This is a genomic window from Streptomyces sp. NPDC097595 (genome assembly GCF_044761525.1).
Taxonomy (GTDB): Bacteria; Actinomycetota; Actinomycetes; order Streptomycetales; family Streptomycetaceae; genus Streptomyces; species Streptomyces drozdowiczii_A.
Window position 1 is genome coordinate 1 of sequence record NZ_JBIWCN010000026.1, and the last position, 57,671, is coordinate 57,671.

At 70.7% G+C, this 57,671-nt stretch carries 46 protein-coding genes and 3 pseudogenes (1 of these 49 running past the window's edge); 20 read left to right on the forward strand and 29 right to left on the reverse strand.

The window, feature by feature from the left end:
• Positions 1 to 172 precede the first annotated feature (172 nt).
• The 12 genes and pseudogenes from ACIQZN_RS31125 to ACIQZN_RS31180 all read right to left on the reverse strand — a co-directional run bounded on the left by ACIQZN_RS31125 (position 173) and on the right by ACIQZN_RS31180 (position 12,414).
• Positions 173 to 406, reverse strand: a complete 234-nt coding sequence (locus ACIQZN_RS31125; protein ID WP_404001034.1) for a DUF5133 domain-containing protein — start codon at positions 404 to 406, stop codon at positions 173 to 175.
• 85 nt (positions 407 to 491) lie between these two features.
• Positions 492 to 1,121: a HutD family protein gene (locus tag ACIQZN_RS31130; protein ID WP_404001037.1), complete on the reverse strand. Its 630-nt coding sequence runs from the start codon at positions 1,119 to 1,121 to the stop codon at positions 492 to 494.
• A gap of 29 nt (positions 1,122 to 1,150) precedes the next feature.
• Positions 1,151 to 2,381 (reverse strand): annotated as a pseudogene (locus tag ACIQZN_RS31135) (aromatic amino acid lyase); the annotation flags it as partial.
• A 40-nt stretch (positions 2,382 to 2,421) separates the two neighbouring features.
• Positions 2,422 to 2,610 carry a DUF4236 domain-containing protein gene (locus ACIQZN_RS31140; RefSeq protein ID WP_404001039.1) on the reverse strand — a complete coding sequence of 63 codons (189 nt, stop codon included), beginning with the start codon at positions 2,608 to 2,610 and terminating at the stop codon, positions 2,422 to 2,424.
• A gap of 1,031 nt (positions 2,611 to 3,641) precedes the next feature.
• Positions 3,642 to 5,270, reverse strand: coding sequence for a choice-of-anchor P family protein (locus ACIQZN_RS31145; RefSeq protein WP_404001042.1), 1,629 nt, complete (start codon positions 5,268 to 5,270; stop codon positions 3,642 to 3,644).
• A gap of 411 nt (positions 5,271 to 5,681) precedes the next feature.
• Positions 5,682 to 6,647 carry a DUF1152 domain-containing protein gene (locus tag ACIQZN_RS31150; protein ID WP_404001044.1) on the reverse strand — a complete coding sequence of 322 codons (966 nt, stop codon included), beginning with the start codon at positions 6,645 to 6,647 and terminating at the stop codon, positions 5,682 to 5,684.
• An 81-nt stretch (positions 6,648 to 6,728) separates the two neighbouring features.
• Positions 6,729 to 9,107: a glycoside hydrolase family 65 protein gene (locus ACIQZN_RS31155; RefSeq protein WP_404001047.1), complete on the reverse strand. Its 2,379-nt coding sequence runs from the start codon at positions 9,105 to 9,107 to the stop codon at positions 6,729 to 6,731.
• A complete protein-coding gene (locus tag ACIQZN_RS31160; protein WP_404001050.1) occupies positions 9,104 to 9,844 on the reverse strand; it encodes a beta-phosphoglucomutase family hydrolase in 741 nt (246 codons plus the stop codon). The genes ACIQZN_RS31155 and ACIQZN_RS31160 overlap by 4 nt, the downstream gene beginning before the upstream one ends.
• Before the next feature lie 126 nt (positions 9,845 to 9,970).
• On the reverse strand, positions 9,971 to 10,987 hold the full coding sequence (locus ACIQZN_RS31165; RefSeq protein ID WP_404001053.1) for a hypothetical protein: 1,017 nt from the start codon (positions 10,985 to 10,987) through the stop codon (positions 9,971 to 9,973).
• A 365-nt stretch (positions 10,988 to 11,352) separates the two neighbouring features.
• Positions 11,353 to 11,814, reverse strand: coding sequence for an SRPBCC family protein (locus ACIQZN_RS31170; protein ID WP_404001055.1), 462 nt, complete (start codon positions 11,812 to 11,814; stop codon positions 11,353 to 11,355).
• Positions 11,811 to 12,164, reverse strand: a complete 354-nt coding sequence (locus ACIQZN_RS31175; protein ID WP_404001058.1) for an ArsR/SmtB family transcription factor — start codon at positions 12,162 to 12,164, stop codon at positions 11,811 to 11,813. Before ACIQZN_RS31175 ends, ACIQZN_RS31170 begins: the two co-directional genes overlap by 4 nt.
• 124 nt (positions 12,165 to 12,288) lie before the next feature.
• Entirely contained in the window at positions 12,289 to 12,414 is a 126-nt protein-coding gene (locus ACIQZN_RS31180; RefSeq protein ID WP_404001304.1) for a hypothetical protein, read from the reverse strand.
• Between the two features lie 238 nt (positions 12,415 to 12,652).
• On the opposite strand from ACIQZN_RS31180, the gene ACIQZN_RS31185 reads away from it, so the two are divergent.
• Both ACIQZN_RS31185 and ACIQZN_RS31190 read left to right on the forward strand, forming a co-directional pair.
• On the forward strand, positions 12,653 to 13,087 hold the full coding sequence (locus ACIQZN_RS31185) for a DUF6228 family protein (RefSeq protein WP_404001061.1): 435 nt from the start codon (positions 12,653 to 12,655) through the stop codon (positions 13,085 to 13,087).
• A 196-nt stretch (positions 13,088 to 13,283) separates the two neighbouring features.
• Entirely contained in the window at positions 13,284 to 13,664 is a 381-nt protein-coding gene (locus tag ACIQZN_RS31190) for a hypothetical protein (RefSeq protein ID WP_404001063.1), read from the forward strand.
• Here the strand turns inward: ACIQZN_RS31190 and ACIQZN_RS31195 are convergent.
• A complete protein-coding gene (locus ACIQZN_RS31195; protein ID WP_404001066.1) occupies positions 13,652 to 13,834 on the reverse strand; it encodes a hypothetical protein in 183 nt (60 codons plus the stop codon). The two genes, ACIQZN_RS31190 and ACIQZN_RS31195, sit on opposite strands and share 13 nt — an antisense overlap.
• A gap of 366 nt (positions 13,835 to 14,200) precedes the next feature.
• Between ACIQZN_RS31195 and ACIQZN_RS31200 the strand changes: the two genes are divergently transcribed.
• The 4 genes from ACIQZN_RS31200 (at position 14,201) to ACIQZN_RS31215 (ending at position 17,489) form a co-directional block, all read left to right on the forward strand.
• Positions 14,201 to 14,560 (forward strand): hypothetical protein, encoded by a 360-nt coding sequence (locus tag ACIQZN_RS31200; RefSeq protein ID WP_404001069.1) that lies wholly within the window; start codon positions 14,201 to 14,203, stop codon positions 14,558 to 14,560.
• Between the two features lie 154 nt (positions 14,561 to 14,714).
• Complete coding sequence (locus tag ACIQZN_RS31205) at positions 14,715 to 15,551, forward strand: aminoglycoside N(3)-acetyltransferase (protein WP_404001072.1); 837 nt, start codon at positions 14,715 to 14,717, stop codon at positions 15,549 to 15,551.
• A gap of 340 nt (positions 15,552 to 15,891) precedes the next feature.
• Complete coding sequence (locus tag ACIQZN_RS31210) at positions 15,892 to 16,959, forward strand: glycoside hydrolase family 19 protein (protein WP_404001075.1); 1,068 nt, start codon at positions 15,892 to 15,894, stop codon at positions 16,957 to 16,959.
• Between the two features lie 59 nt (positions 16,960 to 17,018).
• On the forward strand, positions 17,019 to 17,489 hold the full coding sequence (locus ACIQZN_RS31215) for a GNAT family N-acetyltransferase (RefSeq protein ID WP_404001289.1): 471 nt from the start codon (positions 17,019 to 17,021) through the stop codon (positions 17,487 to 17,489).
• A 165-nt stretch (positions 17,490 to 17,654) separates the two neighbouring features.
• On the opposite strand, the gene ACIQZN_RS31220 is transcribed toward ACIQZN_RS31215, so the two are convergent.
• Positions 17,655 to 19,637 (reverse strand): discoidin domain-containing protein, encoded by a 1,983-nt coding sequence (locus ACIQZN_RS31220; RefSeq protein ID WP_404001078.1) that lies wholly within the window; start codon positions 19,635 to 19,637, stop codon positions 17,655 to 17,657.
• 350 nt (positions 19,638 to 19,987) lie between these two features.
• On the opposite strand from ACIQZN_RS31220, the gene ACIQZN_RS31225 reads away from it, so the two are divergent.
• Both ACIQZN_RS31225 and ACIQZN_RS31230 read left to right on the forward strand, forming a co-directional pair.
• A complete protein-coding gene (locus ACIQZN_RS31225; RefSeq protein WP_404001080.1) occupies positions 19,988 to 21,532 on the forward strand; it encodes an NAD(P)-binding domain-containing protein in 1,545 nt (514 codons plus the stop codon).
• Positions 21,525 to 22,973 carry a class I adenylate-forming enzyme family protein gene (locus ACIQZN_RS31230; protein ID WP_404001082.1) on the forward strand — a complete coding sequence of 483 codons (1,449 nt, stop codon included), beginning with the start codon at positions 21,525 to 21,527 and terminating at the stop codon, positions 22,971 to 22,973. Before ACIQZN_RS31225 ends, ACIQZN_RS31230 begins: the two co-directional genes overlap by 8 nt.
• 51 nt (positions 22,974 to 23,024) lie before the next feature.
• Here the strand turns inward: ACIQZN_RS31230 and ACIQZN_RS31235 are convergent, their stop codons facing one another.
• Genes ACIQZN_RS31235 through ACIQZN_RS31250 form a run of 4 tightly spaced genes read right to left on the reverse strand, consistent with a single transcriptional unit; the run spans position 23,025 to position 28,628 of the window.
• Complete coding sequence (locus ACIQZN_RS31235; RefSeq protein WP_404001085.1) at positions 23,025 to 24,626, reverse strand: MFS transporter; 1,602 nt, start codon at positions 24,624 to 24,626, stop codon at positions 23,025 to 23,027.
• Positions 24,623 to 25,993, reverse strand: a complete 1,371-nt coding sequence (locus ACIQZN_RS31240) for a cytochrome P450 (RefSeq protein WP_404001087.1) — start codon at positions 25,991 to 25,993, stop codon at positions 24,623 to 24,625. Before ACIQZN_RS31240 ends, ACIQZN_RS31235 begins: the two co-directional genes overlap by 4 nt.
• Positions 25,987 to 27,057 carry an alpha-hydroxy acid oxidase gene (locus ACIQZN_RS31245; protein WP_404001090.1) on the reverse strand — a complete coding sequence of 357 codons (1,071 nt, stop codon included), beginning with the start codon at positions 27,055 to 27,057 and terminating at the stop codon, positions 25,987 to 25,989. The genes ACIQZN_RS31240 and ACIQZN_RS31245 overlap by 7 nt, the downstream gene beginning before the upstream one ends.
• Positions 27,054 to 28,628, reverse strand: coding sequence for an FAD-dependent oxidoreductase (locus ACIQZN_RS31250; RefSeq protein ID WP_404001093.1), 1,575 nt, complete (start codon positions 28,626 to 28,628; stop codon positions 27,054 to 27,056). Before ACIQZN_RS31250 ends, ACIQZN_RS31245 begins: the two co-directional genes overlap by 4 nt.
• 62 nt (positions 28,629 to 28,690) lie before the next feature.
• Here ACIQZN_RS31250 and ACIQZN_RS31255 point away from each other — a divergent pair, with 62 nt between their 5' ends.
• The gene (locus ACIQZN_RS31255) at positions 28,691 to 30,205 is read left to right on the forward strand and encodes an aromatic amino acid ammonia-lyase (RefSeq protein ID WP_404001096.1); all 1,515 of its coding nucleotides are present in this window, start codon (positions 28,691 to 28,693) and stop codon (positions 30,203 to 30,205) included.
• On the opposite strand, the gene ACIQZN_RS31260 is transcribed toward ACIQZN_RS31255, so the two are convergent.
• From ACIQZN_RS31260 to ACIQZN_RS31285, 6 genes and pseudogenes are all read right to left on the reverse strand, one after another.
• A complete protein-coding gene (locus ACIQZN_RS31260; RefSeq protein WP_404001099.1) occupies positions 30,111 to 31,463 on the reverse strand; it encodes a sensor histidine kinase in 1,353 nt (450 codons plus the stop codon). The two genes, ACIQZN_RS31255 and ACIQZN_RS31260, sit on opposite strands and share 95 nt — an antisense overlap.
• The gene (locus ACIQZN_RS31265; RefSeq protein WP_404001101.1) at positions 31,460 to 32,140 is read right to left on the reverse strand and encodes a response regulator transcription factor; all 681 of its coding nucleotides are present in this window, start codon (positions 32,138 to 32,140) and stop codon (positions 31,460 to 31,462) included. Before ACIQZN_RS31265 ends, ACIQZN_RS31260 begins: the two co-directional genes overlap by 4 nt.
• Before the next feature lie 361 nt (positions 32,141 to 32,501).
• Positions 32,502 to 32,711: a hypothetical protein gene (locus tag ACIQZN_RS31270; protein WP_404001104.1), complete on the reverse strand. Its 210-nt coding sequence runs from the start codon at positions 32,709 to 32,711 to the stop codon at positions 32,502 to 32,504.
• Between the two features lie 144 nt (positions 32,712 to 32,855).
• Positions 32,856 to 33,365: pseudogene (locus tag ACIQZN_RS31275) on the reverse strand (FAD-dependent oxidoreductase); the annotation flags it as partial.
• Positions 33,366 to 33,381: 16 nt separating this feature from the next.
• Positions 33,382 to 33,582, reverse strand: coding sequence for a hypothetical protein (locus tag ACIQZN_RS31280; RefSeq protein ID WP_404001107.1), 201 nt, complete (start codon positions 33,580 to 33,582; stop codon positions 33,382 to 33,384).
• A 52-nt stretch (positions 33,583 to 33,634) separates the two neighbouring features.
• On the reverse strand, positions 33,635 to 34,972 hold the full coding sequence (locus tag ACIQZN_RS31285) for a low temperature requirement protein A (RefSeq protein ID WP_404001110.1): 1,338 nt from the start codon (positions 34,970 to 34,972) through the stop codon (positions 33,635 to 33,637).
• Between the two features lie 354 nt (positions 34,973 to 35,326).
• Between ACIQZN_RS31285 and ACIQZN_RS31290 the strand changes: the two genes are divergently transcribed.
• From ACIQZN_RS31290 to ACIQZN_RS31300, 3 genes and pseudogenes are all read left to right on the forward strand, one after another.
• The gene (locus tag ACIQZN_RS31290) at positions 35,327 to 37,597 is read left to right on the forward strand and encodes a PP2C family protein-serine/threonine phosphatase (protein ID WP_404001113.1); all 2,271 of its coding nucleotides are present in this window, start codon (positions 35,327 to 35,329) and stop codon (positions 37,595 to 37,597) included.
• Positions 37,598 to 38,001: 404 nt separating this feature from the next.
• Positions 38,002 to 38,943: a hypothetical protein gene (locus ACIQZN_RS31295; protein ID WP_404001116.1), complete on the forward strand. Its 942-nt coding sequence runs from the start codon at positions 38,002 to 38,004 to the stop codon at positions 38,941 to 38,943.
• A gap of 392 nt (positions 38,944 to 39,335) precedes the next feature.
• Positions 39,336 to 39,482: pseudogene (locus ACIQZN_RS31300) on the forward strand (DUF664 domain-containing protein); the annotation flags it as partial.
• A gap of 162 nt (positions 39,483 to 39,644) precedes the next feature.
• Here the strand turns inward: ACIQZN_RS31300 and ACIQZN_RS31305 are convergent.
• The 5 genes from ACIQZN_RS31305 to ACIQZN_RS31325 all read right to left on the reverse strand — a co-directional run bounded on the left by ACIQZN_RS31305 (position 39,645) and on the right by ACIQZN_RS31325 (position 45,283).
• A complete protein-coding gene (locus ACIQZN_RS31305; RefSeq protein WP_404001119.1) occupies positions 39,645 to 40,628 on the reverse strand; it encodes a Gfo/Idh/MocA family protein in 984 nt (327 codons plus the stop codon).
• Between the two features lie 64 nt (positions 40,629 to 40,692).
• On the reverse strand, positions 40,693 to 41,907 hold the full coding sequence (locus tag ACIQZN_RS31310) for an ROK family transcriptional regulator (RefSeq protein ID WP_404001122.1): 1,215 nt from the start codon (positions 41,905 to 41,907) through the stop codon (positions 40,693 to 40,695).
• A gap of 17 nt (positions 41,908 to 41,924) precedes the next feature.
• On the reverse strand, positions 41,925 to 42,752 hold the full coding sequence (locus tag ACIQZN_RS31315) for a carbohydrate ABC transporter permease (RefSeq protein WP_404001292.1): 828 nt from the start codon (positions 42,750 to 42,752) through the stop codon (positions 41,925 to 41,927).
• 113 nt (positions 42,753 to 42,865) lie between these two features.
• Positions 42,866 to 43,846, reverse strand: coding sequence for a carbohydrate ABC transporter permease (locus tag ACIQZN_RS31320; protein ID WP_404001125.1), 981 nt, complete (start codon positions 43,844 to 43,846; stop codon positions 42,866 to 42,868).
• Between the two features lie 33 nt (positions 43,847 to 43,879).
• On the reverse strand, positions 43,880 to 45,283 hold the full coding sequence (locus ACIQZN_RS31325; RefSeq protein WP_404001128.1) for an ABC transporter substrate-binding protein: 1,404 nt from the start codon (positions 45,281 to 45,283) through the stop codon (positions 43,880 to 43,882).
• Positions 45,284 to 45,419: 136 nt separating this feature from the next.
• Here ACIQZN_RS31325 and ACIQZN_RS31330 point away from each other — a divergent pair, with 136 nt between their 5' ends.
• From ACIQZN_RS31330 to ACIQZN_RS31365, 8 genes are all read left to right on the forward strand, one after another.
• Positions 45,420 to 46,466, forward strand: coding sequence for a zinc-binding alcohol dehydrogenase (locus ACIQZN_RS31330; protein WP_404001131.1), 1,047 nt, complete (start codon positions 45,420 to 45,422; stop codon positions 46,464 to 46,466).
• 115 nt (positions 46,467 to 46,581) lie between these two features.
• Entirely contained in the window at positions 46,582 to 47,382 is an 801-nt protein-coding gene (locus ACIQZN_RS31335) for a TIM barrel protein (protein ID WP_404001134.1), read from the forward strand.
• Positions 47,379 to 48,758, forward strand: a complete 1,380-nt coding sequence (locus ACIQZN_RS31340; protein ID WP_404001136.1) for an MGH1-like glycoside hydrolase domain-containing protein — start codon at positions 47,379 to 47,381, stop codon at positions 48,756 to 48,758. The genes ACIQZN_RS31335 and ACIQZN_RS31340 overlap by 4 nt, the downstream gene beginning before the upstream one ends.
• The gene (locus tag ACIQZN_RS31345) at positions 48,755 to 50,722 is read left to right on the forward strand and encodes a glycogen debranching N-terminal domain-containing protein (protein WP_404001139.1); all 1,968 of its coding nucleotides are present in this window, start codon (positions 48,755 to 48,757) and stop codon (positions 50,720 to 50,722) included. The genes ACIQZN_RS31340 and ACIQZN_RS31345 overlap by 4 nt, the downstream gene beginning before the upstream one ends.
• Before the next feature lie 588 nt (positions 50,723 to 51,310).
• Positions 51,311 to 52,618, forward strand: coding sequence for an extracellular solute-binding protein (locus ACIQZN_RS31350; protein WP_404001142.1), 1,308 nt, complete (start codon positions 51,311 to 51,313; stop codon positions 52,616 to 52,618).
• Entirely contained in the window at positions 52,611 to 53,567 is a 957-nt protein-coding gene (locus ACIQZN_RS31355) for a carbohydrate ABC transporter permease (protein ID WP_404001144.1), read from the forward strand. The genes ACIQZN_RS31350 and ACIQZN_RS31355 overlap by 8 nt, the downstream gene beginning before the upstream one ends.
• Positions 53,564 to 54,442 carry a carbohydrate ABC transporter permease gene (locus ACIQZN_RS31360; protein ID WP_404001147.1) on the forward strand — a complete coding sequence of 293 codons (879 nt, stop codon included), beginning with the start codon at positions 53,564 to 53,566 and terminating at the stop codon, positions 54,440 to 54,442. The genes ACIQZN_RS31355 and ACIQZN_RS31360 overlap by 4 nt, the downstream gene beginning before the upstream one ends.
• 73 nt (positions 54,443 to 54,515) lie before the next feature.
• Positions 54,516 to 57,671, forward strand: partial view of a GH92 family glycosyl hydrolase gene (locus tag ACIQZN_RS31365; RefSeq protein ID WP_404001150.1) — the 5' portion only. It continues 108 nt past the right edge of the window; the window shows 3,156 of its 3,264 coding nt (coding positions 1–3,156); its start codon is at positions 54,516 to 54,518; its stop codon lies beyond the right edge, outside the window.

Consider the following 57,671-nt stretch of genomic DNA (forward strand, 5'->3'; position numbering starts at 1 on the left):
CGGACCCTAGACAAGTCCTATCGTCCCAGGTCAGAGGCACTCCTCACCTTTTTGATCACGCTTCGGACAGGCTCGTTCGTGAAAGCGCGAGGTTAGATCGATCGTCGTCCTGTTCGGCGGAGCGCCGTCATCGTAGGGAGATGCCCGACTCGAAGCCGAGGGGAGTCGGGGCTCAGCCCGCGTTCAGGGCCGAGTCGTCGAGCGTGCGGGCCCCGGGCAGTTGGTGCCGGGCCGCGATCAGTGCCGCGTCGATGTCGCGGGTGCCGGTGGACACGCACAATGTGTAGGCGACATCATTCATGCACTGGCGCACCTGCGCGCTGTCCGCGCGCGACGCGTCCAAGGCGGCGAGGGTCTCGTACTGGTCGATCAGATTCCGCAGCACCGCGGGGTGGGCCATCAGCATCAAAGAACCGTCTTTCTCCACCTGAACCAACCGGTCAGGGCCGTGCACCCCTGTACCCGGTTCTCCGCCCCGCACTCCCCGCCCGTCACATGCGCCCCAAGCGCCGTTGGGCGCCGATTCCGTGGCCTGGACGGTCCACCAGGTCAACGATCGCCAGGACCCCGTCGACGTCGAGGCGGTCGGCGTCCCCCGCCGTGAACAGCGCCGCGTCGAGAGGTTTGAGGCGGACCGACGCGTGCCGGAGCCGGGCCGACCCGCCGAGGACGACCGCCAGAACGCGGGTGCCGGCTGCGGCCCGTACCGAGGTGCCGTCGCGGGCGACGCGCACCCGCGCCGTCAGCTCGGAACGCCGGACCATCACGTTGAAGTCGACGACCGGGCCGCCGAGCAGCCGGCACTCCGTGGCCGCGTCCCCTGGGAAGGCGAACGGCGTGTACGGCGTGTCCATCCGCCGAGGCACGCCGTCGACGGTGAGGACCATGCCCGGACCGTCGACCAGGGTGATGATCCGGTCGACCCCCGGAAACGCGGAGAACGGCCCGCCGCTCGTGACATCGGCGACGCTCACCCGCCACCCGAAGCCGTCCGTGCCCGCTCCGGGCGGATGGATCGCGACCTCCCTCGTCATACCCCCACCGTTTTTCCACGGTGCGGGCGTTCGGGAGTCGGCTCGCAGTGTCTCGGGTGCCACTCGGGTTCCCTTCTGTATCGGCACGGTCCGTACCGGACGGTCTGCCGCCTCGGTCAGGCCAGTGGGCCGGTGACCGACTCTGCGGCGGTCAGGGCGCGGCTGGAGACGACGTACTGGACCGCGGCCTCGATCTCGGGGGCGAGCCAGCGGTCGGGTCCGGGGCCGTCGACCGTCTCGCGCAGGCCGTCGCGGACCGCCGCCGTGGCCGGCGACGGGGTCAGCGGGGCGCGCAGGTCGAGGGCGCGGGCGGCGGTGTACAGCTCCACGGCGAGGACGCGGCCGAGACGCGAGCCGCTTGAGTTCGGAGACGATCGCGGCCTGCGTGTACTGGGCGATCATGTGGCCGGAGTCGACGCCTGGATCGTCGGCGAGAAACGCGTTGAGTCCGTGGTTGCGGGCCGGGTCGAGGAAGCGGTCGGTGCGGCGCTCGGAGATCGACGCGACGTCGGCGACCGGGATGGCGAGGAAGTCGAGGACGGCGGCGACCGGGGCGCCGTGGAAGTTGCCGTTGCTCTCCACCCGGCCGTCGACGGTGACCACCGGGTTGTCGATGGCGCTCGACAGTTCCCGGGAGGCGACCAGTTCGGCGTGGCCGAGGGTGTCCCGGGCGGTGCCGTGGACCTGTGGCGTGCAGCGAAGCGAGTACGCGTCCTGGAGGCGGGTGCACTCCGGCCCCCGGTGGCCGGCCATGATGCCTGAACCGGCCAGCATGGCACGCAGGTTGCCCGCGCTGTCGGCCTGGCCGGGGTGCGGGCGCAGCGCCTGGAGGTCGGCGGCGAACACGGCGTCGGTGCCGAGCTGGCCCTCGACGCTCATCGAGGCGGCGATGTCGGCGATGCGCAACAGGCGGCGCAGGTCGCGGGCGGCGAGGAGCAGCATGCCGTCGGTGCCGTTGATGAGCGCCAAGCCCTCCTTCTCCTCCAGGACGACCGGCGTGATGCCGGACGCGGCGAGCGCCTCCGAGGCGGGCTTGCGGACACCGTCGGCGGTGCGGACCTCGCCCTCGCCCATGACGGCGAGGGCGCAGTGCGCGAGGGGGGGCGAGGTCGCGCGAGCAGCCGAGCGAGCCGTACTCGTGGACGACCGGGGTGATGCCGGCGTTGAGCAGCGCGGCGTACGCCTGCGCGGTCCGCACCCGTACGCCCGTACGCCCGTACGGCCGGTGGCGAGGGTGGACAGCCGCAGGAGCATCAGTGCCCGTACGACCTCCCGCTCCACCTCCGGCCCCGAGCCCGCCGCGTGCGAGCGGGCCAGGCTGCGCTGGAGGATGGAGCGGGCCCCAGGCCTTTCCGGCCGGGGGCCCGCGTATGCCGGGCTGTACGGGTCAGCTGCGGCGTGTTTTGCGCCAGCCGAAGGGGCCGGGGAGGTTCATCGAGGTTGTCCGGCGCCCGGTGCTGCTTCGTGTGTGGCGGGTTCCGTGCTTACCACCGGTGGTGATCGACCAGGACTTCCGGTTGATGTTGAGGCGGACACCGGGCAGGATCCTGAAGCTCTTGCGGAATGTCAGCGGCATGACGTCTCGCTTTCTCGGTGCGCGCGAGGTTGCGCGGTCCCACTGATCCTGTCTTCGAAGCCAGTTGACTTTCCTGTGCCCAGCACCGTGCGTTCCAAGCCGCCATGATGCGGTGCGCCTCGCGAAACCGCGCGGCGAGCTGCTGCTTCAGATCTGGTTCGGACATCGGATCGCCTCCGCTGCATGTCCTGCGCCGGCGCCTCCCGCGCAGGACTCGGCACGCTACCGGCCGGTCGGTTCGGCGCTCACCGAACTGTCAAGGACATCAGGTTGGATTCGGCTGACTGGCACTGCCCTGCTCAGGGCACTTCCTCCTGACTCAGGAGTCGCGCCGGCGGAACGGTGGCAGAGTCGGGGTCCTGCGCATCACAGCAGGTAGGGCCACAGGCTGAGGCTGCTCCGCTCCAGACTGATCTCGACCCACGCCCCATCGACTGCAATTGGTGGCGGCGGGTCGGCCAGGTCAAACAGGATGTGGGTTCCAGCTACGTCCAGCACCGCTCCGCCATCGCCCGTCAGGCTCAGCCGCCCCCGAAAGACGATCCGACCGCCTTCCTCCTCATCCGCCCCGGGTGAAAATGATGTAGCCGGCCGAGTGTTGCCGCCCCAGGCCACGTCCTCTTCAACAGTCCACTCCACATGATGTTGGCGGCCGACTCCCGTCGGACCGCCGCACCAGAATGCCGTTGCGGCACCCACCTCCGAGCGAACCCGAACCCTCGCGCGCCCGTCGGCGGCCTGCCCCACTGCTTCCACTTGGACCAACACCCCGCAATCATCCACGGCAGCACTGCGTTGCCGACGCAGCCATACGGTGTCCAACCGATCGGGCCCCACCGCTCGCCGCGCCGGAGGTCGGCGAAGTCTTCGATACCTGGCGCACCCGCTACCCGTTCGAGGCGGCATGGGCGAAACACGAAGCGCTGGTGTGAGCCCCTTAGGCTGCTCGGTCCCGCTCCCGTGGTCGTGTACGGGAGGGGACGAGCGGGTTGGCACTCGGAACCAACGGGGCTGGTCGGTCGATTCGGGTGTCAGGGTGAGGGGCAGGGGCCCGGGGTCCGGGTGAGGGAGGCGCGGGTGCCGCCGACGACGATGTCGGTGCCGTCGGACAGCCGGACGTGCAGGGCGTTGACGACCAGACCGTGCCCGTCGCCGTAGACACGCTGCTCGTTGAGGGTGACCGTGCCGAGCTGCGGGAGGGTGATGACGGTGTTCGGTGCCGGGTGGGCGGCGACCGTGGTGTTGCCCACGCGGGCCCCGGTGAGGGTGGTCGTGCCGGTGGCGGTGATCGTGTCCAGTGCCGTGGGTGCGGTCGCGGTGGCTGTGGCTGTTGCCGTGCCTGCGCTGATCAGACCGCTGAGGAGATGCAGTCCGTTGACGGTGGCGGTCGAGGTGGCCGTACGGGCGCTGCCCATGCCGGCGGTGCCCGCCGCGTGGGTCGCGGCGGAGGTGAACGCGCCGGTGGAGGAGCCGAAATGGGTGTTGCCCAGCTGGGCGCCATCGGTGGCCGGGTCCTCGGTGCAGGTGACGTCCGAAGGTGCCAATGGTGCGGCCGCGACGGCCTGGGCGTGTGCGTCCATGAGCAGCGCCACGAACGTCACCGAGGTGCAGCCGGGCGGATCGATGCCGTGCCGGGCGGTGGTCGCCGTGGCGCACAGGGTGTAAGTGCCGCTGCGGGCAGAGGTCACCCGGATCGTGATGGCGCAGGACTCCTGACCGGCGGTGAGGTCCCCGCCGGCGGTGAGACCGTGTCCGTCGGGGGCGACGGCGACCGTGCCGGAGGAGCAGTTGGTGGTGGCGGAGTCGGGGTCGGCGACGAGCCCGGGCGGTAGCTGCTCGGTGATGGACCAGCCGCGCTTGGCCGCCTTCTCGGTGGTGTTGGTGACGGTGAAGGTCAGCGCGGTCGGGTCGCCGGCGCCCACCGGGTCGGGATCGAAGGCGGTACTGAGCTGCGGGGTGGCGTCCATGATCCGGAGGTTGTCGATCGCGCCGTCGTTGCCGGTCCCGCTGGCCTGCGCGTTGACCATGCGGACACCGACCGAGGACCCCGAGAAGAGCACGGCGTCGTCGCCCGCGTAGGTGCCGACGTGCGTGCCGTTCGCGGTGACCGTGCGGGCGTCGTCGCACGTGTCGATGGGATCGGTGAACGCCGGGACGACCCGCTGCTCGTCGAGCAGGGAGAACTCCAGCAGCGGATGCGCGGCGAAGCAGTTGACGGCCGCCGCGTCCACCGAGAAGGTCAGGAAGCGGCCGGTCGACGCCACCGGAATCGGCTGCACCGTCTCCAGTTGCGTCTTCCCGGCTCCCGGATTCCCCGCGGTGTACGCGGTGACGGCGTGGTTGCCGACCGGGTCGCCGCCGGTCCATTCGGCCAGCGCCGACGCCATGGCCTGCAGAGAGGGCCAGGAGGTCCCGCAGCCGCTGCCGGCCGGGGCGGTGGCGGGGTCCGCGGCCGAGACCAGCCAGCCGTTGCAGACGGTCAGCCAGGCCGGGTCGGCGGTGTACGTCTCGGCGAGCGGCGGAGCCCCGGTGTACGCGGTCAGCGGGCGGGGAACGCCCGGGGCGTTTTCGAACCCCTCCTCGAAGAGCACGGTCGCCGCCCGGGGCGCAGGTGCCGCGGCGACCAGATGCGCGCCGACGCCCGAGGCGGGCTCGGACATGGCTGAGGTGATCGCAGGTGTGCCCGTTGCGGCGGCCGCGGGCAGTGCGGTGGCCAATGCCGCCGCGCACGCCAGGCCGGACGTCACGGCGGCGCGCAGAAACGGCATGGTCCGGCGCGGCCGATCCGATAAGTGTCTGTGCACGACTTCCCCTCCTCGACTCGTCCCGCGGACCGCAAACGCGGTCTGCGGCACGCCCGTCGTCGGGCGGCGCGGGCCGCCCGACGGCCGCGACCGGACCCGAAGGCGATGCCCGGCCGCGAAACGGTAGTCAGTCTGGGCCGCCGCGCCCGGTCCCGGCAGCGGCGCACACAGGAGGGCAGGGCGTCGCACGCCGGGCGCATGCATCCTCACACCCTCCGCATCTACGCCGAGGTGCATCGCCTGCGCGGCGACTCCCGGCAGGAACGGTCAGTGCGGAAACGCCCTCGGCGGACGCTGACGGGGCAGCGTGGTGCGGAACTCCTCGATCACGGAACTCACCTGCCGCATCAGGTAAGTCCTTTCCAGCAGGCCCAGGTAGAGATTCCGGCGGGCCAGGCCAGGCAGGTCCACACAGAAATACAGCGCCATCAGCGGGTTGATGAACAACTCGCTGTCCCTGGTCCTCTCCGTGAACCGGACGTTGCCGAAGTCACCCCGCACGGCGGCGGCCACGGATCCGTTCACGATGCTCGGGTGACTCGCGGTGTGGCGCTGGGCGTGCGTCACCGCGTCGAGATACAGCGCACCCTCCCGCCCCGCCCCGAGCAGCGAGAACGCGCCGAGATAGGAGCCGTCCCGGTCCAGAGCGGCCAGGTTCTCCAGCACGAGCGAGTGGTTCACGCCGTGAAACGCGTCCACCCCGAAGCCGAGACAGGCCACCAACCGGTGCGCGACCTCGTCGAGCCCGCTCACGGCGGCGAGGCTCGCCATGTCCTCCTCCGGTGTGCCGAGACCGTGTTCGTCGCCGCGCATCAGGATGTCGGTGCCGCCGTCCACCAGCACGATCGCGTCAACGCCACCGAGGTGCTTGATCAGCGTCCGGTAGGCCGTCCGCAGCGGCACGACCCCGATGCTCGGGAAGGCGTACACGGTCGACGGCAGATCCTGCGTCACGAGCCACTGCGCGAGCGTCCGTTCAGGGAAGTAATCGCCACGCAAGGGTGTGTCGGGCCCGACGGCGGCGACGTCCTGGTCCACCCACACATCGAGGTCCAGGCCGTACAAGTCGGCGAAGGACAGGTTGGCGAGGTGCACCTCCTTGCCCGCCGACCGCAGCGCGAGTGCGAGCGGCAGTCCGGCGTACACGTCGAAGCCGCCGCCCGCACCGGCGATGAGTACCCGTCGCGCGTCGTGCAGGCGAGTGAAGAACGCGGGTTCCCCCAGAGAAATCACCGCATGACGCTAGCAGGAGCGCCAGTCGGCAGCTGTGGTCCCCTGGGCCGCCTTCCGCTCAGCCCGACCGGTACTCCCGTCTCACCCCTGCTCGGGGCCCGGCCGGTCGGTGGTGCCCGGACGGCGGTGCAGTGGCTGTTCGGGCGTGGGCCGCTGCTTCGGCGGCGAGATCGCGAGGGTGACGGGCCCCTCACCGTTCACGTGTACCTCCGTGCCGTGGTGGTGGATCGTCAGGGGATCGCCGAGCAGCAGCGAGTACGTCGCCTTGTCGGGCCCGATTTCCACCTGCAGACACCGGCCGCGGAACTGGAGCCGGAAGGCCAGGCGGCTGAACTTCTCGGGCAGGCGGGGCGCGAATCGCAGGCTGTCGCCGTCCCGGCGGGTGCCGCCGAATCCGGCGACCAGCGCCATCCACGTACCGGCCAGCGAGGCGATGTGCAGTCCGTCGCGGGTGTTGTGCTCCAGGTCGGCCAGGTCCATCAGCGCGGCCTCGGCGGTGTAGTCGTAGGCCAGCCGCAGATGCCCGGTCCGGGCGGCGACGACGGCCTGGCAGCACGCCGACAGGGAGGAGTCCCGTACGGTCAGCGGCTCGTAGTAGGCGAAGTTCGCGGCCAGTTGGTCCTCGTCGCAGTGGGCGTCGAACCAGGTGCCGCAGGTGTACATCGCCAGCACGAGGTCCGACTGCTTGATCACCTGCTTGCGGTAGAGATCGAAGTAGGGGAAGTGCAGCATCAGCGGGTACTGGTCGGCGCGCGTGTTCGCGAAATCCCAGCGCTGGTGGTGGGTGAAGCCGGCGTGCTGCTCGTGCACGCCGATCTCCTCGTTGTAGGGGATGTGCACGGCCTCGGCGGCATCCCTCCAAGCGGCGCTCTCCTCCTCGTTCACACCCAGCCCGGCCGCCTCCTCCGGATGGCGTTCGCACACGTCGGCCGCGGCGAGGAGATTGGAGCGGGCCATGAGGTTGGTGTACGTGTTGTCGTCCACGACGGCGCTGTACTCGTCCGGCCCCGTGATGCCGTCGATGTGGAACACACCGTGAGGGTCGTGATGACCCAGTGAGCGCCACAACCGCGCCGTTTCCACCAGGAGTTCCAGGACGGTCTCGCGTTCGAACGCGGTGTCGCCGGTCACCGCCGCGTGGCGCACCGCGGCGTGCGCGATGTCGGCGGCCACGTGGAAGGCGGCGGTCCCGGCCGGCCAGTACGCGGAGCCCTCCGAGCCGTCGATGGTCCGCCAGGGGAACGCGGCACCGCGCAGTCCGAGCTGGGTGGCCCGGTCCCGGGCGGCGGGCAGGGTGGCCTGCCGCCAGCGCAGCGCCTCGGCGACCGCCTTGGGCTCGGTGTACGAGAGGAGGGGGAGTACGAACATCTCGGTGTCCCAGAAGGCGTGGCCGTCGTACCCGGAACCGGTCAGCCCCTTGGCCGGGATCGCCCGCTGCTCGGCGCGGGCACCGGCCTGGAGCACATGGAAGAGCGCGAAGCGGACGGCCTGCTGGATCTCCTCGTCGCCGTGCACCTCGACGTCGGCACGGGCCCAGAAGTCATCGAGGTAGGCCCGCTGCTGGGCCACCAGTTCGTCCCAGCCGCCATGCGCGGCGGCAGCCAGCGCCGCCTCGACCTGATCGCCCATCGCGGGCCGGGAACGGGCCCCCGACCAGCCGTGGGCGACGGTCTTCTGCACCCGCAGCCGCTGTCCCGGGTCCAGGACGGAGGTGATGGTCAGGCGTGCGACATCCGTGTTGCTCTCGCTGCTGGTGGTGATCTCCCCGGGGGCGTCCACGACATGGTCGGCGGCCACGGCGACCCTGAGGCCGCTGCGCCGGGTGCGGTGGACCAGACGCAGCCGGGACCCGACGGCCTGGTCCTCCTCCGGCTCCAGCGGGGACTGCAACGCCTTGGCCGTCCGGGGGTCGCCGTCGGACGAGGGCAGACTCTCGTTGGTGACCAGCTCCGACTGGATGACCACCCTGGTCCGGCTGTCGACGGGCTCCACCTCGTACTGCACGGCGGCGATGGCGCGCTGGGTGAGGGAGACGAGGCGGGTGGAACGCACCCGGACGGTCCTACCCGCCGGCGAGGTCCACTCGCAGCTCCGCTCCAGCACACCACGCTGGAAGTCCAGGGTGCGCTCGTGCTTGCCGAGCTGCCCGTAGCGCAGGTCGAAGGGCTCGTCGTCCACCAGCAGCCGCAGCAGTTTCCCGTTGGTGACGTTGATGACGGTCTGGCCCGACTCGGGGTAGCCGTACCCCGCTTCGGCGTAGGGCAGCGGGTGCAGTTCGTACACCCCGTTGAGGTAGCTGCCGGGCAGGCCGTGCGGTTCGCCCTCGTCGAGGTTGCCGCGCCAGCCGACATGGCCGTTGGACAGGGCGAAGACGGATTCGCTCTGCGCCAGGAGATCGAGGTCGAGAGCCGTCTCGCGTACGCGCCAGGGCTCCACGGTGTACGTCCGGTTGGTGATCACGCGCTGCCTCCGAGTTCGGCGAGGTCCTTCACGACACGGTCGGCGCCGTGGGCGTACAGCGCGTCGGTCTGCCCGACGCGGTCGACGCCCACGACGAAGCCGAAGTGCCCGGACCTGCCCGCGTCCATACCGGCCAGCGCGTCCTCGAAGACGGCGGCCCGGGACGGCTCGATCCCGAGGTCCCGGGCGGCGGCCAGGAAGGTGTCGGGGTGCGGTTTCCCCGGCAGATTCCGTTCCCGGGCCACCACACCGTCGATGCGTACGTCGAACAGTCGCTCGGCGTCGATGGAGTGCAGCACGTCGCGGGTGTTGGCGCTGGAGGACACGATCGCGGTGGCGAGCCCGGCGGCGCGGACCGCGTCGATGTAGCGCAGCGTGCCCTCGTACGGCTCCACACCGTCGGTACGGATCTTCTCCAGCAGGAGCTCGTTCTTGCGGTTGCCGACGCCGTTGACGGTCCGGGCGTCCGGTGGATCGTCGGGGGTGCCCTCGGGCAGTTCGATGTCCCGGGAGGCCAGGAAGGAGCGGACGCCGTCGGCCCGGGGGCGGCCGTCGACGTACTGGTCGTAGTCGGAGTCGGTGAAGGGGCGGAAGTCCGCTCCGTCACGCTCGCGCAGGAAGGCGTCGAAGGTCGCCTTCCAGGCGGCGGCGTGCACCACCGCCGTCCTGGTGACCACTCCGTCGAGATCGAAGAGACAGGCCTGGATGCTTTCGGGAAGTCCGAGCTGTGGCGTCATGACCCCACAGTTCCCCGCCGAGGCGGGTCCGATCGGCTGACACGCTGTGAGGTACGCCGCCTACCTGCCCGGACTCGGCGCCTGCTCCACTTCCGGCGAGCAGATGGCGTCGCGAGCGAGAGCTGTTCAGCCGTTCCCCGCGGTGTTCTGCCGGCGCAGGTCCGCGTCGAAGGACTGCGAGGTGCCGTGCTTCCCGTACAGCGCGAAGTATCCGAGGGACTTCCCTTCGCTGATACGGCTGGTGCTGTCGGCCGCCGCCTCGAAGGTGAGGGTGTCGTCGCCGTCCCGCATGATCACCGCGCCGAAATGGTTGTTCCACCGGCCGGGTGTGTCGCTCAGGTTCACGTAGTGGTTCTGGCCTACCCCGGGTTCGGCCGGTGCTTGCTGAAGGTCGCCCGTCCTGGTGCCGAGCAGTCTCTGCGCGGCGGCCTGGCAGTCGTTGGGCAGCGTGATGAGGAGGTCCTGCATCACACGCTCCGGCTCCCGGGAGTCGGCGTACTCCATGACGATCACGCCGATGAGCCGCCCCGCCGTCTTCAGGTAGTCGACCGGGTCGAGCAGCGGGTTCAGCGGAACGTTCTCGGCGGCCCACGTCGCGCCCTGGTTCTCCATCGCGAGTGCGAGCAGCCGTTGGTGTACGCCGTTGATGCTCCTGTCGCTGGGGCGGCCCCCGCCCGACAGCCTGGCGATGTCCTGGAGGAGCAGTCCGAGCGCGGCGGGCGGCTGAACCACGCTCCGCCGGTAGGAGTCGAGCTTCGCCTCCCTGTCCTGCGCGCTCTCACCCGCGATGGGCTCGTGTTCGCTGTTCGCCTGTGCGGCCTCGGCCGCCTCACTCGACGCGAAGACAGGCAGCACCCGGTGCAGCACCCGGCCGCCGACCACCACCTCGCGGCCCGCTTCAAGGCGGATCCGGACCTGCTCCGACGCGGCCAGCGCCGCGTTCGCCGATGCGATCAATTCCGCCTCCGCGAAGGCATCCTGGCGGCCGGAGACCGCGATCCTCCCGTTCTCCGAGATCCGGTCGTACGGCGCGGTGTCCGCGACGTCCCGCTCAGCGTCCGGTTCGGCGTAGCGCTGCAGGGGCGCGCCGGTCAGTACACGAGTGACCGCCGCGTTGCCGATGCTGCGCTGCAGGGCGGCCAACGGAGGAACGGAGTCGGAGGGCCGCCTGCTCACCCCCACTGTCCGTCCGGGGAGCGAACCCTGCTGCGGCAGCCTCGCGTGCATCACGTCACCCACATTCCCGGCCGCCGCCGGACGGCCCTCGACGTCAAGGCTCGGGCCCGGCAAGGCGAGAAGAAAGGCCCCTTCGGGAAGACCAGGGGCAGCGCCCCGTGCCCGCGCGGGCCGGGACGAACCAAACGGTGCAGCGTGCTGTGCCGAGCGGGCTGCGCTGAAGACTCCTGGGTGTTGCTGGACCAGGGCCTCGGCGAAGTCCTGTGGTGTGCGCCTTGTGTGTTAGGGGCGCAGGCGCCGCCGGGGTTCGGCGGTGCCTGCGCGTGCGTTGTTCAGGTGTTGATGGGGCTGCCGAGTTCGGTGGCCAGGGCGTCGAGCTGGGTACGGGTGCCGCTCTCGCGCCATTCGGGGTTGTCGTGTCCGTCGAGGTAGGTGCCCTGGTCGGTCAGGATGAGACGGGTTCCCTCGCCCTCCGGCAGGAACTGCACGGTCACGAGGTTGACGGAGATGCGGGTGCCGTCGGCGTGCATCTGGTTGGTTGACACGATCCGCTCGCCGCTGACGATGTCCTGGAAGCGGGCCTCGTAGCTGAACACCGGGCCGCCCTCCTTGCCTCCACTGGTGCGCTCGACGCCGCCCTCGGTGAAGTCGAGGTCCATCGGGGTGCCGGCGGTGCCGTTGAACCACCGGGTCTTGGCGGCCGGGTCGGCCCAGGCCGCGAAGACCCGGGCGGGTGCCGCGTCGTAGAGGCGCTCGATGACGAAGGTGCCGTGGGTCACGCTGCGCTGGGTCATGTGCTGCTCCGCTCGGTGGGGGTGGTCGATGTGTCGGCGAGGTGGTCGCCCAGTCTGTCCAGGCGGCTCTCCCAGGAGGTGCGGCGCGCGGCGATCCACTGTTCGGCCTCTCGAAGGACGGCCGACTCGATGTGGCAGGTCCGCACGCGGCCGACCTTCTCGGAACGCACGAGTCCGCTCGCTTCCAGCACCTGGACGTGCTGGAGGACCGCTGCCAGGGACATGGGCAGGGGCTGGGCCAGTTCGCTCACCGTGGCAGGTCCGCGGATGAGCCGGTCGACCAGCAACCGGCGGGTGGGGTCCGCCAGGGCTTGGAAGACCCGGTCCAGCGAGACTTGATGGTTAAGCATGTGCTTGAGTTTATTGGACTGCGCCCTTTAGTCAAGGACTTGCTTGAGTATCGAGAGGAGTCGCCCTGGCCTGGTCGATCCGCCTGGTATGGCGTCGCCGGCCCTGCCCACGGCGACTTCGAGATCAGGCGAGGCCGAGCAGAGCGAGCACCCGTTGCGGGTCGCGGGCATTGCGGCGCAGGCTGGCTGCGATGTTCGTGGCACCGCTCAGTCGTAGGGCTCCGATGGCGAGGTTGTGCCAGGTCGCCATCGCCCGTGGAGCGTTGCCGGTACGCAGTCGGGAGGCATCCTCCGCGACGTCCTCCCGCTCTTGCGGTCGAGCGGTTCGGGGTCTTCGTGGCCCTGGACGACGGCCCTGCCCACCCCCTTCCGGGCGGTCGTCACTCGATACGACAAGCGCGGGTACGTCTTCCTCGGCACCGTCACCGCGGCTGCCGTCGCGATGTGGCTCTGCACATGATCGACCGGACAAGTCCTAACCTGCTCACATGACCGAAGATGGCCCCGCGCTACGCGTAGGACACCCCGGACCGATCCCGGTCCACCTGCTCTTCTCCGAGCCGACGAGACCCTACGGGGAAGACCCCACACTCGACTTCCTCGTAAAAGCTCGTGGGCAGTGGGTCAGCATCGAGACCCTGGTGCGGACGTGGGACGGCGACGGCCTGGACACCTTCCTCTCCTCACTGGCCGAGGACTTCCGCGGCTGGGAAGGCGCGCGCGGCTGGCGCTCCCTGGAACGCGACCTGACGATCTCGGCGGAACATCGCCCGGGCGGCTACGTCCACCTGACGTGGGGCATCCACGACCGGCCTCCGTCCGAGGAGTGGCACTTCGAGACCACCACCGTGCATGCGGCCGGCGAGGAGATGCGGAACCTCGCCGCTGAGTTCCAGACGTTTCTCACGCGCACGGCCGACTAGCTGAGCACCCCATGAGAAACCTTCTAAGGCTCGCCTATGCTGTCGCGCCATACTGGATTTGGGAGGGGCGTGTTACGTGAATCGAAACGAGGCGCGAAAGAGCTGGGACGTTATGCCTGGGCTCGGGGTAGGTCCACTGCGATTCGGCATGAACCCATCTGAGGTTGCGACAGTGCTTGGTACCAAGGGGCAGCGAGTGACTGATGGCCCCTACGGACAGGAAGATTTCCCTGACGGGGTGAAGGTTTTCTATGACGAAAATCGCCTGGCATGCGTAGCTTTCGATGCCATCCAGGGACCGCAGATCCTGCTATTCGGTTTCGATCTTTCTGGCCGCAAATCCACAGAGGCTCAGCCGCTCCTGTTCGACTTTGCCGAGGAACACGAGCTTTCCGTGTTGTATACCTCCGATGGTTCACTTGCATTGACCGAGATGGAGGTTCTTCTACGCTCTCAGTCGGTTGATGGAGTGCAGGTTTCCAGACCGGTCATCGTGAAGGAGGAATGGCTCGATTCTGAGTACTACCGTGATCGCTTGCCGCTGGAAGGCGAACCGTTCCCACGTCACCCAGCCTGATGTGCACGCGTGCTCATACTCCAGTTGTAGATCGTGATCGCGGTGCGACAGCGGCGCTTTGAGTGGTCGCATGCCGCGGTGAGGCGGGTCAGTTGCTTGACATCGCCGACTGCGATGCGCCCGTCGGGCAGCAGGAGGGGGCCGTCGAAGACGGTGGCGAACTGCATCATGCTCCTCCTGCCTGCAATGGCCACGGCCACCGTTGCTCACCAGCGTATGAAGACGAACGATCATGCGGTGGCCGCAGGTCACGGCGTAAACCCGGCCCGCCGGTCTGGCGCCCCCGGAGAAGGCGTGGCCGCGGCACGGATCAGGACGGCGCCCGGACAGCGCTGAGGGGGCGGTCCCCGGAGGCCGCGCGGCCGTAGGAGACATACGACCGCGATGCTTGAGCATCGTTCGCTGCCTGCTGGAGCAGACTGGAGCGGTACCGGCGGCCGGATACGGGCCCGCTACTTGAAGGAAGGCAGGCGGCGATGGTCGACAACGTGCAGGGACAGGCTCAGAGGTCGCAACGGCATGAGCGGCTGCCAGGGATGGACGACGCTACGGTGGAGGCGCTGGGGCTGCTGTCCCGGGCCCTGGAGACCACGCAACGGGCCCGCGGGCGCCTGTACGACTTCCACCAGCTGACCGGCGGCGCGGACAAGACGGTTGGCGAGGCGGTGCGCCGGCTACGCGAGGCCGGACATGACGAACAGGCCGACCTGGTCGAGCGCGAGGTACAGGGCACGGACGTCCTGCCGGGCATGTGGACGTTCCAGATCGTCGAAGCGTACGACGAGGGTTACCACCGGCGCTTCACCGAAGTGGAACGCCGGGTGCGCGACGCCCTGAGCGGCGGCCGCGACCACATCGCCGAAGCCGAGATGAAGCAGCGCCGCGAGACCACCTGACGTCGCGGACGGCGCGAGGCGATCCAGACATCCTCAACGCCGACGTGATCCCGCACGTCCTTGACCAGTCCCTGTTCACCATGATGGTGATCACGGCCTTGGCGGCCGCTGCCATGGCCGGCCGGCCCGGGGCTCTTTCATTAAGGAGCAGCGCATGATGCAGCACCACCGCGACGCAACCATGCCGGTTACGGGAATCGACCTGCGCGCCGGGTTCGAGGCGCTCGGGCTGCCTGCCGGTGCGACGGTGATCGTGCACGCCTCATTGTCCGCCTTCGGCCGCGTCGAGGGCGGCGCCGCGACGCTCCTGACCGCACTGCGCGAACATCTCGGTCCACGGGGCACCGTGGTGGTGCCCGCGTTCACCGGGGACGCGGTACGGGATCCGCATCCGCAGACGGGGCCCGACGCAGGAGCGGACATCGACGCGGACCGGGCGGCCGTGCCCCTGTTCCATGACCGGCTGCCTACCCTCATGGGCGCGATACCCACTGCCGTGCTCGCCGCCCCCGTCCGGCTGCGCAGTTCCCACCCGCAGGCATCCGTCGCGGCGCTGGGCCCCCTGGCCCGCGACATCACTGCCCGGCAGCCGTTGGCCTACGCGGTGGGGCGCGGCTCGCCGTTCGACCGGCTGCACGAACTCGGCGCCCACATCCTGCTGCTGGGCGTGGGCCACAACCGCAACTCCTTCCTGCACTACGCCGAGTCCTTGATCCCCAACCACCGCCGCAAGCTGCGCCGCTTCCCGTACGTCGTCGACGGTGAACGGGTCTGGGTCGAAGTGCCGGACGTGGGCGACGACAACGGACGGCACTTCCCGGGCGTCGGCGCGGAGGCCGAAAGGGCGGGGCTGGTGCGCGTCGGCGTCATCGGTGCCGCTGAGTGCCGCTTGATGGAGAGCCGCCCTTTCGTCGAGTTCGCCGCCCGCCACCTCCGGGAACGGCTGGCGGGGGAGGGGCGCCGCGGCACAGCGAGCGGGGTGCACGCTTAGTCAGGGGCAGGCCGTCCCGTCGATCACGCCCAGCCGGACGTGGAAGCGGTCGAGTCCGCGACGGGCCTGCTCGGCGAGGCCGTGGTGGCCGATCGCGGGCGCCGCATCAGCATCCATGTGTCCGACCAGGACCGGCAGTCATGCATCGCTCCAGGTTGGACGGTGGGGAGAACAAGGCTCGGCAGAGACGAAGTTGACCACGGTGAGGTGACCCGGGCGATCTCTTGCCGAGCCTCGCCAGCCTCCGCGGGCCGTGAGTTTCTGGTCTAGACCTTGACAGGTCCATACCATATTGCTTGTGTCTGTCTCGTCCCACTCAACCCCCTGAAGGAGTGGCTGTATGTCCAGACCCCGTCTCTTCGCGCTCTTTGCGGCGCTCGCTCTCGCGCTGGGCCTTTCCCTGCTCAGCCCGATGGCTTCCCCGGCCTCGGCGGCGACGTGCGCGGCAGGGTGGAATTCCTCCTCGGTCTACACCGGTGGTATGAGCGCTTCGTACCAGGGGCACAACTGGCAGGCAAAGTGGTGGACCCAGGGCGAGACGCCGGGCTCGGCGCAGGTCTGGGCCGACCTGGGGTCCTGCGGCAGCGGCTCCGGCGGCGGGAGCAGTAGCTGCGACTATCCCGCCTGGACGGCCGGGCGGGCGTACGTGGCCGGTGACATCGTCAAGTACACGAATGGCAGCTACTACAAGGCATCGCACGACAACCCGGGCTACGACCCGACGATCAGCACCTGGTACTGGGACCCGTACAGCTGCACCGGCGGTGGTACGAACCCGCCCACCAACGGCTCGTTCGTGGTCAGCGAGGCGCAGTTCAACCAGATGTTCCCGAACCGGAACTCGTTCTACACGTACAGCGGGCTGACCGCTGCCCTCAGCGCGTACCCGGGCTTCGCGAACACCGGCAGTGACACCGTCAAGAAGCAGGAGGCCGCGGCCTTCCTCGCCAACGTCAGCCACGAGACCGGCGGGCTGGTGTACATCGTCGAGCAGAACACCGCCAACTACCCGCACTACTGCGACAGCAGCCAGCCCTACGGCTGCCCGGCGGGCCAGGCCGCGTACTACGGACGCGGTCCGATCCAGCTCAGCTGGAACTTCAACTACAAGGCCGCGGGCGACGCGCTCGGCATCGACCTGCTGCACAATCCGAACCTGGTGCAGACAGACTCGGCCGTGGCCTGGAAGACCGGCCTCTGGTACTGGAACACCCAGAGCGGCCCCGGCACCATGACCCCCCACAACGCCATGGTGAACGGCGCCGGCTTCGGTGAGACGATCCGCTCCATCAACGGCTCGATCGAGTGCAACGGCGGCAACCCCGCCCAGGTCCAGAGCCGCATCAACACCTATCAGAGCTTCACTTCGCTCCTCGGCGTCCCCACCGGCGGCAACCTCAGCTGTTGACCGCCACTCCAGCGTCGGCGCCGCATGCAACGGCATGCGACGCCGATGCAATTCAGTGGATCTTCCGTTCGTCCTCGGGCGGTCCGCCGATCGCGTTCACCGCACTGAGTCGGCTACCGGGGTTCCATGAGGCCCTGCGTACACACCTGCGGCGCGGCACCGCATTGGTAGCCCGTCCCACTGAGCCCGATCCGTCGGCTCCACTCACCATCGGCCGACCGGTGAGCGGACCTCTGCTGGGAGGGCTGCTCTACGACGACTGCGCTCCGGTTCACCACGTGGACTGGCTGGTCGTCTCGAAGGAAGCACGAGTCGGCGGAGTGGGCCGCGCACTCATGGCAGCCGCGACCCAGCGCTTCGCCCAGAAGCCGGTGACCACCGAAGTCATCACCTTCGGCCCCGACCATCCAGGAGCCAGTGCCAGCGGCGCCCGCATCTTCTACGAGCGTCTGGGCTTCACACCCGCAGAAATGACGGCACCGGGTCCGGAAGGAGGCTCGCGGCAGGTGTACCGCCGTTCTGCCTCCTGAACGCCGCGGGCCTGGTTGCGCGGCCGCGTCGGCGGCCTGACGCGGTGCTCGGCGGCCGCTGCTACGACCACGACAGGTACTGCCGCCTCGTGTGGGCCCTGGGCGTCAAACCGGTGACCGCCCGCCGCGGTGTACCGCACGGCCCCTGCTGCCCTGGCCCCATTGTCAGGCGCCGTACACCTGGAGCTGGGCGAGCTGGCCGGCGGGCCAGCCCGTGTTGGCGGTGAAGATGAGCCGCAGATGGCGGGTGGTCGTGGAGGCGGGCAGGGTCAGAGTGGCGGTGTTCCCGGTGAGCGGGTCGAAGGAGCAGTCCGTGCTGCCGCGCAGCGCGGAGAATGAGGTGCCGTCGGTGCTGCCCTGGACGGTGATGGTCTGCGTCCGCGCGCCCCAGCTGTTGGACGGCGGCAGGGCGAGGACGACGCGGCGGACACCTGTGGTGCTGCCCAGGTCGACCTGGAGCCACTGAGGGAAGGCGTCGTTGGCGCTCTCCCAGTAGGTGCCCGGATCGCCGTCCACGGCGTTGCTCGCGCCGTACGTCTGGGTGTGACTGCTTTCCGAGACCGGCCGGCGCAGCGCCAAGTCGCCGGTGGGGGTGCCGCCGCCGGCCGCCGTGGTGACGGTGACCCGGGCCGAGGCCGCGGACACGGAGCCTGCGGAGTTGAGCGCCTGGACGTCGAAGGTGTACGAGGTCGAGGGGGAGAGGCCGCTCACCGTGTAGGTGGTGGTGCTCCCCGGAGCGGTGCCCACGGGGGTAGCGGTGTCACCGGTGATCCGGCGCACGCGGTACCCCGTCACGCCGGAGTCGTCCGTCGAGGCGGTCCAGGCCAGGACGACGGTGGTGTCGGTGACGGTGGTGGCGCGCGGATTGCCGGGGGCGGTCGGCGGCTGGTTGCCGTTGCCGCCGGCAAGCGGTGGGGTCGGCCGGGTGGCGGTGACGGGGAGCCGGCCCTTGAGCATGCGGCCGCCGTCGCCGGTCAGCCGCAGGTAGTAGTCGGACGAGCAGGCGGTGCCGTCCTCGTCGAGCGCGAGGAAGCCCGACCCGGCGGGCACCCAGTCCTGGGACTCCGCGGTCTTGGCGATCTGGTTGCCCTCGTTGTACTCGTCGAACATGGAAATGTAGACGCTGGGCACCCCGGCCCGGCCCATGTTGTAGAACTGCCGCCACATGAAGTCGCCGTGGGCGCGCTGGCGTTCGGTGACCCCGCCGGGGAGGACGCACGGCTGGTAGTCGATGCCGTGCGCGGTGCACTCGGCGAGGTCGGGCACGGTGGCGACGTTGTAGAAGTTGTCGGCGTCACCGGCGTTGCCGATCCGGCCCACCAGCCACGGCGAGAGCATGTCGAAGGCGTGGTAGACACCACTGAAGCCCGGCCGGGAGTCCCGGTCGCCCGTCCGCCACCAGGTCGGAACCCCGCCGATGACGTAGCAGCCCTGGGCCTTGAACCAGTTCAGCACGTCCAGGCACGCTTCCGGGGTGAACGGCCGCTGGGCGTCGTTGAAGCCGAAGCCCCAGATACACACCACCGGCTTGTCGTCCTGCCGCGCGTACGCGGAAGAGGCGGTGTGCGCACGCATCTTGGCGGTCCAGTCGGTCTTGATGTCCCTCTGCATGGTCGTCCAGTCGGACACGTCGTACATGATGTAGAACTTGACGCCCTCGGCCTCCGCGGCGGCGCGTACCTTGCTCGCCATGGCGTCGCGTGTCGGTCCTTCGCCGCCGGTGGGGTTGAAGCGCTGGAGGGCCGCGGCGTCGATGCCGTACTGCTTCATCCACCGGAAGTGCACGTCGACGGTGGACTGGTCGTAGGAGGAGAACAGCGAGGCCGGCTGCCCGTTGCCGAGGTTTCCGAAGCCGGTGCGGTACGTGGTCGGGTAGTCACGGACATCGGGCCAGGCAACGATGGCTTGGTTGGACGGAGAAGGTGTCTGCCCCCAGTTCCGGGCCCAGTGCCACCAGCCGTCGATCGGGGCGCTGTCACCTTCGCAGGCGAACCAGCCCTGATATCCCACGGTCACCTTGCCGACCACATCGCCCGAGCGGTCAGCCGCGGAGGCCGTGCTCGCGAATGCCGCTCCCGCGGCCCCTATGGCTCCTGTCAGCCCGGCCGCTGTCGCCGCCTGTAAGAACGTACGCCGCGTGAATCCCACCGAGAGCCCCTTCGTCCAGTTGACCACTGCGGCGCCCGGCGGGGTCGCGATCGGGCCGCCGGCAGCGCTGCAACTTTACGCGGGGAACTGTATTGACGTGAACACGTCGTCGCAAGAGCTCGTCATACAGATGAAAAAAATAGAGCATTCACGTGGCTGAGGTGGCTGCCATCAGGGCTGGTCCTGGAGCGCCAGCCGGTGGCCGGTCGGGCAGACCGACCACCGGGGCGGCGCCCACCGGTCATCCGGCCGGCACACGATCGGCCCAGGGCGTGGGCGGGCGGCTCGCACCGGGAAACGGCCACCGAATCTCAGAGCCTTCTGATTTCGCGTCGCTAGCGTCCGGGCCCATGGTGCGCGACTTTCTCATCATCGGGGCCGGACCGGCCGGACTTCAGCTCGCCGCCCTGCTCGAACGCGACGGGCGCGACTACATCGTCCTGGAGAGGGGGAGCGGACCGGGGACCTTCTTCACCCGGTACCCACGCCATCGCCGGCTGATATCGATCAACAAGGTGAACACGGGCTTCACCGACCCGGAACTCAATCTGCGCATGGACTGGAACTCGCTGCTCAGCGACGACCCGGAGCTGCTCTTCACCCGGTACAGCGAGCGCTATTTCCCGCCGGCGGACGACCTGGTGCGCTACCTGGCCGACTTCGCGGCCCGTACCGGCGTACGCGTCGAGTATGGGACGGAAGTCGTCCGGGTCACCCGGGCGGACGGCGTCTTCACCGTGCGCGGCGGCGACGGACGTACCTGGCAGGCCAGGCGGCTCGTCATGGCGACGGGGATCTCCCGGCTCTACGAACCCCCCATCCCGGGAGTCGAACTCGCCGAGCGGTACGACACCTTCGACCCGGACCCCGCGTCCTTCACCAACCAGCGGGTGCTGGTCATCGGCAAGGGGAACTCCGCGTTCGAAACCGCCGACAGCCTCATCGAGAAGGCCGCGGTCATCCATGTCGCCGGTCCGCACTCGGTCAAGCTCGCCTGGAAGACCCACTACCTGGGGCACCTGCGCGCGGTGAACAACAACTTCCTCGACACCTACCAACTCAAGTCGCAGAACGCCGTGCTCGACGGCACCGTCGAGAGCATCGAGAAGGCGGAGAGCGGCGGCTATCGGGTCATGCTGCGCTACGCCCGCACCGCCGAGCCGTTGCGCGAGCTCGCTTACGACCGGGTCATCGTCTGCACCGGCTTCCGCTTCGACGCGTCCGTCTTCGACGAGACCTGCCGCCCGTCGCTCGTCATCAACGACCGGTTCCCCGAGCAGACCTCGTCATTCGAGTCGGTCGACGTACCGGACCTCTACTTCGCCGGCACGCTGATGCAGCAGCGGGACTTCAAGAAGTCCACCAACGGCTTCATCCACGGCTTCCGCTACGCGGTGAGAGCCCTGCACCGCATCCTCAGCGCTCAGCATCTCGACACCCCCTGGCCGGCCCGCACGTTCACCGCGACACCGGACGCGATCGCGGACGCCCTCATCGACCGGGTCAACCGCTCGTCGGGGCTCTGGCAGCAGTTCGGATTCCTCGGCGATGTGGTCGGTGTGGACGGCGACCGGGCCGTGTTCCAGGCCGAGGTCCCGCTGGACTACGTCACCGACGGCGGTCTGGGGCCCGCCCTGCACCGGTTCGTCGTCGACCTGGAGTACGGGGCCGACCACGACCGGACCGACCCTTTCGACGTGAGCGTCCCGCGCGTCGTCGAGAACGACGTGGACCACGCGATGGACTCCACGTATCTCCATCCCGTCGTCCGCCACTACCGGGACGGTGTCCTCGCCGGTACCCACCACCTCGCGGAGAACCTGGAGAACGACTGGAACCTGCCGGAGATCCACCGGCAGCCGCTCGCCACCTTTGTGAAGGAGTGCCTTGACTGAGCAGTTCCCCGGCGCCGTACTCGACATCCTCGACGTGGCGGGTGACCGGACGGTGTTCGAGCATGCGGGCGTGGAGGTCTCCGGTACCCAGCTCCTCGGCACCGTGCGGCGCGCGGTGAACGGCCTGCGCGGACACGGCGTCGGACCCGGCGACGGCGTGGCCGTGCTGTCGGGCGTCGGCCCCGGAGCATTCGCTGCGATCATCGCCGCCCACGTCGTCGGCGCACGGGTCGTCGGCGTACGGCCCGGCCTGACCGAGGAGCAGCGTAAACACATCGTGCGAGACGTCGGCGTGACCGTCACCGACCGACCCCCCACGGCCGGTGAGCGGGGGAACGGCCTGACCCTCGCGCTCGACGACCTGCTGGCGGCGACAGACGACGGAGTCCGGCCGCGGGTGCTGGCCCGGCCCGGGGACACCGCCCGGCTCCTGCACACCAGCGGCAGCACCGGCCTCCCCAAGGCGTGCGCCCAGACGTACGCGGCGATGACCGCCGGGTGGGCGCACCGACCGGACGCCTGGCCTCCGGCCGTCCGCGAACTCGCCGGGCACCTCGACCGGTTCCTGGTGTTCGGCACCCTGGCCAGCCAAGTGATGATGGAGTACGGACTGCTGGCGCTGGCAGCCGGCGGCACCCTCGTCACCGCCGACCCCCCGGACTTCCCCGACGCCCTGGTGCGTCACCGGGCGACCGCGAGCGTGATCACGGTCGCCCGGCTGACGAAGCTGGTGGCGGCGCAGCGTACGGCGCCGGTGGACCTCGGCGCGCTGCGCGCGCTGATGGTGTCGGGGTCGCCGCTGGAACCGGGGCGCGTGCGCGAGGCCGCCGAAGTGCTCGGCCCGGTCGTCTTCCACGGCTACGGCCAGACCGAGACCGGCATGATCTCGATGGCCACCCCGGAGGATCCGCCGGGCTCTCTCGGAGTGCCGCCCGTGGAACTGGAGATCCGTGACGCCTCGGGTCACCCGGTCCCGCCCGGCACCGACGGTGAGCTCTTCGCGCGCACCCCGTCCCAGAGCCATGGCTACTGGCAGGAACCCGCCCTCACCGCCGACGTGTACTCCGGCGGATGGGTGCGTACCCGCGACCTCGGCCACCTCGACGCGTCGGGCCGGCTGTGGCTCACCGGACGGACCCGGGACGTGATCATCGTCAACGCCAACGTGTACTACGCCGGGCCCGTCGAGCGGCTGCTCTCCAGCCACCCCTCGGTGGCCGAGGCGTATGTCGTGGCCGTACCGGACGACCGTACGGGCGAAGCCGTCCACGCGTTCGTCGTGCCCGCGGCCGGGCGCGCGCCGGACCTCGCCGAACTGCGGGCGCTGGTGGCAGCGGGCGTGGGGGAGGAATCCGCGCCGGCCCGGCTCACCGTCATCGAAGAGGTACCGCTCACCGCCGCCGGAAAGCCCGACAAGCAGCGGCTCGCCCAGGGTAGCTAGCAAACCGGCCCCGCCCTCGTCACGAGAGCGGGGCCGGTCCTTCGCCATGTCTCAGAGCGCCGCACCGCCGTCCCGGCCCTTCGCGGGCGCCGCCGGATCGGCCCGCTCCACGGCCACGGCCTCGCCGCGCACCAGATCGTCGAGTTCGGCCTCCAGCCGAGCGGCTTCGTCGGGCGACGCCACAGCCGTACGCGGGTTGCTGCCGCGCAGCGCCACGGCTCCGCCTGCCAGGGCCATCGGCAGCGCGACGAGCAGCGCGGCGGTGCGCATGCCCCCCGGCGCCGAAAGCACCAGAGCGATGAGCGGGGGCCCGAAGGCACCTCCGGACTTGCCGACCGCCGCCGCCCAGCCGCCGGCGGTTCCCCGGATGGCCAGGGGGAAGATCTCCGCCGTGTAGGGACCGATGAGAGCGATGACCCCGGCGGTACCGGCGAACAGGAGAATCACCGCGGTCAGGAGGATCGGCTCGCTGCCGTCCATCCCCACTGCGGCCAGGACGAGCAGCGCCGTGACGGTGAGGGCGGCGTACAGGGCCATGGTGCCCTTCGCCGACCAGCGCTTGTAGAGCCACGCCGCCACCACACAGGTCGGGATGGACAGAAGTGAGGACAGGAAGAGCAGGGTGGCGGCGGACATGCCTCCCTCGTGCGATGCCTCCAGCTGGCTGGGCAGGAAGGTGATGAACCCCCAGTAGACGAGGCCCCAGGCGAGGGCGTAACCGCTGACGACCAGCGTCCTGGTCGTCTGAGGGTGTGTGAAAAGGACGGACGCGCGGACATGCCCGCGCGTCGCCCGCTGGGCGGTGAAGGCCGCCGACTCCGGGATCCACCGGTTCAGCGCGATGAGGATCAGTACCAGCGGGAGCTGCGCGAACCACAGGACACGCCATCCCGTCACCGGGATCAGCAACGAGGCCAGACCGGCGGCCGCCATGTAGCCGCCGGTGGTGGTGAGCCCGGCCTGCAGCACCATGACGGCGGCGCGCCGTCCCGGCGGCAGGCTTTCGGTCATCAGGGCGTATACGACGGGCAGCATGCCTCCGGCCGCCATCCCCATCAGCGCGCACATGACCAGGATGCCGCCGAAGGACGGCATGGCCCCGCACACCGTCGTACCGAGGAAGAGCAGGGACGCGATGAGGATCGTCGCCCTGCGTCCGATCCGGTCGGCCGAGCGGCCCCCGATGAGTGATCCCAGTACGGTGCCGCTCAGCGCGACCGTCGGCAGCCAGGAGATCTCGGCGGCGCTGAGCTGGAACTCCTCGCGCATGCCCGGCTGGATGAACGCCAGGGTGGCGGGCTTCATCTGGTCCACCATCAGCGCGAAGCTCAGCACCCCGATGAGACGGCGCCGGTGGCCCTGCGTTGTCCCGTCCGGAACGGCGGTCCCGGCCGGAATCCGACCGGGGCTCTGCACGACCGCGCGCCCCGAGACCACCACGCCCACGACGATGGCGGCCATCGCGGCCCACATCACGCCGGACATCCCCATCATCGCCATGTGAAAGCCCATCGACCGGGAATCGACGAACATCCACACGTGCTGGCCGACGCCCGTACAGGTGAGGGCCACACCTGCCCAGAACATCAGCGGCCGAGCGATCAGCGACGGGGGCCGGGCGGGCGAGGACGGGCGTGGTTCACGGGGCGTCATCCGTTCCCTCTCTCCACCTGGTGGACGGGACACCCTCCGGTCCGCCGCCCTTCGAAGTGCCGTGTGGCCGGGCGCTGCTTGCGGGCGTGCAGGACCATCACCGTGCCGAGGAGCAGTTGGCGGACGCCCCGAGTGACGTCCTCCACCCCGTCACGCAGCCGGACGAAGCCGCGGAGCGCGCCCAAGCGGCGGGGCCGGGGCGGCAGGCCGTGCGGGATCAGCAGACACGGCGCCCGGTGCGGAATGGAGCGCGTGTGGGAGACCGTCGAGTCCAGCCGGAACCGGTGCAGCACCTCCCGTACCGCGGCGCGCAGCGCGAGCGGCGACAGCCGCCAGGCCGGGCAGGGGCGGTTGGCCGCCACGCCGTACGGGATGTGATGGGCGTCCTTGACGGCCAGGTCCGCCCAGCGGTCCGGATCGAACTCGTCCGGCCGTTCGTATCCGGTGGCGTGATAGCCGGGGTAGCTGAAGCACACCACGGACCCGGTCGGCAGAACCGTCTCCGCGTCCAGTGCTATGTCGCCGGTGGTGATGCGGTGGGCGATGCCGAACAGCGGATACAGACGCATCGTCTCGTCGAGCACCCGCGTCAGATACGTGTCGTCCTCCGGATCCGCGCGAAGGCGCCGCTGCACCTCCGGGTGGCGGGCGACAGCGAGCAGGACGTGCGCGGTCGCCTCGGACAGCTGCACGACCGCCGTGTTGAAGAAGGTGCCCTGCAGGTAGTGCACCTGCTCCGGCACCGACAGGGAGGGCGGCAGCCGGTGCGGTACGTCGCCGGCCGCGACCCGGTCCCGCAGGTAGCCGGTGAGCCGGGCCCGGCGGCGCGGATGGCGCAGACCGGTGCATTTCAGCGCGGATATCACGTCATTGGCGTGCGCGGTGATCAGTTTCCGGGCCGGCGGCGGGCACGGCTCCTGGAAGACCAGTTCGTAGCAGAACGCGGCCCACGCGGGCATCATCAGGTCCCGCAGTCGTACGAGACTGATCCGTGTGTCCGGCACCGCGTCCAGCGCGTCCGCGACGGCGCGGGCGGCAGCCGCCGCGAGATCCGCCGAGTTCCCGGCGACGATGCGCCGCGTGGTCGCCGCCACGTCCTGGTAGCGCGCACCGGGCTCCAGGTGCTCCTGGTGCACCTCCGGTCCCGGGGCCAGCCAGTACCAGAACAGGTCGGAGAGCCCCGCTCCCTCACTACGGCCGTCCGCGTGCGGGTGGGCATAGACCCGCTCGAACACCTCTGGACCGTGCGCGGCGTTCGGGAGGGTCACCGCCCGGTCCCCGTTGACCTTCTCGAAGATGTGGACGCGCAGCGCCACCACGGCGCGCGGCAGCCACCACGCGTCCGTGCCCGCCCGGGCCTTCACCACGTTCCACCCCTCCGTACCACCATGCCGGGTACCAGATCGGTGTTCCGGCGGCCACCGCACAGGGCGAGCGTGTGGTCGTACTCGTCGCGCAGCGTCGCGAGGACCCGCCGCACGCCCGCCTCCCCGTCGGCGGCCAGGCCCCACACCACCGGACGTCCGACGCCGACGGCCCTCGCACCGAGCGCGAGGGCCACCGCGACGTCGCTTCCCCGGCGCGCCCCGCCGTCGAGCAGGACCGGGACCCGGCCCGCGACCGCATCGGCGACCGCCGCCAGGCAGTCCACGGCCCCCGGGACCGCGTCGCACTGGCGGCCGCCGTGATTGGAGACGATCACCCCGGCCGCGCCGTGCTCGACGGCGAGGCGCGCGTCGTCCGGATGGAGGATCCCCTTGACCAGTACGGGGAGCGAGGTGGTGCGTACGGCCTCGGCGAGGTCCGGCCAGCGGAGCGCGGCGGACATCGGGATGGCGGTGAGCCCACCGGGTTCGGACCCGGGCAGGTCGCGCATGTTCTCCGCGGCGTATCCGGGCGGCAGGTCGGTGAACCCGTTGCGCAGGTCCCGCGTGTGCCGGCCGAACACCGGCGAGTCGACGGTCACCACCAAGGCCGTGCAGCCGGCGTCCTCGGCACGCCGGACGAGCGCTCCGGTGACCTCCGGGCGGGAATGCAGGTACAGCTGGAACCACACGGCCGGATCCGGGGCCGCTTCGCGCGCCGCCGCGACGACATCGGACACCGCGATGGTGGCCGCCGTTCCCGTCACCAGCACGGCGCCCTCGGCGGCGGCCGCACGCGCCGTGGCCCGCTCACCGGACCGGTGCACCAGCCGGTGGAAGGCGGTCGGTGCCACGATCACCGGGGACGCGTTCGGGGCGCCCGGCAGATCGACGCCGGTCTCCCGGCCCACGCCACCACGCAGCACCCGCGGCAGCAGCGCGTACCGGTCGAACGCCCGCTCGTTCTCGAGGAGGGCGCGCTCCTCGCCCGCGCCGCCCGCGACGTAGTCGTAGACGACCGGGTCCAGTACCTCCCGGGCCCTTTCGTGCAGTTCGCGGAGCGTCACGGCGCCACCGGGGCGGCCGGGTTGCGACGGGCGGTGAGGAAGGCGTCCAGCGGGGCGCGGTGGACCTCCTCGCTGTCCCACTCGTTCTCCAGGTTCTCGGTGAGGTGGTGGTCGGCCACGAACGCACCGTCCCGGTACCAGCGGACGACCGGATGCAGATAGCGGCCGTCCAGGCCCGACACGTCCTGCTGGGACTTGCGGCCGGCGCCGACGTCGAAGGGGTCCACCCGGTCGTGGTCCTCCCCGTATTCCAGGGTGATCACCGCGTACGCCTCCACCTCACCGAACTCCCCGGCCCGCACCGCCCCCGGCACATGGTCGACGGGTACTTCCTCGGCGTAGCGGAACGTGCCGTCCGGGGCGAGCAGCAGCAGGTCACCGAGGACGGCGAACTGCTGCCACAGCGCCGAGGAACGGTTCACCCGGCCGATCACCGCGTCGACGGCCCGCGCGGTGGAGTCCCCGATCACCGTCGTGGGCCAGGGAACGCCGACGTGGCGCTGCCGCAGTCCGCGGTGCAGCGCGCGCACCGCGTAACGGAAGCCGTGGATGAAGCCGGTCGTCGCCTTCCCGAAGGAGCGCCCCTGCATCAGCGTCCCCGCGAAATAGAGGCCGGGTACGTTGACCGACTCCCCGAGCGGCGTCAGCTCGGGGAAACGGCCGTCGACGATCAGGGCCGGTGCGCAGGTGTCGTCGAAGACCGAGGCGTCGAACCGGAAGCCGGTCGCGACGATCACCCGGTCGTAACGGATCTCCTTGACCACCTCGTCGACCCGCTCGAAGGCGACCGGGACGTGAAAACCGTCCTGGTCACGCCGAATGGCCAGGACCCGGCCGTCGAGAAGCGCGTTCTGAGACTTCAACTGGTAGCTGTCCAGGAAGTTGTTGTAGACGGCGCGCAGATGTCCCACATAGTGAGTCCGCCACGCCATCTTCAGGGAGCCCGAGCCGACGACGTGGATGACCGCAGCCGTCTCCATCAGGTTCTCCGCCGTCTCGAAGGCGGAGTTGCCCCGGCCGATGATGAGCACCCGCTGGTCGGTGAAGGACTGGGGATCGGTGTCGATGGTGTCGTAGCGTTCGGCCAGTTCGACGCCCGGGATCGCGGGCAGGTTCGGGACGGACATCCCGGTGGCGACCACCAGATGCCGGGCCCGCCACACCTTGCCCGTGTGATCCGTGACGGCGAAGCCCTCCCCTCGCCTGGAGACCTTCGTGACCTCCGTGTCGTACCGCACGCGCACCCCGGTCCGGGAGGCGAAGTCCGACAGATAGCGCACCAGGTCGTCGGCGGGCGGGAAGTAGCGGGGACTGTACCGGGTGAACAACAGTTCCGGATCGTCGCTCAGCAGGGAGTTCCAGTCCATCCGCAGCCTCAGCTCCGGATCCTCGTAACCCGTGTGCACCTTGTTGTTCGAGATGAGGTAACGGTGCCTGGGGAACCGGGTGAAGAACGTACCCGGACCGCTGCCGCGCTCCAGGACGACGTAGTCCCCGCCGTCCCGCTCCAGCAGGGAGGCGAGCTGAAGTCCGGCGGGCCCCGCACCGATGATCAGGTAGTCATGGGTCATGCCCCGGAAGCTAGCCACCCGTTTTCAGAGCACTCTGAGATTCCCCGCCTACCTTTCCGGACGTGCCCACCACCACGGACTCCCTCTCCCTCACCGGCCCTCTGGACTCCGCAGCCCTGCGCCGGGCCGCCACACCGCTCACCGTCACCGTGGACGCCCCGGCCCGAGACCGTGTGGACCGAGGACGCCGCCTCTTCCACGGGCTGCGGCACGGCGACGGCAGCGGGACCCGCCCCATCTACGGCGCCACCACGGGCTTCGGTGCGCTCGTCGGGTACGCCGGCCGCCCCCACGAGGCGGACCAGTGCGACAACACCCTGGCCCACCTCGGGGCGGGCCAGGGACCGGACCTGCCCCACGAGATCTGCCGCGCCGCCCTCCTGCTGCGCGCCTGGTCGCTCTCCCGGGGCTTCTCCGGAGTCTCCGGCGAGGTCGTCGACCGCCTCGCCGCCATGTTCGCGACGACGTTCTCCCCGGCCGTCCCCCGCTACGGCTCCGTCGGCGCGAGCGGCGACCTCATCCCGCTCGCCTACGCGACCCAGGCCCTCCGCGGGCGCGGGTACGCGTACCTGGACGGCCGCCGCATGCCGGCCGACGAGGCGCTGACCGCCGCCGGACTGCGCCCACTCGACCTGGACGGCCGCGACGCGCTCGCCCTCGTCAACGGGACCTCCGTCACCACCGCGGCCCTGGCGCTGGCCCGTGACCGTGTCCGCGACGCACACCGCTCGCTCATGGCCCTCACCTGCCTCATGGCCGACCTGCTGGGCTGCGACCCGGGCTTCCTGGACGACGACCTGCTACGGGCCTACGGGCACGCCGGGGCGGTCGACGCCGGCGCGCGCATGCGGCGCACCCTCACCGGCCTCGGCCCCTCGGGAAACCGACCGCTTCAGGAGCCGTACAGCATCCGCTGCACCCCACAGTTGCTCGGTGCCGCGGAGGACGCGCTGTGCTACGTCGACGGCGTGGTCGCCGCCGACCTAGGCGGCGTCAGCGACAACCCCCTCTTCTTTCCCGGCCATGACGACCGGGAGGGGAAAGTGGTGCACGGCGGCAACTTCTTCGGCCAGCCCGCCGCGTTCGCGGCCGACCTGCTGGCGTCCGTGACAGCCCAGCTGGGCAATCTCGCCGAACGCCAGCTCGACCTGCTGACCGACCCGGCGCGCAACGGGGGACTGCCGCCGATGCTCGCCACGGCACCGGGCCTCCAGCACGGGCTCCAAGGTGTGCAACTGGCCGCCACCGCGTTCGTCGCGGAGATCCGCCGCAACGCCACACCGGCAGGCATGCAGAGCCTGCCGACGAACCTGCACAACCAGGACGTCGTCCCCTTCGGCACCCAGGCCGCCCTGCGTTCCTACGACATGGCGGAACTCCTCGGCCTGCTCATCGGATCGCTCGCGCTCGGTCTGCGCCAGGCGGTCCACGTCGGAGCCCGTCGCCCCACCGCGCCCCGGTGCGCCGAACTCCTCGACGCTCTCATCGAGGCGATTCCCCCGGTCGACCCGGACCGCCCACTGGACCGGGACGTCCGCGCCGCGGCCCTCCTGGTCGCCGCCCATGAGTCGCCGTGACCGGGTGCACCTCGACCGGCCGCGCCTCGGCCGGGACGCCGGGCGGGGCCGCGCACTCCGGGAGGCGGATGGTGAACCTGGCCCCCTGGCCGGGGTGCCCGTCGGCCGCGACCGTACCCCCGTGGCGTGTGACGACCTCCCGCAGCAGCGCCAGCCCCAACCCGTAACGCCCGCCGTCGCCGCTGCCGCGGTGGAACCTCCGGAACAACTGCTCCACCGCGGCGGGCTCGAACCCGGGGCCGTTGTCCGCGACGACCAGGCGCACCGTTCCTCCCGAGCGCGAGAGGATCATGTCGATCCGTCCTTCGTCCGGGGTGTGGCGGATCGCGTTGGACAGCAACTCGCCGAAGGCGCGGCGCAGGGCGGACGGGACGCCGTCGACGAAGAGAGGGTGCGGAGGACCGTCCACGACGACGGTGAGACGACACGCGCGCACCCGGTCCGATTCCTCGGCCACCACCGACCGGGCCAGCGCGACCAGTTCGACCGGCCGGTGCTCCGATCCCCGTACCGGGCCGGCGGCGAGGCTCGCGGACAGCAGCAGGTCGTCGAGCACCTCGCCGAGCCGCCCGGTCGAAGCGACCAGCCGGGCCAGCGTGTCGCGATGAGGACCCGGCAGATCCTGGTCGGCAGCCTGCCGCGCCAGCATCTGCGCCCGCGTGTGCACCTGGGTGACCGGGGTGCGCAGCTCGTGACTGGCATCCGTGACGAACCGCTGTTGGCGGGCCAGGGCCTCCGCCAGCGGGGCCACGGCACGACGCCCGAGGAGCGCCCCCGTGACGACTGCGGCCAGCAGCCCCACCGCTTCGGCCACCGCGAGCGCGAACCACAGATGGCTGCGGTCGGCCAGCTGGAAGCGCATGTCGAACACGGCCTGCACGACCTCACCGTCGGCCCGGGCCTGCGTGCGCACCAGATAGACCGTGTGGTCGCGTTCCACGGTGCGCTCCACTGCCTCACGGGTGCCGCGTACCTCCTCCATGTCGGCGCGCAGGGGGAAGCCGAGCGGAGCGTTGGACAGGGGTTCCACGCCGGGTGCGTACAGCCAGGTGCATACGGGAGGCTTGACCGGGTCGCCGTACATCGCGCCGTAGCGCAACTCGCGCCATACCTGGTCGTTCTGCGCGTCCACCATCACCGTGTGCGCCACGCCCCCGGCGACCGTGACCAGCAGCGTGATGATCGCTCCGGTGATCACGGAGATCCGCAGGCGTGCCCGCCGCACCGCCGCCCACTCGCCCGACGCCGACGGGTTCACAGCGCCCCCAGGCGGTAGCCGAGACCGCGGACCGTGCGCACGACCTTCCTGCCCAGCTTGCGCCGCAGGTAGTAGACGTAGGTGTCGACGATGGACGACGCGGGCGCCTCCTGGAACACCATGCGGCGCAACTCGGCCCGGGAGTGCACCGTTTCGGGCCGCGTGGCGAGCGCCCACAGCAGAGCGAACTCCCGGGGCGCGAGGGCGATCTGTTCGCCGTTCGCCAACTCGACTTCCCTGCGGCCGACGTAGAGGTGTCCCGAGCCTATTCTGAGGACATCGGTGACATCGAGGGCCCGCCGGCACAATGCCCGCAAACGCGCGCTCAGTTCGTCGAGGTCGAACGGCTTCACGAGGTAGTCGTCGGCACCGGCGTCCAGCCCGTCGACCCGGTCGTGCACGGTGCCCATCGCGGTCAGCAGCAGCACGGGCGTACGCACGCCCCGGGACCGTAACCGGCCCATCAGGTCGAGACCGTCGAGGCCCGGCAGGCGCCGGTCGACGGCGAGCACGTCGTACGGCCGGGAGAGGCCGAGATGCAGTCCCTGCTGGCCGTCGGTCGCCACGTCGACCGCGTATCCCTCGGCCCGCAGTACGTCGGAGAGCATGCCGGCCAACTCCCGGTCGTCCTCGACCAGCAGCAGGCGCCAAGGCCCCCGCGAGTCCTTCTGCGCCACGGTCCAACTCCCCTCGTCCTCCCCGCAACCCGTGACAACGCCCCTGCGGGGGAGGGGGTTCCCACTTCGGAGGCCGCAAGGCCGGTGGCGCACGTCCGGGTCGCTGGAGGCGGTACGAAGAGCGGGCACCGCTCGGTGCGACGGCCGCTCGTGCCCTACCCCGAGGGTGGGATCCGTCGATGGCGTCGGACACGCAGGTGGTGGAGGCGTCCGGGTGCCGCCGATGGCTTGGTCGGCCCCGCCACGACGAGCGCGGTCACCCGCACGGGCTCGACCAGGCACATGCTCCGTCCGGCCGCCCCGGGACCCGTAAGCCCCTACGCAGGTGTTCGCGCGCGCGTCGACCCGAGACGCGAAGGCGTCAGGCCGCCTCGTACCGGTGCGCACGGCCGCCCCGCCACTGCACCCAGGACGTGTCGTCCAGAAGCAGCTCGGCGTCGGCCAGCCCCGCCCGGCGCAGGAACTCGACCACGTCCTGGTCGTCGTGGGCAAGGCCGACGATCTGCCCGCGGACGGTTACCCGCCGTCCTCCGGTCGCGGACGGACGGTGAATGACCACAGGCGTACTCATACATCCATGGTGCTCCTGCTGCCGCCTTTTGAGATCCGGAGCGCTGCGGGAAGGTTCGCCGTGCTCCGCGACCGCGTTGCCGCAGCAGCACACTGAAGCCGGGCCTGTTACAGGACCCATTGCGCAGCGGTGGGCGTATGAGGTTTACGGGGCCGCCGACCCTGTGGTGAAGAACGCCGTCATCCGCTCCAGGCCCTGCGGGCCGAACATCGTGTCCAGGCTCTGGGCGGAGTCGTTGGCGGAGGCGAGTTCGGCGCCGTCGAGCATGGCGAGGTTCGCGCCCTCGCCGGCGAAGGGCGACATCAGGTGGGCGGCGTCGCCGAGCAGGGTGACGCTCGGCACGCGGTCCCAACGGTGGCCGACAGGCAGGGCGTGGATACGGCGAGGGGCCATCGTGTCCGCGTCGGCGATCAAGCCGCGCAGGGCCTCGTCCCACCCTTCGAAGTGGGCGAGTACGGCCTCCTTGGCCGCCGGAAGGTCGGTGAAGTCGACCGGGTCCAGCCAGTCTTCGTCCGCCCTGAGTGCGGTGTAGACGTGGAGGCTGCCGTCGGTCTCCTTGTGGGCGAGGAAGCCGCGCTCGTCGCCGAGGCAGATGAAGAACCCGCCGCCGACGACCGCCGCGGTGCGCGGATGCCGGCTCTCGGCCTCCATCAGGGGGGCGCGCGAGGGCTCAGTCGGTGGCGTCCGGGACGGGGGTGCGGATGATCCCGTTGATCACGAGGTCGAAGCCCCAGGACAGCCGGTCATCCTGGGTGCCGGCCAGCAGCGCCGGCAGGTGCGCCCTGATCATCGGGTGCGCGGCCTCGTCCACGCCGTGCGCGGCGCGCGTGGGTCGTTCACGGCGGCTGATCGGTTCTCGCTCAGCAGTCATGCCGCGATCGCAACGAACGCGTTCGTCATCAAGGGGGGTGCGAAACCGCGCCTCACCCCGAAGACCCCGCCGGGCCGGCGCCGTGGGCGGGCCGCCTTGTCGCGGGGGCGCCGGGCCTGTACGTCCGCCAGGCCACCGGCCAGGCAAGGGCGAGCACCGCCAGCGCCACCGACACCACGGTGCCGAACCCCTCGGGGTCCCGCGCTCCCGGGGCCGCCGCCAGGACGCCCGCGGCCACCAAGGCCGGCCCGGTCGCCCCCACGCCCCACACCGCGCCCCGGCCGGACACCAGCGCGCACACCAGTGCCGTGGCAAGGATCAGCGCGAGCACACCGGCCAGCAGCAGCCGGCCGGGCTGCGGCATCACGTCACCGGCCTGCTCCACGGCCCGGCCCAACGCTGCCGCGAGCGCCGCCACCGCCCCGGCGAACAGCCAGTGCAGCAGCAGCACCAGCCGTACCGGCAACGCTCGCGGCGCCAGCAACGGCAACCCGTACGCGCCGGTGCGCAATGCCAGCGACCAGACCAGCACCAAGAGCACGAAGACCCCGATGCCGACCGCGCGTACCCCGCCGTCCCAAGGCTCCTCGCTTGCCGCCGACACCGACTGCACCAGCCCCTCGCCCAGCACGATCAGGACGAAGAGCCCCAGCCGCTCCGAAAGGTGCTCGACATCGGCCGCCACGACTTGGGGCTTTTTCCGCATCCTGCTTCGGGCGCGTTCGATCCGCGCACGGGCCTCCTCGGGCGGCAGGGCGGCGCTGCGCCGTTCCTCGCGCCGCACCCACCGTTCCGCGCGCTCCTCCGCGTGCGCCCACTTCTGGTCGATCTCCGCCTGGAGCGCCTCACGGCTGACGCGTGCCATGACCGCCATGTCGATCACCAGTCCCGCCGCCCACAGCCACAGCCGGGTGTCCCCGTGCGCCCACAGCGACACCACCCACGGCGTCAGGCCGGCCCCGAGCTGGATGATCGGCAGATCCGCGACCACCTGTCGGCGCCCGCTCCACACCCGGGACGCGATGAGCCGCACCACGATGTACGCGAGGGCGAAGGCGCGTGCCTTCTCGGCGGACTCGTGGACCCCGGGCACAGCGGCCGCCATCACCGCCATCCCGAACATCCCCGCGACGACCGCGACGACGCGCGTTCGCTTCCCCGCCACGTTCCCGTACATGGTCGACATCACCCAGGCGAACCAGAAGGCGAGGAACAGCACCGCGTACTGGCCCAGCGACGTCCAGCTCGGTCCCGCGTGCAGCAGGTGTGCCAGTTGCCCCACCCCCGCGACCGCGATCAGATCGAAGAACAACTCCAGCCACGAAGCATGCCGCTCGCCTCCCTCCGGCTCGGAACCGGACCGGGAGGCGCCACTCACTGAAGTAGACATAACGTAATTATGTTCACCAAAGGGCCAGTTCGCGGCTCTGTGTGCCGCAGCCGGGTCGCCCGCTTCCGCCCGCGACAGGCATGGACCCGACGGCGGAGCCGGCATGGCGGCTTGGGCGGTCGGCAGACAGAGGCGACGCGGCCGGCTTCTCGGCGCGCGTGCGCGTGCGCGTCGAGGCCGGCCCTGTTCCCGCACCGGCAGTCCTGTTGACGGCCCGAACTCCGGTGATTGGCAGAGCCGAGTCATGCCATGGAGCCGGCATCCCGTCAAGCAGGATGAACAGAAGACGCCTTAGGGCGGATATCGGGACGTAATCTCTGCAAGGCAAGCTAGGGGATGACTGTGCGGCCTTCCATGCGTGATCCTCATAAAACGGAAGAATTCGGGTTCTTTGGGCGGGCGCTGCTTGTGGCGGGTGCGGCGCTGGGCCTCCTTGCTCCGACTCTGCACAGTGCCACGCTGGTCCGCGCAGGCTCATCCCTGGGTATGGGGTTCACGGCCCGGGCGGCGACGCAGGTCCTGGTGGTTGCCGCGTCTCTGGCCGGCGCACTGCTGGCGGGGCGGGCCGTCGATATGTGGGGGACCCGCAGGGTGGTGCTGTGGTGTCTTCCCGCCGGTGGGGCGGGCGGTGCCGTTCTGCTGGCGGCCCCGGTCGCATGGATGTACTGGGCAGGGCTGGCGGTGGAGAGCGCCGCCGTCATGGGTGTGGTTCTCGGTTGTGTCGCCGCGGTGCCCACCGCTCATCTCACGGGCCGGATCAGACATGCGGTGGCCGCGGCTTTTGCCGCCTTCGCTCTGGCTCTGATCGCCGGGATCATGCTGGCGCTGGCAGCCGGCCGTCTTGGAGGATGGCGCGCTGTGGAGGCGGTGCCCATCCTGATCTGTCTGGCCCTCTACCCCGGTGCACACAGGCTACGAGTGCTGAAGGGCCCTCCGGCAGTACGCCAGGCTCCTCCGGACGGCTTCGCGTCGCGAGCCGCGCTGGTCGTGGTGCTGGGGGCAGGGCTACAGGCGGCACCGCTTCGCAACTGGCTCGACGCGGAGATCATGACGTTGCTTGCTCTGTCGTTGATCGTGTTGCACGCGTTCGCGAGCGGGGAGCGGTCGGGGCGGCTGGCGAGGAGGTGGCGCAACAGAGAACGTCCCGACAAGGGGCGCCAGCACAGGGCAGCGACTGTCGTAGCCGGAGGCGTCTGGGGTTTCGGGCAGTCGGCGCTGGCCACCATCCTCCTGGTGTCACTCAGCGACCTCGGCGCCGGCCAGGCCGCCAGCCTGGTTGCCTGGACTGGATTCGGTGTCGGAAGCGCGGTGGCCGGCTTTACCTGCCTTCGTCGGCGGGTGTCGCCTCGGGCGGCATCAGCGCTGGGACTGACCCTCTCAGCCGTCAGCATGGCCCTGCTGTCGATTCTTCCGCAGCAGCGGCCAGCCGCGGCCACTGCCATCGCAGCCAGTCTGTCGGTGGCGATCGGCTTCGGTATCGTCCTCGCGCAGATCGCGTGGGTGACCGAATATCTGAGCGATCTGCCCGTGTCTCAACGCGGGGTCGCGGCTTCGGTGTACCCGGCTGCCGTGATCCTCGGCGGAGCGGCTGTCAGCGCCATCCCCTACGAGACTGTGCTGGCGCAAGTGCGTACCGACACGATCAGCCAGCTTTTGTGGATCACTGTCACCGGTCTGGCTCTGGCCGCCGTCGTTCTGAGTCGATCAGCCGTGTCGCTGGCCGTTGCCGGCGCTGCCGCGGTGCAGTACGTCCTGGTGACAACCTTGAGTTCGATCCGGTACGCGCAGCGCCCACTCGCCATGGTCGTATTCGTCCTGACCGGAGTCATCGTCGGGATCGCCGTATGGATCAGCGGTCGCCAGAGCGCGCGGCTGGCCCGTACTCAAGCGGGCGCCACCGCACTCCAGCGTGCCGTGCTTCGCCCCGTGCCCCGACATCTCGGAACCCTCGACCTGGAAGGCCTGTACCGGCCGGCCAGCACTGAAAGCGGCATCGGCGGCGACTTCTACGACGTCTCGCACAGCGCGGGAAGGAGCCGCATCCTGCTCGGCGACGTCCGCGGGAAAGGCCTGGAAGCCCTCCAGATCGTCAACGACGTCCTGGGATGCTTCCGCAGCAGGGCATACGACACGCCACGCCTTGTTGACCTCGCCACCCACCTCGACCAGCACCTGGCCCGAACGGCCGCCGCCCGCGAGGACGCCGAACTGTTCGCTACGGCGGTCCTGATCGAGCACGAGGACGACAGCCGCGAAGTGCGCGTCCTCAACTGTGGGCACCTCCCACCGTTACTGCTGAGTCCGGGGCGGGCCGAACCTCTGGCCTTGCCCGCCCTCCTGCCCCTCGGTTTCGGGGTACTCGATCCGGCAAACGGTCCCGCTCCCTCGACGGTTTCCCTGCCTCCTGGAACTGTCCTTCTGCTGTACACCGACGGGCTGAGCGAAGCCCGGGACGCCTCCGGCGCTTTCTACCCCCTCGACGAGCGCATCCGTCACGCTCCGGCCGATCCAGCGCGCTTGGTCGGCCACCTCGTATCCGAGGCGACCCAATGGACCCATCGCCTTACCGACGACATCGCACTCATCACTATCAGGCCACGCCATGTCTCCGTCCCACCACCATGAACTCGACGAACGACCGTCCGCCTCCACACCGGCGTCGGCGGCGTCATCCGCACCGAGTTGTTCAGCGTCCGTAACGGCTGTGAACTGGACCAATGCCGAAAGCGGCGAGGCTGGTCAACCCTGGCTGGTGAATAATGGGGCGCCCGGAGCCGCACGAGGTTCGGGGCCTCCGACGGAACGTCCGAAGACGCGTCGTTCCGTCGGGAGAACCAGGTCATCGTTCGCAAAGGGTATCCATGCGCCTGTCCGACTACGTCAGATACGTCTTGATAGGCGCGGCATCGATTCCTCTCCTCACCGGGTGCACCGGGTGCACCGGGTGCACCGGGGGCACCGGGGGCCCTGGGGCGGGTAAGGCCGTGGAGCAAGTCACAGAGAGGCCTTCCTCCTGGGTGGACCTGCCGGTGCGGACCGAGGCACGCGACGTCGTGCACACGGACACCGACGACCGGTCGTACAAGGTCAGGATCACGGTCGAGAGCCTGGTCCGGGGCTCAAAGGAAGACATGCGGGGCGCGCGTGTGGACAAGGGACTGAAGGGCACGGTCCCCCACTACCTCACTTTCAAGGTCACCAACACCGGCCCTGAGGAGATCCCCGCCGCCTACATGGTCTACAGCAAACTCTCCCTGAACGGCACCGACTGGACGCAGGGTGAGAAGATCTACCTGAGCGGCGGTCGGCCGGGCGGGGTCGACCTGCCCTGCGCGGACACCGCGCCCAAGACGCTGGCACCCGGCGACTCGTACGAGACGTGCGTGGCCTACGCGCTGCGCGAGGGTGTGGACGTGCTGTCGCTGACGCACAGCGCGGACGGCTACTTCGACGAGGGCGGCGCGGTCGCCACCTGGCCCGTCAAGGGGGGCTTGGAGGCGGCGTCCGCCGGACTGTCCGAGCCGGGCGACAGCGTCCGCGTTCGGTGGAACGACATTGAGGACGGTGTGCTCGAACTGCCCGCCAGGCTGGTTTCCGTACGCCGGGGCCGCCTCGCCGACCTGGCAAGCCTGGACCTCGACCTCAATGAGAACGAGAGACACGGCACCCCGTATTACGTTTCGGTCACCTACACCAGCCCCGGGCCGAAGGACCTCTACGCCCACCAGGTCGGCCAGGTACGGCTGATCACCGAAGGCGGTCGGCAGATACCGGGCAAGATTCCCTTCGTCCAGGGCGCAAAGGAGATCCCCGGCTGCCCGACCGACTGGGTCACGCAGCTGGTTCCGCCGGGCGACAGCGTGACTGAATGCAGCGTTCACCTGGTGACCGGCGACGACAAACCGTTCGCGGTGGGTTTCGCTGAGGCGGACCGGCCAGGGTTGGTGGCCTGGCGCGCCGTCGTCCACTGAAGCGACCGGGACAGCCGGGCGACGCCGCAGATGTCTGGTCGGGGCTGCTGCCGGCACCGCCGGGAGGACGTGAACGGCGGCGGCCTTGTCGGTGCGGCGCTGCGTTGCCTGGTGCCAGTGGAGGGGCCGCAGGACACCAGGCTCGATCGACTCCGGCCGTACTCCTGGTCCCGTCGCGGGGGCCGGTACGAGCGATGCGATGGGCGGCCAGTCCTCCCTGATTTCCGCGGTCCAGGCCAGGGACACGGACCTGGTGAGGATCCAGCCCGGCGACTCCGACGGCCCTACGCGGTCGGCTCACCCCTCGAAGCCGTCGATCCCCCCACCGTTAACGTGGGCAGGAGGACCCGGCCGTCGACGTCTCCGACGCCCATGAACTGCTCCTCGGCTACCTGGGGTGGTGCCGAGAGGCCCTGATGCGAAAGTTCGCCGAACTCTTCGACGACCAGCTCCGAACGCCCGTCGACCCGCTCGGTTGTTCGCCAGTCGGGATGGTCCAGCATCTCGGCTGGGTCGAACGACGATGGTCGGGGGCCGCTTCAGGACGCGCGACCGGACGCCTCGTTGGGGCGGATCCCCTTTCACCTGTCAAGGCATGCGCGGTCGGCGGCACGCACGCTCGCACCGGCCCCGGGAGTCGACGCAGGCCCGAAAAGTCTGGGGCCGGCAGGCCAGTTCCCCGTGATTGCTCAGGGAGTTCGTCACGCCGAGCGCTCGGCGAGTCGGTGGGCGTCCATGACCTCGCCGGCCCCGATCGCGACGCAAGCGGGAATCCGCTGACCGCCCGTACGGGCAGCCATGTCGAGGAGCTTCTGCAGGTGCAGGCCGTGCTTCGCGTCGATGCCGGTGCCGGTGGCGGTGCGGATCGCGGTGGCGAACTCGCGCCGGAGGACGGGCCAGCACTCCTCGTGGTCGATGCCCGCCGTGTCGTACACCAACTCCTTCTCAGGCCCGAAGAGTTCGACCCGGGTCCTCGCCCTGGGGAGCTGCACGCAGCCGGAGAGGGACGCCTGGCTGACGGCGCCGTTCTCGTGCTCGCAGGTCAGCTCGACCCAGCGGCGCGGGTCGCCGGTGGCCCGTACGGAGACGATGGGCGCGACCGCGGTGTCCAGGATGTCGAGGAGGTGCGGGCCGAGGTCGAGCAGGGCGCCGTGTTCCAGCCGCCAGGAGGTGGCGAACTCCCCGCCGAGGAACGCCCCGTGCAGATAGCAGGAGCGGGCCCCCGTCACCTGGTGTCCGGCGGCCTCGGCGAGGAAGGCGCGGGTGACCGGGTGGTACCGCTTCGTCAGGACGAGCTGGGAGACCACCCCGTGCTCGGCGACGGCGTCCGCGACCGCGCGTGCGGTGTCGAGGTCGGCGCCCAGCGGTTTCTCCAGGAGGAGGGCGCGGCCCGCGGCGGCGGCGCGGGGGGCCAGCGCGGCCTGGACGGCGGGCGGTACGGCGAAGGCTATCGCCTCGCACGTGTCGAGGAGTTCCTCGAAGGAGCCCGCCACCGGTGCCCCGTAGGGCGCGGCGACCTCGGCCGCCGCTTCCGGGCGGCGGGCCCAGACCCCCGCGAGCACCGTCTCGGGTCCGGCGGCGAGCGTCCGCGCGTGCATGGTGCGGGCCCACGGGCCCGCACCGACGAGGCCCACGCGGACCGGTTCATGGGACCAGGCGGGCGGGAGGGGGGTGGTGCTGGACATGGTGCTCTCCGTGGAGTGTGCGGGTGTGGTGCGATCGGCCGCCGGGGCCGGCCGCCCGGACGGCTCAGGCGCCGGCTGTGGCCTTGGCCAGAGCCGCGAGGCGGGCGTCGGCGCGATCGGGGGCGTACAGGTGGTCGATCACCATGCGGGCGGCGCCGACCAGGGCGGCCCGGTCGCCCAGTTCGGAGGTGACGACCTGGAGGTGGGCGGTGGTGCGGGGCATGGCGCGCTGGTAGATGAGTTCGCGTACGCCGGTGAGGAAGGGGGCACCGGCGAGGTCACCGCTGAGCATCAGGACGCCCGGGTTGAGCAGGGTGACGACCGTGACCAGGACCTCGCCGACGCGCTGTCCCGCCTCCCGGGCGAGCCTGACGGCATCGGGCTGGCCGGCGGCGAGGTGTTCGCGTACGTCCGACCCCGACGCGGTCGGCACACCGGCCGCCGTGAGCTGGCCGGCGATGGACCGGCCGCTGGCGACGGCGGCGAGGCACCCGTAGGACCCGCACATGCACAGGGCGTCGAGACGGTCGTGCAGGCGGATGTGGCCGATGTCGCCCGCCCCGCCGTCGACGCCCCGGTAGACCTCGCCCTTGACGACGACGCCGGCGCCGATCCCCGTGGACGCCTTGACCAGAACGAAGGCGCTGCAGTCCGGATGGCTGACCCGCTGTTCGGCCAGAGCCATCAGGTTGGCGTCGTTGTCGACGAACACGGGCAGTGGCCCCGCGCCCGGCGTCGGGCCGACGTGTTCGATCCATGCCTCGCGCAGCCGTTCTCGCACGGGAAAGCGGTCCCAGCCGGGCATGATCGGCGGCTCGACGATCCGGGCGGTCTCCCAGTCGACCGGCCCCGGTACAGAGAGCCCTATGCCGCAGACCCGCTCGGCGCCCACGCCCGCCTCCGCGAGCAACGGCCCGAACCAGCCTGCCAGCCGGTCCAGGACGATGTCGGGGCCGTCGGCGATGACGAGGGCGCCGGTGTGCTCGGCGAGGACGGTACCGGCCAGATCGAGGACGGCGGCGCGCGCGTGCCGGGTCTCCAGGTCGGCGACGAGCACCACGGCGTGCGTCGGGTCGAACTCCAGCCGGGCGGAGGGGCGCCCGCCGGTGGAGGTGCCCGTCGCGCCGCGCAGCCACCCCGCCCCGAAGAGCTGGTCGAGCCGGTGTCCCACCGTGGAGCGGGACAGGCCGGTGGCCTGCTGGAGCTCACCGCGCGTGGTGGCCTCGCCGCTGCGGATGAGCTGCAGCAGATGTCCCGCGCCGGCCTGGTTTCGTGCCATCCCCGTCGTCCTCGCCCTCAGCCCTTGTCCGCACCGCTGGTCAGACCCTCGGTGAGGAGCCGTTCGGCGGAGAAGAACAGGAGTACCACAGGGATGGTCAGCACGACCGATCCGGCCATGAGTACCGTCTTGGACACCTCGATGCCGTTGGCCAGTTGCTGGAGACCGAGCGAGACCGTCCACCGGTCGGGATCGGCCGCCAGGAAGAGGAGGGCGAACAGGAACTCGTTCCAGGCGATCATGAAGACGTACAGCCCGGTGGCCATCAGGGTCGGCAGCGCGAGCGGCAGGATGATCTTGCGTACGGTCTGCAGCCGTGACGCCCCGTCGATCGCCGCCGCCTCCTCGATGCTGAAGGGGATGGTGACGAAGTAGTTCTTCAGCATGTAGATGGAGACGGGGACGGTCTGCGCGATGTAGACGATGGCGAGCCCGACGAGACTGCCCGACAGCCCCATCTTCGCGAACATGACGAAGAGCGGCACGGCGAGCAGGGTGGCCGGGAACAGGTAGACGGCCAGGAAGAGGGCGCTGATCTGGCGGTTGCCGAAGAACTTCAGCCGGCTGACGGCGTAGGCGCCCGGTACGGCGGCGGCGAGCGTGAGCAGGACCGTGGCGATCGCGACGAGCGCGGAGTTGAGCAGCATGCCGAGGAAGCCCTGGCCGCCGTCCGCCGAGGACTTCAGGACGCTCTCGTACGTGTCGAGCGTGAAGTCCTTCGCCGAGACCCAGAGGTTGCCGGGGTCGAGGAGCAGTGCGTCGATGGGCTTCACCGACAGCATCAGCATGTAGTAGAAGGGCACGATCGTGATCGCGGCGAGGAAGGCGATCACCACCCAGCGCATGACGCCGAAGAACCGTTCCTCGAACTGGGCGCGGGTGAGCCGGTTCCGCCGCGGCGCGGGCTGCGGGCGGGTGGTGCGCCGCGTCTCGTCGCGGGTGAGGGTGGGGGCGCTGGTCATGCCGACTCCTCCTGCATCTTCTTGCCGAAGAACTTGAAGTAGATGCCCAGGAGGGCCATGAGCACGACGGCGAGGACGAGCGCCTGCGCGGAGGCGGCCCCTACGTCGAAGCGCGAGGTGAGGAAGTCGTACACGCGGACCGCCACCACGTCGGTGCCGGAACCTCCGCCGGTGAGCAGGTAGATGTCGTCGAACTTGTTGAACGTCATGATGAAGCGCAGGACGGACAGCAGGGCGATGACCGGCATCAGCTGCGGCAGCAGGATGTGCCGGAAGCGCTGGGAGAGGGTGGCTCCGTCGACCTCCGCGGCCTCCTCCAGGCCGGCCGGTACCGCCTGGAGGCGGGCGAGCATGAAGAGGAAGGCGAACGGGAAGTAGCGCCAGGTCTCGAAGGCGATGACGGTGAGCAGCGCCAGCGGGATGTGGAAGTGGACGCCCAGGGCGCCGACCTCGTAGGACCGGGTGGAGAGGAAGGCGATGGGGTCGTCCCACCCGAAGAGCTTGCGGCCCCACTCGTTCACGATGCCGTACTGCGGGCTGAGCGCGACCTCCCAGACGAAGGAGACCGCGACGACGGGTGCGACGTACGGCAGCAGCATGGCGGCGCGCAGCACGCCCCGTCCGCGGAAGGGTTTCCGCAGGGCGAGGGCCGCGATCAGTCCGAGGGCGACGGAGCCGGCGGTGGCGCCGACGGTGTAGAGGAGAGTGGTGCCGAGGCTGCTCCAGAAGCCTGGTGAGCCGAAGACCTGGGAGAAGTTGTCCAGGGTCCAGCGGCCGAAGAGGCCGTTCTCCTGGATGTTCACCAGCTTGGCGTTCTGGAAGGCGAGCAGGACGGTCCACAGGATCGGCAGGATCACCACGACCAGGACCACGAGGAAGGTGGGGGTCACGAAGGCGAGCCCTGCGCGGTTCTCCCGCCTGCTCGAACTCTGCGGTGGGACGCGGCGCTTCTTCGCGCCGCTCGTGATTGTGCTCATGGGACGGTTACCTCGTGGGGGAGCGGCGTGGAGCTACTGGAGGGACTTCTGGAGGGCGGTCACTTCGTCGTCGGCCTCCTTCGCGGCCTGGTCGGGCGAGATCTGGCCGCTGGTCATCGCGCCGATGGCCTTCGCTACGGGGAGCTCGCCGTTCGTGGCACCGACGAGGGTGCCCTGCCCTTGGGTGAGGCCCCACCGCTGCATGCCGCCGACGCCCTTGACGAGCTGGTCCAGCAGGGCCGGGGGATAGGCCTTCTGCATGGATTCGCGGTGGTCGACGCCCATGACGCTGGCGCGCCAGTCCTGCTCGAAGGAGCCGGGCTTCTGTGCCGTACCGGTGCGGACGGGGAGCTTGCCCTCCGGGGCCATGCCGAACCAGTCGGCGTACCCCTTGCCCATCATGTACTCGATGAACTTCTGGGAGGCTCCCGTCTCGGCGGTCCTGGTGACCGCCCATGACGTGATCTCGCCGAACTGCGCGGGTTCCTTGCCGTCGGGGCCCTTCAGCGCGGTGACGACACCGGTGTTGCGGGCGAGGAACTTGGGGTCCTTCTTGCACTCCGGGCAGCTGGGCAGCGCGTCCGAGCGCAGGCCCGCCAGTTCGTCGAGCAGGAAGGACGACCAGACCATCATCGACGACTTGCCGGCGAAGTAGGTGGCGCGGGTGGTGTCCACGCTCTGGGTGCCGGGAGCCCCGTGCTCGCGTGCGAGGGTGTTGTACGCCTTGAAGGCGGTGCGGCACGCGGGGGAGTCGAGGGCGGGCTTGCCGGCCTCATCGACCAGCTGGCAGCCGTTCGCCAGGGCGAGGTCCTCGAAGCTCTGCTGGGTGAAGACGTCCGAGGGGTCGGTGGCCAGCGAGATGCCGTCCCGGCCGCCCTTGTCGAGCGTGGCGGCGGCCTTCAGGGCGCTCCGGTAGTCGTCCGGTGCGTCGAGTCCGGCCTTGGCGAACAGGTCCTTGCGGTAGACGAGGATCTGGAGCCAGGCGTCGGAGGGGACCCCGAGCCGGGTGTCCCCGTCGGAGGTGAGCGCGAGCGCGTTGCTGTTGAACGTGTCCGGCTTCAGGTCCTTCACGATGCGGTTCGCGACCTTGGTGTTCAGCAGGCCGTTGCCGTACATCTGCCAGACCTGGCCCATCGGGACCGCTCCGATGACGTCCGGGAGCTTGCCGGCCGCCGCCGCGGACATGATCAGCTGCGGCAGCTGCGCCTCGTCCACCCCGACGAGGTCGACCTTGACGCCGCTCTCCTTCTCGAAGCGGCTGATGACCTTTCTGGTCGCGGCCATCCGCGGCGGCAGGTTCTCCTGCGACCACACCGTGATCCTGTTGTCGGGCCGCTCCGCGCCCGAGCTGCCGGAGCAGCCCGCCAGCAGGCCCCCGACCAGGGTCGCGGCGAGCCCGAACAGGGTCACCCTCGACCGTCGGGTCTTCATCACCATGCTCTGTCCTCACGCCACTTACGCACTTACCTCACGCATCTCAGCATCACTTTTGCTTCTTGACAAGACATAACTCTGAGATATCTTCGACGGAAGTCAGCGAGCAACACCCCTCCCAGCACTACCGGAGCCCCCCGTGGAACGCGTCGTCCAGTTCACCGGCCCCCGTCAGGTCGAAGTCGCCGAGCACGAGAGCGCCCCGCTGCCCGCCGGGCATCTGCGGGTCCGCACCCGCTACTCCGGCATTTCCGCAGGAACGGAACTCACCGCCTACCGAGGGACAAATCCGTACCTCACGCGCACCTGGGATGCCGAGGCCCGGATCTTCCGCGACGGGGCGGCCGGCATCGAGTACCCGGTGGCCGGCTGGGGCTACTCCGAGGTCGGCGAGGTCACCGAGGTGTCCCCGGAGCTCGTCGGCACGCCCGGCATGCCGATCGTGGGCGACCTGGTCTGGGGCATCTGGGGCCACCGCAGCGAGGGCATCGTCCCGGCCGGGCGCATGGTCGGCCACACCCTGCCCGCAGGTCTCGAACCGCTCGCGGGGGCCTTCGCCCGGGTCGGCGCCATCGCGTACAACGCGATCCTGGCCGCCGACATCCACCTGGGCGAGGACGTCGCCGTCTTCGGCCAGGGCGTCATCGGCCTGCTCACCACCCGCCTCGCCCAGCTCAACGGCGCCCGGGTCACCGCGGTCGACGCGCTCGACGGCCGGCTCGCGACGGCCCGTGAGTACGGTGCCCGGCACACCCTCAACGCCCGCACCGACAGCGTCGCCGAACGCATCCGGGCGGCCACCGCGGGGGCCGGCGCCGATGTCGCCATCGAGATCAGCGGGGTCTACCCGGCCCTGCACGAGGCCGTCCGCTCGGTCACCGTCGGCGGCCGGGTCGTGGCGTCCGGCTTCTACCAGGGCGACGGCGCGGGGCTGCGTCTCGGCGACGAGTTCCACCACAACCGGGTGCAGCTGATCTGCTCCCAGATCGGCGGGGTGCCCCCGCAGCTGGCGGGACGCTGGACCGTCGAGCGGCTCCAGCAGACCTTCCTGTCGCTGGTCGCCGAGGGCCAGGTCGATGTGAAGTCCCTGGTCAGCCATGTCGTCCCGGTGGCGGAGGCCGCCGACGCGTATGTGCTGCTCGACGAGACGCCCGCCGACGCCCTCCAGGTCGTCCTGGAGTTCTGAGCCCGGCGTCACCGGCCCGACAGGCCCCGGCTCCGGCAGCCCGGCGCAGCCGCCGGCCCCCGACACACCCATCAGAATCCCCCGAGCGCCCTCCGTCGGCGCCGAAAGGCATCCCATGCTGAAAACCGCCTGCCAGGAACAGCTCCTCCCCGGGGACACGCTCCAGGAGAAGTGGGCCTTCGCCCAGGACGCCGGCTACGACGCCGTGGAGCTGCGGTCCAAGGGTGACTTCCACTTCCGCGACCGTCTGCCGGAGCTCAAGCAGGCCCTCGCGGACGGCGTGGTCATGCCGACCGTCTGCGTCGAGATGCTGCACTTCTTCGCCGCGTTCGACGACGACCTGCGCCGCGACGCCCTGGAGCAGATGAAGTCGCAGCTCTCCGTCGCCGCCGAGATCGGTGCGCTCGGCGTGCAGACCCCGGCGTCGTACGGGATGTTCTCGCGCCGGCTCCCTCCCTTCGAGCCGCCGCGCACCGAGGAGCAGGACCGCGAGGTGCTGCTGGCCGGTCTCTCCGAGCTGGGCGAGCACGCCCGCCGGGAGGGCGTCACCCTCTACCTGGAGCCGCTCAACCGCTACGAGGACCACATGGTCAACCGGCTGGACCAGGCCGTCGACCTGATCCGCACGGTGGGCCTGGACTCCGTCCGCATCGGCATCGACAGCTACCACATGAACATCGAGGAGGCCGACCCCTCGGCCTCGATCCTGGCGGCCGCCCCCTACATCGGCCACACCCAGGTCAGCGACTCCAACCGGTTCCAGCCGGGCGCCGGTCACCTCGACTGGCCGGCCTGGATCGGCGCGCTGCACAGCATCGGCTACGACGGCTACCTCGCCGCCGAGTGCCGGCTGACCGGCGACCCGCTCGCGGCCGTACGGTCCATCCCGGCGTTCCTCCGGAGGTCCGGCGCGTGACCTCGCTCCTCGAAACCCCCGTGCCCGCCGACGCCGACGACCTGACCCTTCGGCACGGCGCGGCACGGGTACTCCTCACCAACTGGACGGGCTCCTCCACCATCCCGTCCCACGGCCTGTACCCGCACCAGTGGAGCTGGGACTCGGCCTTCATCGCGATCGGCCTGCGCCACCTGTCGGTGCGCCGGGCCCAGCGCGAACTGGAGAGCCTGATGGGTGCCCAGTGGGCCGACGGGCGCGTCCCCCACATCGTGTTCAGCCCCGAGGTACCCCTCGACGCCTACTTCCCCAGCCCCGACTTCTGGCGCTCCTCCACCGACGGCGCCCCCGCCGGAGCCCCGGCCGGCACCGAGACCTCCGGCATCGTGCAGCCCCCGGTACACGCGCTCGCCGCCTGGCTCGTCCACCAGGCCGACCCGGAGACCTCGCGCCGCCGCGGCTTCCTGCCCCGGGTGTACGACCGGCTGGTGGCCTGGCACGACTACCTCACGGACCGCCGCGACCTCGGAGGCGGCGGGCTGGCGGCCATGGTGCACCCGTGGGAACCCGGTATGGACAACAGCCCCTCCTGGGACGGCCCGTTGCGGCGCGTCGAGCCGGCCGCGCCCGGTTCCTACCGGCGCGCCGACCTCGACCACGGGCAGGCCGCGGAACGCCCCACCGACCTGGACTACGGCCGGTACGTCCGGCTCGCCGCCGACTACCGGGACAGCGGCTACGCGGACGTGCGAGGCACCCACGCCTTCGCCGTCGAGGACCCGTGCGTCAACGCGCTCCTGATCGTCTCGGAACACGCCCTGGCCCGGATCGCCGCCGAGACCGGCGCGGACCCCGCACCCCACGCGGCGCGGGCGGCCCGCCTGACCACCGCCCTGGTGGAGCGGCTCTGGTCGCCCGCCGATGGCATGTTCCTCTCCCGCGACCTGGTCGGCGGCGAGCTGATCGCCGAGCGCAGCGTCGCCGGGCTCGTCCCGCTCATCGTCCCCGGCCTCCCGCAGGACATCATTGATGCGCTCCTGCACACGGCGCGGGGCAGTGCCTTCCTGCTCGGCGAGGTCCCCATGGCACCGTCGTACGACCTGACCGGGCACGCCTTCGACCCGTCGCGCTACTGGCGCGGTCCCGCCTGGTTCAACACCAACTGGCTGCTGGAGCGGGGGCTGCGCCAGTACGGACAGGTCCGTGCGGCGGCGGCGCTGCGGGCGGCCATGCTCGACGCGGCGGGCGCCAGTTCCTTCGCCGAGTACGTGGACCCGTTCACGGCAGAGGCCCGCGGCACCCGCGCCTTCGGCTGGACCGCGGCCCTCACTCTCGACCTGCTGGCGGAAGAGGCGGACGACGGCAGCACTGACGCGTCGATCGGAGTACGCACGTGAGCGGGGCAGCGGACACCACCCTGGTCCACGCGGGCACCTTCGCCGTCCTCGGGGCCGACGGCGGTGTGGGAGGCCGTCGCGGCACCTCACCCGACGGACTGTTCCACCGCGACGCACGGCATCTGAGCCGGTGGACGCTGACCGTCGACGGTGCGGCGCCGGAGGTACTGGTGCCGTCGGCCGGCGAGGCGTCCGCCCTGTGCGTCCTCACGCCGCCGGGCACCCGGGACGAGCCGGCCGCGTACACCGTCTTCCGTGAACAGGCCGTCTCCGCAGGTGTACTGACGGAGTGTCTGCGACTGGTCAACAACCGTCCGGTGCCGGTCAACGCGGTCCTCTCGCTCACCGCGGACGCCGACTTCGCGGACCAGTTCGAGCTGCGGTCCGACAAGCGCCGGTACGAGAAGGACGGCGCCAAGCGCACGGCGAGCGTCCACGCCGGGGGAGTCACCTTCACGTACGAGCGCGGCGCATGGCTGTCGCGTACGGCGGTCCGCTCCTCCCCGGCCCCGGCAGCCGTCCGGCCGGCCGGGGCGCCGAGCACCGCCCACCGGCTGGACTGGCATCTGCAGCTGCCCGCCCACGGCGCGGCCGAACTCCTGCTCACCGTCGAGGCGTTCGCCCATGGCGCGCCCGATCCGGCCCCGGTCGGCACCCCGGCCGAGGCCGTCGCGGAGCACGCGGCGGACACGGCGGCCTTCACGGCCGCCCCGTTGCCCCTTCCTCCCGGCGCACCCGAAGGGCTGGCCGACGCGTGCGCCCGCGGACTGAGCGACCTGGCGGCGCTGCGGGTTCCGGCCACCGGCCCGGACGGCGAACACGTCCAGGTGCCCGCAGCGGGAATCCCCTGGTTCCTCACACTCTTCGGGCGGGACTCCCTCTTCACCTCCCTCTTCGCGCTGCCCTACCGGCCGGAACTGGCGGAGGGCACCCTGCGCGCCCTCGCGGCGACCCAGGGCACGGAGTACGACGCGGGCCGCGGGGAACAGCCGGGGCGCATCGTCCACGAGATCCGGCACGGCGAACTGGCCCACTTCCGCCAGGTCCCGTACGGCCGTTACTACGGCTCGGTCGACGCCACCCCGCTCTTCCTGGTGCTCCTGGACAGCTATACGGAGACCACCGGCGACCGCACGCTCGCGACCCGCCTGGAGGACCAGGCGCGGGCCGCCGTGTCCTGGATGTTCCGCGACGGCGGCCTCGACGGGAGCGGCTATCTGGTCTACTCGCCCGACCCGCAGGGCCTGGTGAACCAGAACTGGAAGGACTCCGAAGGCGCGATCTGCTTCCTCGACGGTTCCCAGGCCGAGGGCCCGATCGCCGTCGCGGAGGCCCAGGGGTACGCCTACGACGCGCTGGTGCGTACCGCACGCCTTGCCCGCTCGGTGTGGGACGACGCCGCGTACGCCGACCGCCTCGACAGCGCTGCCGCCGGTCTGCGGGACAGGTTCCTGCGGGACTTCTGGATGTCCGGCCCCGACTTCCCGGCGCTGGCCCTGGACGGCCGTGGCCGGCAGGTCGACTCGCTGGCCTCGGACGCGGGGCACCTGCTGTGGTCCGGCATCCTGGACGCGGCGCACGCACAGCGTGTGGGCCGGCGCCTGCTGGAGCCGGACTTCTTCTCGGGCTGGGCGATCCGTACGCTGGCGTCCGGCCAGCCCGGTTACCACCCGCTCTCGTACCACCGGGGCACCGCCTGGCCGCACGACAACGCGGTCATCCTGCTCGGGCTGGCACGGTGCGGTCTGAAGGAGGAGACGCGCAAGGTCGCCCTCGGCCTGCTGGAGGCATCTGCTCACCACGGCCACCGGCTGCCCGAGGTCATGGCGGGCTACGCACGCTCCCAGCACTCCCGACCGGTGCCGTATCCCCACTCCTGCTCACCGCAGGCCTGGGCGGCGGCGACACCCCTGGCCGTGCTCACGGCGCTGCGGGAAGACCAGCCCTCGGCGTCGACGACGTAACGCGGAACCGAATGGCCGCGGACTCGCGTAAAAGCCGGCTCCAGGCACTTCGGTGCCCGCCGGTGAGTGAGTTCCGCGGAGCGGAGCCGACGCGCCGGTCGGAGAACCGCTTCCGAGGCCCGGCTGACCCGAGCGGCCACCCCAGGCCGCTCGGGTCAGCCTCCCACGCGGTCAAACACCTCCCGCCATGCCGCTCGGCCCACGCGGTGAGCCCCGCCAGGTATTCGGACATCCGCCGCGCCACCCCGGTCGCCTCCCACGTCCGCCTTCGGTGGCACCGTCGACCGCGTGAGCCCGCGCGCACGTGTACGCGCTGCGGAGCCCTTACTTCCGTACGGAGCATTGACGCTGTCTGCTCAAGTGGCTACGTTCCCACATGGCATCGATCCCATGTTGTGAACGCGCCGGAGGCATCGCCGGTCGCGCGCCGGGGACCGGGCCGGACCGCCTACCCCGGGAGACAACGTGCCGCCACCCAACCCCGCCGTCTCAGGCCGTACCGGTAGTCCACATACGCGCCACTCGGCGGCGCACCCCGCCCGCCGGGCCGTCATCGCCGCAGGAGCCGGAGCCCTGGGCGCGCTGGCCGTGACAGGCTGTGCCACAGCCTCCGGCAAGGGGCGGGGGCTGCGCGTCGCCTACCCGTTCTGGGGCGCCGACGACATCGTGCACCGTCAGATGAAGGACACCGCCGCCGCGTACGAGAAGGCTGTGCCGGGGCGGCGGGTGGAACTCGTGCCCATCCCCGACCAGCAGGGCAACTTCGCCACCAAGATCGAGCTGATGCAGCGGTCCGCGCCGAGCGCACCGGACGTGGTCTTCCAGGACACCGTGATGACCAACGCCGACGTGCAGGCGGGCTACCTCCAGCCGCTCGACCGTCACCTCGGCCGCTGGCAGGACTGGGAGCAGTTCGACGCCACGGCACGGTCCGCCACCCGCGCCGACGACGGCCGCGTCTACGGTGTCCTCACCGGCACCGACGTCCGCGCCGTCTTCTACGACAGGCGGGTGTTCGCCAAGGCCGGTCTGCCCACCGCCTGGACACCGCGGAGCTGGGCCGATCTGCTGCACGCCGCCCGCACCATCCGTCGTCGCGTGCCCGGAGTGGTGCCCCTCAACCTCTACGCCACCAAGGCCCTCGGCGAGGCCACCACCACCCAGGGCCTGCTGATGCTCCTGTACGGGACGCGCGACGGCTTCTACGATGCCCGCGCCCGCACCTGGACCGGCGACACCCCGGGACTGCGAGAGACCCTCGCCTTCGTCGACACCGTATTCCGGGAAGGGCTCGGCCCCACCCCGCAGATGTCGTTCAACCCGACCGTGCGGGACAAGATCGTCTCGGAGATGCTGCCCGCCGGGCAGGTGGGTATCGCACTCGGCGAAGGCTCCTGGACACCGAAGACCTGGATCAAAGGCGGTTCCGCGCCCTGGCCGGGCTGGGCCGAGCACATCGGGGTCGTCGCCATGCCCACCCGGACCGGTCCGCGCCCGGGAGACAGCGGCCGGGTGAGCCTGTCGGGCGGCTGGATGCTCTCGATAGGTGGCCACAGCTCCGTACCCGACGAGGCGTTCCGCTTCATCACCCTGGCCACCGGCCGCCGCCGAGCTCTCCAGTACGCCATCGAGAACGCCCAGATCCCGGTCCGCCGGGACGTTCTGAGCGACCGCGCGTACCTCGACTCCCTGCCCACCAACGCACTCTTCGCCGACCTGCTCAAGGCGACGAGTTTCCGCCCGACCCAGGCCGCGTACCTGATGGTCTCCAGCCGGGCCCAGATCGCCATGGAGGACGTGATGACCGGGCATGCCACCCCGGCCGAGGCCGCCCGCGCGTACGCCTCGGGGCTGCGCGACGACCTCGGCGACGGGCAGGTGAAGGACCGTGACTGAGGCGATCTACGCCCCGCCGGCCGCCGAGCGGGCAGCGCGCGGACCGGTCCGCGCCCCCGCCGCGCCCCCACCGCGCCGAGCCCGACGCGACCTGCGCCGCTCGCTCCCGCTCGTGCCCGCGCTCGCCCTGCTCGCGGTGTTCTTCGTCGGGCCCGTCCTGTGGTGCGTGTACGCCGCGTTCACCGACACGGCGCTGACCGGCAGCGCGGCCCGTGACCCGCACTTCGTCGGGCTGCGCAACTTCACCCGCCTGCTCGGTGACCACCAGTTCGGCTCGTCGGTCCTGCTCACCCTGGTCTTCGCCCTGGCCTCCGGGGTCCTCGGCCAGAACGGGCTCGGACTCTCGCTCGCCCTGCTCATGCGGGGCCGCGCCCAGTGGCTGCGGACCACACTCGGGGTGCTGCTGGTCGGCGCCTGGGTACTGCCGGAGATCGTCGCCGGATTCACCCTGTACGCGTTCTTCTCCGACGGCGGCACCCTGGACAGCGTCCTGACGTCCCTGCACCTGCCCGCCCCCGACTGGCTCGTCAGCCACGCCATGCTGACCGTGGTCCTCGCCAATGTGTGGCGCGGCACCGCGTTCTCCTGGATGGTCTACACCGCCGCGCTGGACGAGATACCCCCGGAGATCGAGGACGCCGCCGCGACCGACGGCGCGAGCGGCGCCGCCCGCCTGTGGTGGGTGACGCTGCCGATGATCCGCCGCTCGGTCTTCACCAACCTCATGGTGGTGACCCTGCAGACGCTGGCGGTGTTCACACTGATCTTCGTCCTGACCGGCGGCGGCCCCAGCGGCGCCAGCGAGACGATCCCGCTGTACATGTACCAGCAGGCATTCAAGTTCTTCCAGCTCGGGCAGGGAACCGCGATCGCGCTCGTCCTCCTGGCCATCGGTGGCGTCTTCTCCTTCCTGTACCTGCGCCTCCTGAAGCCGGAGTTGAACCAGTGACCTCCCCCGCGACCCCGACCACGCCGTCCCCGCTCTCGCTGACCCGGCTCAGCCTGCCGCGCCGCTCCGCGTCCACCACCGTCGTGTACGTCGTACTGCTGGGCGTCGCCGTGTGCTTCGCCGCCCCGTTCGTCTGGCTGCTCGTCGCCTCCGTCGACGCGAAGGCGACGGCAAGCGCCGCGGTTCCCGACCTGACCCTCGGCAACTTCTCCGCGGTGCTGAACTGGAGCACCAGCATCCGACCCATCCTCAACAGCCTCGTACTGTGCGGTGGCGCGGCGCTGGTGAACATGGTCGTCTCGGTGTTCGCCGCCTATCCGCTCTCCCGCTACCGGCTGCGCTTTCGCCGCCCGTTCCTCTACGGCGTCCTGTTCGCCACCGGCCTCCCGGTCACCGCGATCATGGTTCCCGTCTACGAACTCTTCGTCCGGATCGAGCTGGTGGACTCCCTGTGGGGCACCATGCTGTTCCTCGCCACGGCCACGCTGCCGTTCTCGCTCTGGCTGACCAAGGGGTTCATGGACGGCGTGCCGGTCTCCCTGGAGGAGGCGGCCTGGGTGGACGGAGCCTCTGGTCTCCAGTCACTGCGCCATGTGGTGCTGCCGCTGATGGCACCGGGCATGGCGGTCGTCGCGGTCTTCACGTTCATCGGTGCGTGGGGGAACTTCTTCATTCCCTTCGTTCTGCTCCAGTCACCGGAGCGCGAGCCGGCGGCCGTCAGCCTGTTCACCTTCTTCGGCCAGTACGGGACGGTCGCCTACGGCCAGTTGGCCGCCTACTCCATCCTCTATTCGCTGCCCGCGATGCTCCTGTACGTCCTGGCCTCGCGCAAGCTCGGCGGCGGCTTCGGGCTCGGCGGCGGGCTCAAGGGGTGAGGCACGCCCTTCGGACGACCGGACGGATCCAACCGGTCCACCGCTCATGACGAATGCAGAAGGAGCAGACCGTATGAACAGCTCATCCCTGTCGGACATCAGGGCTGTGCCGACGGAGCGCCGCCGACGGGTCCGGCCGCTGCTCGCGGCATCCCTGGGTCTCGGCCTCCTGCTGTCACCCGCCACCCTCGCCCCCACGGCCGCCGCCGCGCCGGCGCCCACGCCACCGAAGGACCCGGCCGCCCTCGTCGATGTGTTCACCGGCACCGCGCCCAGCTCGCCGGCCCTGGAGAAGGCCATGGGCGAGAACTTCTCCCGGGGCAACACCCATCCGGCGGCCACCGCCCCGTTCGGCATGATCCAGTGGGGTCCGGACACGGTGAAGCCGGCGCCCGGCCAGTACGCTGCCGACGACGACCGGCTCAAGGGGTTCAGCCTCACGCACCTGTCCGGCGGCGGCTGCACCGCGTTCGGTGACGTCCCCGTGCAGCCCGTCCCCGGGGACATCGGCCGGTCGCCGGCCGGGCACCCCGACGACTACGTCGCCACCTTCGACCACGCCGACGAGGACGCGTCACCCGGGAGTTACCACGTCCGGACCGACAACGGGGTCGACACACGCCTCGCCGCCGGGACACGCGCCGCGGCGGGGCGCTTCACCTTCCCCGGCGGACACGACGGCAAGGGCACCGTCCTCCTGAACACATCCGGCAGCGCCAACGGAACAGCCGGTGTCACGGCCCGAGTCGACGGCGACCGCGCCGTGACCGGCACGGTGAGCAGCGGCGGCATCTGCAGCGCGAAGGCGCCCTACGGCCTGTCGTTCCGGATCGAGTTCGACCGCCCGTTCACCGCTCACGGAACCTGGCAGGGCGACCAGGTACACCGGGCGGCCGGCGCCCTGGCCGGAGAGGAAGGCAAGGGCAACGGCGTCTACCTGACCTTCGACACCGCCCGGCAGCGCGCCGTGAACGCCCGCGTAGCGATCTCCTACACGGGAGCCCCCGGCGCCGCCGCCAACCTCGCCGGTACCCGGCACCTCACCACGGTCGAGGACCTGGCCGCCGCGACCCACGACGCCTGGAACCGCGAATTGCGGCGCGTCCAGGTCGCCGGTGGTTCCCAGGAGCGCACCCGCGTCTTCTACACCGCGCTGTACCACTGCCTCCTCGAACCCCGCACGCTCAGCGACACCGACGGCCGTTACCGCGGCTTCGACCAGAAGATCCACCGGGTGCGTCCCGGCCACACCTGGTACGGGAACTTCTCCGGCTGGGACGTGTACCGCACCGAGACACCCCTGCTGGCCTTCCTCGACCCGGGCCGCGCCTCCGACATGGCGCAGTCCATGGTCGACGCCGCCGACCAGTCCGGCCGGCTCCCACGCTGGACGCTCCTGAACAACCAGACCAACGGCATGGTCGGCGACCCCGCCCCCGTGATGCTCGCGAGTGCGTGGGCCTTCGGCGCCCGCGACTTCGACCTCGACGGCGCTCTGGAATACGCGGTCAAGGCCGCCACACGGATGGGCCCCGAGCGCCCCGACGGCTACGTGGAACGTCAGGCGGTCTCCCAGTGGCGGGCGAACGGGTACCTGCGCAACGGCGACTCCCCGCTCGGATCCTCGGCCGCGACCAGCCTCGAATACGCCGTGGACGACTTCGCCGTCGCCCGGCTCGCGGCGGCGAACGGCGACACGGCCCGGCGCCGCGCCTTCTTGCGTACCGCGCACAACTGGCAGAACCTCGTCGACGGCGCCGACGGCACGCTGGGGCCACGCCTCGCCGACGGCACTCTGCAGAACTCCGCCAACCCGGCCTCCCTGTCCGGGTTCCAGGAGGGCAGCGCGGCGCAGTACCAGTGGATGACCGGCCCCGACCTCGCCGCGCTCGCCGCGGGCATGGGCGGTAACCGGCAGGCCACGGCCCGGCTCGACGGCCACTTCACCGAAGTCGACGCCGGATCCAACACGCCCCACGCCTGGATCGGCAACGAGATCACCTTCGGCGCGCCCTGGGCCTACCACGCATTCGGCGCGCCCAACCACACCAACGACGTGGTGCCGCGCATGCTCGACCGGTTCACCACCGGTCCGGCCGGCCTGCCCGGCAACGACGACCTCGGCGCTCTCTCGGCCTGGTATGTGTGGGCGAGCCTCGGTCTGTATCCGGAGGCACCGGGAACGGCCCAGCTCGCCCTCTCCACACCCGCGTTCCCCTCGATCACGGTCGACCGGGGGAGTGCCGGAACACTCCGGATCGGAGCGCCGCGCGAACGGGAGGACCAGGTCTACGTCGCGGATGTGCGGCTGGGCGGTCGGGTGCACGCGGCGAATTGGGTCTCGGCGGACTCCCTGCGCGGAACCGCCCGCGTCGACTACCGCCTCACGAGCAACCGGTCGAGCGACTGGGGCACGGCCGAGGGCGACCTGTACCCGTCGTACGCGGAGGGGCGCGCGCCGGCCGTCGCCTCCGCCGCACCCGTCACGACAGCACCCGGGACCTCGGCGGCGACCCGGCTGGAGTTCCACCGGATCGGCGGGCACCCCGGCCCCGTGCACTGGCGGCTGCGCCCGCCCACGGGGGTGACCGTGGATCGTTCCGACGGCGTCACCACCACCGATGGTCACGCGTCCGTACGTGTGCGGGTCCCCGCGTCCACGCCGCCCGGTTCGCTCGCCATCCCGGTCGACTCGACCACCGCGGACGGTACACGGCTTCCGTCCGCCGCGATCCGGGTGTCGGTCCTGCCGCGCGGGATCACGTCGGTGCTGCCGTGGGCGGACGAGGCGGGCACATCGACCGCGACCCGGCCCGTGGGCGACTTCAATGGCTACGGCGGAAGCTTCGTCGCCGGAGAACTGGCCAAGGAGGGCCTCGCCCCGGGGCAGGACGTCACCGTGGACGGCATCGGCTACCGCTGGCCCGACGCCGTGCCCGGCACCCCGGACAACATCAACGCGCACGGCCAGACCGTCACCGTCCACGCGGCGCCCGGACAGAGCCGCCTCGGCCTGCTCGGCGCGGGCAACGAGGGCGCGTCCACCGGCGACGTCACCGTCCGCTACACCGACGGCACGACCCGGCGCGCGTCCGTGACCCTGGGGGACTGGCACCTCGACGGAGCCACCGCGCCGCCCCCGGGCAACACGGCCGCCGCGACCATGCCGGTGCGGCAGATGGCGGGCGGCACCCCGGAGAAGATGACGGTGTACATCTGGGCGACGTCG

Excerpts from the sequence above, each read along its gene's own strand:
- ACIQZN_RS31210 (WP_404001075.1), top strand. The coding sequence starts at position 15,892 with ATGTCCAGACCCCGTCTCTTCGCGCTCTTTGCGGCGCTCGCTCTCGCG.
- ACIQZN_RS31185 (WP_404001061.1), top strand. The coding sequence starts at position 12,653 with ATGACCGAAGATGGCCCCGCGCTACGCGTAGGACACCCCGGACCGATC.
- ACIQZN_RS31160 (WP_404001050.1), bottom strand. The coding sequence starts at position 9,844 with ATGACGCCACAGCTCGGACTTCCCGAAAGCATCCAGGCCTGTCTCTTC.
- ACIQZN_RS31320 (WP_404001125.1), bottom strand. The coding sequence starts at position 43,846 with ATGAGCACAATCACGAGCGGCGCGAAGAAGCGCCGCGTCCCACCGCAG.
- ACIQZN_RS31315 (WP_404001292.1), bottom strand. The coding sequence starts at position 42,752 with ATGCGCTGGGTGGTGATCGCCTTCCTCGCCGCGATCACGATCGTGCCC.
- ACIQZN_RS31125 (WP_404001034.1), bottom strand. The coding sequence starts at position 406 with ATGCTGATGGCCCACCCCGCGGTGCTGCGGAATCTGATCGACCAGTAC.
- ACIQZN_RS31225 (WP_404001080.1), top strand. The coding sequence starts at position 19,988 with ATGGTGCGCGACTTTCTCATCATCGGGGCCGGACCGGCCGGACTTCAG.
- ACIQZN_RS31205 (WP_404001072.1), top strand. The coding sequence starts at position 14,715 with ATGATGCAGCACCACCGCGACGCAACCATGCCGGTTACGGGAATCGAC.
- ACIQZN_RS31235 (WP_404001085.1), bottom strand. The coding sequence starts at position 24,626 with ATGACGCCCCGTGAACCACGCCCGTCCTCGCCCGCCCGGCCCCCGTCG.
- ACIQZN_RS31170 (WP_404001055.1), bottom strand. The coding sequence starts at position 11,814 with ATGACCCAGCGCAGCGTGACCCACGGCACCTTCGTCATCGAGCGCCTC.
- ACIQZN_RS31175 (WP_404001058.1), bottom strand. The coding sequence starts at position 12,164 with ATGCTTAACCATCAAGTCTCGCTGGACCGGGTCTTCCAAGCCCTGGCG.
- ACIQZN_RS31285 (WP_404001110.1), bottom strand. The coding sequence starts at position 34,972 with ATGTCTACTTCAGTGAGTGGCGCCTCCCGGTCCGGTTCCGAGCCGGAG.
- ACIQZN_RS31145 (WP_404001042.1), bottom strand. The coding sequence starts at position 5,270 with ATGTCCGAGCCCGCCTCGGGCGTCGGCGCGCATCTGGTCGCCGCGGCA.
- ACIQZN_RS31310 (WP_404001122.1), bottom strand. The coding sequence starts at position 41,907 with ATGGCACGAAACCAGGCCGGCGCGGGACATCTGCTGCAGCTCATCCGC.
- ACIQZN_RS31290 (WP_404001113.1), top strand. The coding sequence starts at position 35,327 with ATGCGTGATCCTCATAAAACGGAAGAATTCGGGTTCTTTGGGCGGGCG.
- ACIQZN_RS31335 (WP_404001134.1), top strand. The coding sequence starts at position 46,582 with ATGCTGAAAACCGCCTGCCAGGAACAGCTCCTCCCCGGGGACACGCTC.
- ACIQZN_RS31200 (WP_404001069.1), top strand. The coding sequence starts at position 14,201 with ATGGACGACGCTACGGTGGAGGCGCTGGGGCTGCTGTCCCGGGCCCTG.
- ACIQZN_RS31250 (WP_404001093.1), bottom strand. The coding sequence starts at position 28,628 with ATGACCCATGACTACCTGATCATCGGTGCGGGGCCCGCCGGACTTCAG.
- ACIQZN_RS31325 (WP_404001128.1), bottom strand. The coding sequence starts at position 45,283 with ATGGTGATGAAGACCCGACGGTCGAGGGTGACCCTGTTCGGGCTCGCC.
- ACIQZN_RS31180 (WP_404001304.1), bottom strand. The coding sequence starts at position 12,414 with ATGGCGACCTGGCACAACCTCGCCATCGGAGCCCTACGACTGAGCGGT.
- ACIQZN_RS31280 (WP_404001107.1), bottom strand. The coding sequence starts at position 33,582 with ATGACTGCTGAGCGAGAACCGATCAGCCGCCGTGAACGACCCACGCGC.
- ACIQZN_RS31140 (WP_404001039.1), bottom strand. The coding sequence starts at position 2,610 with ATGCCGCTGACATTCCGCAAGAGCTTCAGGATCCTGCCCGGTGTCCGC.
- ACIQZN_RS31305 (WP_404001119.1), bottom strand. The coding sequence starts at position 40,628 with ATGTCCAGCACCACCCCCCTCCCGCCCGCCTGGTCCCATGAACCGGTC.
- ACIQZN_RS31270 (WP_404001104.1), bottom strand. The coding sequence starts at position 32,711 with ATGAGTACGCCTGTGGTCATTCACCGTCCGTCCGCGACCGGAGGACGG.
- ACIQZN_RS31195 (WP_404001066.1), bottom strand. The coding sequence starts at position 13,834 with ATGATGCAGTTCGCCACCGTCTTCGACGGCCCCCTCCTGCTGCCCGAC.